This window comes from Anabaena sp. AL93 (assembly GCF_001672085.1).
Lineage (GTDB): Bacteria > Cyanobacteriota > Cyanobacteriia > Cyanobacteriales > Nostocaceae > Dolichospermum > Dolichospermum heterosporum.
Genome location: NZ_LJOU01000050.1, coordinates 1 through 41,919 on the forward strand (window position 1 = coordinate 1; position 41,919 = coordinate 41,919).

36 protein-coding genes and 1 pseudogene are annotated in these 41,919 nt (G+C 37.3%); 20 read left to right on the forward strand and 17 right to left on the reverse strand.

Going from position 1 to position 41,919, the window contains the following annotated elements:
- Positions 1–29: 29 nt before the first annotated feature.
- The 4 genes from AN486_RS14140 to AN486_RS14155 all read right to left on the reverse strand — a co-directional run bounded on the left by AN486_RS14140 (position 30) and on the right by AN486_RS14155 (position 4,886).
- The gene (locus AN486_RS14140; RefSeq protein WP_290601184.1) at positions 30–2,033 is read right to left on the reverse strand and encodes a TolC family protein; all 2,004 of its coding nucleotides are present in this window, start codon (positions 2,031–2,033) and stop codon (positions 30–32) included.
- Between the two features lie 109 nt (positions 2,034–2,142).
- A complete protein-coding gene (gene kaiC / locus AN486_RS14145) occupies positions 2,143–3,699 on the reverse strand; it encodes a circadian clock protein KaiC (protein WP_027401467.1) in 1,557 nt (518 codons plus the stop codon).
- A 186-nt stretch (positions 3,700–3,885) separates the two neighbouring features.
- Positions 3,886–4,200, reverse strand: coding sequence for a circadian clock protein KaiB (gene kaiB / locus AN486_RS14150; RefSeq protein ID WP_039201202.1), 315 nt, complete (start codon positions 4,198–4,200; stop codon positions 3,886–3,888).
- A 110-nt stretch (positions 4,201–4,310) separates the two neighbouring features.
- On the reverse strand, positions 4,311–4,886 hold the full coding sequence (locus AN486_RS14155; RefSeq protein WP_290601185.1) for a KaiA family protein: 576 nt from the start codon (positions 4,884–4,886) through the stop codon (positions 4,311–4,313).
- A gap of 610 nt (positions 4,887–5,496) precedes the next feature.
- On the opposite strand from AN486_RS14155, the gene AN486_RS14160 reads away from it, so the two are divergent.
- Positions 5,497–8,697: an ATP-binding protein gene (locus AN486_RS14160; RefSeq protein WP_290601186.1), complete on the forward strand. Its 3,201-nt coding sequence runs from the start codon at positions 5,497–5,499 to the stop codon at positions 8,695–8,697.
- 75 nt (positions 8,698–8,772) lie between these two features.
- Here AN486_RS14160 and AN486_RS14165 read toward each other — a convergent pair whose 3' ends face one another.
- Together AN486_RS14165 and AN486_RS14170 are read right to left on the reverse strand one after the other, a co-directional pair.
- A complete protein-coding gene (locus AN486_RS14165; RefSeq protein ID WP_290601188.1) occupies positions 8,773–10,614 on the reverse strand; it encodes a glycosyltransferase family 39 protein in 1,842 nt (613 codons plus the stop codon).
- 425 nt (positions 10,615–11,039) lie between these two features.
- Positions 11,040–11,639, reverse strand: coding sequence for a hypothetical protein (locus AN486_RS14170; RefSeq protein ID WP_053538894.1), 600 nt, complete (start codon positions 11,637–11,639; stop codon positions 11,040–11,042).
- A gap of 83 nt (positions 11,640–11,722) precedes the next feature.
- Here AN486_RS14170 and AN486_RS14175 point away from each other — a divergent pair, with 83 nt between their 5' ends.
- Together AN486_RS14175 and AN486_RS14180 are read left to right on the forward strand one after the other, a co-directional pair.
- Positions 11,723–12,055, forward strand: coding sequence for a DUF565 domain-containing protein (locus AN486_RS14175; RefSeq protein WP_053538895.1), 333 nt, complete (start codon positions 11,723–11,725; stop codon positions 12,053–12,055).
- A gap of 4 nt (positions 12,056–12,059) precedes the next feature.
- Positions 12,060–13,121 carry a glycerate kinase gene (locus AN486_RS14180; RefSeq protein WP_290601191.1) on the forward strand — a complete coding sequence of 354 codons (1,062 nt, stop codon included), beginning with the start codon at positions 12,060–12,062 and terminating at the stop codon, positions 13,119–13,121.
- Between the two features lie 10 nt (positions 13,122–13,131).
- On the opposite strand, the gene AN486_RS14185 is transcribed toward AN486_RS14180, so the two are convergent.
- Entirely contained in the window at positions 13,132–14,589 is a 1,458-nt protein-coding gene (locus tag AN486_RS14185) for a YdiU family protein (protein WP_290601193.1), read from the reverse strand.
- 316 nt (positions 14,590–14,905) lie between these two features.
- Here AN486_RS14185 and AN486_RS14190 point away from each other — a divergent pair, with 316 nt between their 5' ends.
- From AN486_RS14190 to tumE, 3 genes are read left to right on the forward strand one after another with little or no spacing between them, the layout of a single operon-like run.
- Entirely contained in the window at positions 14,906–15,052 is a 147-nt protein-coding gene (locus AN486_RS14190; RefSeq protein ID WP_168636116.1) for a hypothetical protein, read from the forward strand.
- Positions 15,053–15,078: 26 nt separating this feature from the next.
- Positions 15,079–15,309 (forward strand): antitoxin TumA, encoded by a 231-nt coding sequence (tumA, locus tag AN486_RS14195; RefSeq protein WP_053538898.1) that lies wholly within the window; start codon positions 15,079–15,081, stop codon positions 15,307–15,309.
- Entirely contained in the window at positions 15,299–15,790 is a 492-nt protein-coding gene (gene tumE / locus AN486_RS14200; RefSeq protein ID WP_290601195.1) for a toxin TumE, read from the forward strand. Before tumA ends, tumE begins: the two co-directional genes overlap by 11 nt.
- 114 nt (positions 15,791–15,904) lie before the next feature.
- Here the strand turns inward: tumE and AN486_RS14205 are convergent, their stop codons facing one another.
- The 3 genes and pseudogenes from AN486_RS14205 to AN486_RS14215 all read right to left on the reverse strand — a co-directional run bounded on the left by AN486_RS14205 (position 15,905) and on the right by AN486_RS14215 (position 17,536).
- Positions 15,905–16,756 (reverse strand): DUF6671 family protein, encoded by an 852-nt coding sequence (locus AN486_RS14205; RefSeq protein ID WP_290601197.1) that lies wholly within the window; start codon positions 16,754–16,756, stop codon positions 15,905–15,907.
- 72 nt (positions 16,757–16,828) lie between these two features.
- A pseudogene (locus AN486_RS14210) lies at positions 16,829–17,095 on the reverse strand (GNAT family N-acetyltransferase); the annotation flags it as partial.
- Between the two features lie 21 nt (positions 17,096–17,116).
- On the reverse strand, positions 17,117–17,536 hold the full coding sequence (locus AN486_RS14215; RefSeq protein ID WP_053538901.1) for an anti-sigma regulatory factor: 420 nt from the start codon (positions 17,534–17,536) through the stop codon (positions 17,117–17,119).
- A gap of 101 nt (positions 17,537–17,637) precedes the next feature.
- Here AN486_RS14215 and AN486_RS14220 point away from each other — a divergent pair, with 101 nt between their 5' ends.
- Positions 17,638–18,843, forward strand: coding sequence for a SpoIIE family protein phosphatase (locus AN486_RS14220; protein WP_168636113.1), 1,206 nt, complete (start codon positions 17,638–17,640; stop codon positions 18,841–18,843).
- A gap of 14 nt (positions 18,844–18,857) precedes the next feature.
- Here AN486_RS14220 and AN486_RS14225 read toward each other — a convergent pair whose 3' ends face one another.
- Together AN486_RS14225 and AN486_RS14230 are read right to left on the reverse strand one after the other, a co-directional pair.
- Complete coding sequence (locus AN486_RS14225) at positions 18,858–19,211, reverse strand: STAS domain-containing protein (protein WP_290601200.1); 354 nt, start codon at positions 19,209–19,211, stop codon at positions 18,858–18,860.
- A gap of 297 nt (positions 19,212–19,508) precedes the next feature.
- Positions 19,509–21,548, reverse strand: coding sequence for a glycosyltransferase (locus AN486_RS14230; RefSeq protein ID WP_053538903.1), 2,040 nt, complete (start codon positions 21,546–21,548; stop codon positions 19,509–19,511).
- Positions 21,549–21,826: 278 nt separating this feature from the next.
- Between AN486_RS14230 and AN486_RS14235 the strand changes: the two genes are divergently transcribed.
- Both AN486_RS14235 and AN486_RS14240 read left to right on the forward strand, forming a co-directional pair.
- Positions 21,827–24,706 carry a DUF3131 domain-containing protein gene (locus AN486_RS14235; RefSeq protein WP_290601203.1) on the forward strand — a complete coding sequence of 960 codons (2,880 nt, stop codon included), beginning with the start codon at positions 21,827–21,829 and terminating at the stop codon, positions 24,704–24,706.
- 336 nt (positions 24,707–25,042) lie between these two features.
- Positions 25,043–26,500, forward strand: a complete 1,458-nt coding sequence (locus AN486_RS14240; RefSeq protein WP_168636109.1) for a hypothetical protein — start codon at positions 25,043–25,045, stop codon at positions 26,498–26,500.
- Between the two features lie 262 nt (positions 26,501–26,762).
- Here AN486_RS14240 and AN486_RS14245 read toward each other — a convergent pair whose 3' ends face one another.
- From AN486_RS14245 to opgC, 3 genes are all read right to left on the reverse strand, one after another.
- Positions 26,763–28,151, reverse strand: coding sequence for a DUF3131 domain-containing protein (locus tag AN486_RS14245; protein WP_081424197.1), 1,389 nt, complete (start codon positions 28,149–28,151; stop codon positions 26,763–26,765).
- A gap of 203 nt (positions 28,152–28,354) precedes the next feature.
- Positions 28,355–29,656, reverse strand: coding sequence for a DUF3131 domain-containing protein (locus tag AN486_RS14250; protein WP_053538906.1), 1,302 nt, complete (start codon positions 29,654–29,656; stop codon positions 28,355–28,357).
- A gap of 2 nt (positions 29,657–29,658) precedes the next feature.
- Positions 29,659–30,807 carry an OpgC domain-containing protein gene (gene opgC, locus AN486_RS14255; protein ID WP_053538907.1) on the reverse strand — a complete coding sequence of 383 codons (1,149 nt, stop codon included), beginning with the start codon at positions 30,805–30,807 and terminating at the stop codon, positions 29,659–29,661.
- A gap of 337 nt (positions 30,808–31,144) precedes the next feature.
- On the opposite strand from opgC, the gene AN486_RS14260 reads away from it, so the two are divergent.
- Positions 31,145–34,912: a response regulator gene (locus tag AN486_RS14260; RefSeq protein WP_290601207.1), complete on the forward strand. Its 3,768-nt coding sequence runs from the start codon at positions 31,145–31,147 to the stop codon at positions 34,910–34,912.
- 295 nt (positions 34,913–35,207) lie between these two features.
- On the opposite strand, the gene AN486_RS14265 is transcribed toward AN486_RS14260, so the two are convergent.
- Positions 35,208–35,780, reverse strand: a complete 573-nt coding sequence (locus AN486_RS14265) for a GNAT family N-acetyltransferase (RefSeq protein WP_290601208.1) — start codon at positions 35,778–35,780, stop codon at positions 35,208–35,210.
- 78 nt (positions 35,781–35,858) lie between these two features.
- Here AN486_RS14265 and bioB point away from each other — a divergent pair, with 78 nt between their 5' ends.
- The 10 genes from bioB to AN486_RS14315 all read left to right on the forward strand — a co-directional run bounded on the left by bioB (position 35,859) and on the right by AN486_RS14315 (position 41,571).
- Positions 35,859–36,860, forward strand: a complete 1,002-nt coding sequence (bioB, locus tag AN486_RS14270; RefSeq protein WP_290601209.1) for a biotin synthase BioB — start codon at positions 35,859–35,861, stop codon at positions 36,858–36,860.
- A gap of 81 nt (positions 36,861–36,941) precedes the next feature.
- The gene (locus tag AN486_RS14275; RefSeq protein ID WP_168636105.1) at positions 36,942–37,259 is read left to right on the forward strand and encodes a hypothetical protein; all 318 of its coding nucleotides are present in this window, start codon (positions 36,942–36,944) and stop codon (positions 37,257–37,259) included.
- Positions 37,256–37,633, forward strand: a complete 378-nt coding sequence (locus AN486_RS14280; RefSeq protein ID WP_290601210.1) for an aspartyl protease — start codon at positions 37,256–37,258, stop codon at positions 37,631–37,633. Before AN486_RS14275 ends, AN486_RS14280 begins: the two co-directional genes overlap by 4 nt.
- Before the next feature lie 297 nt (positions 37,634–37,930).
- Entirely contained in the window at positions 37,931–38,428 is a 498-nt protein-coding gene (locus AN486_RS14285; RefSeq protein ID WP_168636103.1) for a hypothetical protein, read from the forward strand.
- Position 38,429: 1 nt separating this feature from the next.
- Entirely contained in the window at positions 38,430–39,518 is a 1,089-nt protein-coding gene (locus tag AN486_RS14290; RefSeq protein WP_168636102.1) for a GUN4 domain-containing protein, read from the forward strand.
- 20 nt (positions 39,519–39,538) lie between these two features.
- Positions 39,539–39,700, forward strand: a complete 162-nt coding sequence (locus tag AN486_RS14295) for a hypothetical protein (RefSeq protein ID WP_168636101.1) — start codon at positions 39,539–39,541, stop codon at positions 39,698–39,700.
- A gap of 138 nt (positions 39,701–39,838) precedes the next feature.
- A complete protein-coding gene (locus tag AN486_RS14300; RefSeq protein ID WP_168636100.1) occupies positions 39,839–40,177 on the forward strand; it encodes a hypothetical protein in 339 nt (112 codons plus the stop codon).
- A 17-nt stretch (positions 40,178–40,194) separates the two neighbouring features.
- Positions 40,195–40,650: a PIN domain-containing protein gene (locus AN486_RS14305; protein WP_168636099.1), complete on the forward strand. Its 456-nt coding sequence runs from the start codon at positions 40,195–40,197 to the stop codon at positions 40,648–40,650.
- Between the two features lie 235 nt (positions 40,651–40,885).
- A complete protein-coding gene (locus AN486_RS14310) occupies positions 40,886–41,155 on the forward strand; it encodes a DUF2281 domain-containing protein (protein ID WP_039203704.1) in 270 nt (89 codons plus the stop codon).
- Entirely contained in the window at positions 41,152–41,571 is a 420-nt protein-coding gene (locus AN486_RS14315; RefSeq protein ID WP_015081509.1) for a type II toxin-antitoxin system VapC family toxin, read from the forward strand. The genes AN486_RS14310 and AN486_RS14315 overlap by 4 nt, the downstream gene beginning before the upstream one ends.
- A gap of 125 nt (positions 41,572–41,696) precedes the next feature.
- Here AN486_RS14315 and petL read toward each other — a convergent pair whose 3' ends face one another.
- Entirely contained in the window at positions 41,697–41,789 is a 93-nt protein-coding gene (gene petL / locus AN486_RS14320; RefSeq protein ID WP_035081422.1) for a cytochrome b6-f complex subunit PetL, read from the reverse strand.
- Positions 41,790–41,919: the final 130 nt, after the last annotated feature.

The window sequence follows — 41,919 nt, forward strand, 5'->3', positions numbered from 1 at the left end:
TCCCCTACCTCCCCTACCTCCCCTACCTCTTACTTGACCCCTGATTCCTGTAACTGATTCAAACCCCTAGTGGTAACATATCTTTGCAATTCTGTTAAAGCACGGTTGTAATCTAAGATTGCTTTGACGCGATTACCTTCTGAACGGGTGAGATCATTTAATGCGTTAATTACATCAGTTTGAGTCCCGACACCTGCTTGGAATCTTAACCGCGCTAACCGCAAAGACTCTTTAGCTTGTTCTAAAGCCACATTAGAAGTTTGCACATTTTCTAAGTTTGAAGCCTGGGTAGAGTATGCTTGTTCTACTTGAAAGCGGATTTGGTTGCGCTGTTCAGAAAATTGAGTTTCAGCGATCGCAATATTGGTCTTAGATTGGGCTGCTCTGGCTTTTGCTGCCCCACCATCATATAAACTGAAGGTGGCTTGTACTCCCAAAGAATAACCATCACTCACGCTTGTGTCATCATCAAACTGATCCAACAAGTTATATCTACCCACCAAACTTACCTGGGGACCCAAAGCTGCTAATGCTTGTTTTCTTTGAGCCTCGCTGATATTACGCTGTGCTAAGTTCTGTTGTAGTTCAGGACGATTTTGATAAGCTAAAACGATGCTTTGTTCTAGTGGATGTTGCCATAAACCTGCCAATTTCACAGGATCACCCGCACTAATACTCGCTGATTGGGATAAATTCAACAGTGGTGCTAACTTACGGCGGGCAATTTGTTGTTGAGAAAAGGCACTAGTTAAGTCCTGTTGGGAGTTAGCTAAATTTACCTGCGATCGCAACACATCGAAACGAGTACCAACACCCGCTCGTTCTAAAGCCACTGCATCCTTCAAACTCGCCTGAGCATTTGTAACCGCTGACTGAGAAATTCTCACATTTTCATCAGCTTGTTGCAAATCATAATATGCCCTAGCCACATTCAGGCGAATTTCCTCAGATTGCCTTTCTACATCTAACTCTTGCACTCGTATCCTTTCTTGCGCCTCTTTAATCGCTGCATTACGTCTACCAGAAGTGTAGAGATCATATTTTATCTGTGCAGTACCGCTAAATACCGTATTAGATGGAGCATCATCTACGGTTAATCCATTATTCCGTTGTCTTTTAACAGCTAGTGTGTCACCAACACTACGACTATTGGTCACATCACCATTCAAATCAACGCTGGGCATTAAAGCCGCTTGAGCTTCACGCAAAACCGACTTACTCCGTTCCAGTTGCAGTACAGACACCTGTAAATCATTATTATTCCGTTTAGCCAGTTCCAGTGCCTGTGACAAACTAATTGGCTGAGTTTCTTGTACCTTCACTTCCTCTGCTTGCGTTGGATATAACAGCGGATTAGGACTGGGATTCAACTCCTTAGGAACATTAGGAAAATCTACAGGTTGACTAGGTGCAGAATTGACATTTTCTGCGGTCGGAGGTGTACTGGTTTCTGTCGTAGTCGGAACAGTTGTTTGTGCTATCAAACTATTATTTTGAGTTAAGCAGGTGTTAGCAGTAAGTAGCAAAGCTGCTTGACTCTTGGGCTGTGATTGTGGACAATTACTAGACTCTAGTAACTTTGATACCTCAACATCACCATTGATAACTTGCTGATCAGAGTTACTTAAACTACCTAACTGAGAATTACTCGCAAACAGTAAATTATTATTTGAATTTGATAAATCAGAAAAACTTACAAATCTACTGTCATATTTTGGAGAACTTTTTTCTCCCTCAGTGCTGAGATAATTGTCAGCCATGATTATAGGTAGACTGGAGTTACCAACAGGCTTGATACTGCCTTGACTAAAATAACTAGCAGGTAATAATCCTGGGTTACTATTAACTTTACTTTTAGGCAGTAGGCTATTGTCTGGGAATAAATTTCTACTATCAGTAGAAACCAACACACTAGAAGTAGACTTTAGCTGTAACTCATTCACTTTAATAACAGTAGCCCAAGCGGGCTGGGTTGTTAATACTGCTACTGTTACACCAGGTAAGAAACAATGGAATAATTGCTGTCCTTTCACCGCATCCCCTCACACAAAAAATATTAATTTAGCGGCAGAATACTTGTCTTCAACACAAAATATAGCACGATCTGGAGATTTGGGCAGGAATATCGCACGATAACTCATGTTAGACATCAGAACTCGGTTTGTCTTCAAAACGTTTGACAATCCGAGAAAGTTCTGCCTTTTCGTCTATACTAACGCGCGTAGGCGCACCACTGATAATCCGCTCATAATTACGGAATGAATCTTTAATGTCAGGACCATCTGCCGTAATATTATATTCACGAATGCCCTTATCGTGCCATGAGCCACGCATTTTAAATACGTTAATTGCCCGCGACATTTCTCCCCGAATTTCTACATATTGTAACATCAAAATTGTATCTGTAATCGTGGAAATATGGGAGTCAGTAATGGAATTAGAACCCAGAAATTGGTCTGTAGTATTGGTAAAAAAACCAGTAATTTCTTCTTGTTTAGCATAACCTGTGACACCAATTACAAACTGACGGAAAGCATTATTACTAACACCTCTAGCCATTGCAGAAAGTGAATCAATGGCAATACGAGCAGGTTTAAAATGGGAGATTTCTGATTTAATAATTTGTAAGTGGTCTTCTAAACCAGTTGATTCAGGATAGGTACAAATAATTTTCAGTAATCCTTGATGTTCTAATTCTTCAAAATCTATACCCCAAGAATGGGCATTTCGGGAAAGTTGGGCGCGAGATTCTTCATAGGCAAATAATATTGCTCGTTCACCACTAATGCAGCCATCTTGAATAAACTTACTAACTAATAAAGTTTTACCAGTACCTGTAGCTCCTGTGGCTAAAATAATCGAATCTTTAAAGAAACCACCACCACACATTTGATCAAGAACTTTCACTCCAGAAGATACCCGCACATTAGAAGATCGTTGTGTTAAACGCATTGCTCCCAAGGGGAATATATTAACTCCTTCATTAGTAATTGTGAAGGGATATTCACCTTTCATGTGGGTTGTTCCCCGTAACTTGAGAATTTCAATGGTTCGCCGCCGACGTTCTCCTTCTAAAACATTGCGAGAAATTACTACATTATCGGAAACAAATTCTTCGACTCCAAAAGATGCTACTGGTCCATATTCTTCACCCCGTTCAGTGGTAATGATGGTGGTGACATTCAATAGTTTTAGCCGTGCTACTAACCGAAAAATTTCTCGTCGCACTACTCCGACAGCTTCATATTGTTGAAATATGGCTGTCATGGAATCAATGGAAACCCGTTTAGCTTTATATTTACGAATGGCATATTGTAAACGTTCAATCAGGGCAGATAAATCAAAATTACCAACTATGTCTTGACCTTCAGGGTCAGGAGATGCGTCGAGAATAAATAATTTACCTTCATCAATTAACCGTTGTAAATTCCAATCAAAAATATGGGCATTTTTAATAATGTCACTGGGTGATTCTTCAAAGGTAACAAATACTCCGGGTTCATCGAAGTAAGTGATGCCATTATAAAGGAATTGCAGTGATAATAGAGTCTTGCCAGTTCCTGAAGTTCCACTAACTAAAGTAGTTCGACCCACAGGTAAACCGCCATGACTGATATCGTCAAAGCCTTCGATCATTGTGCGAATTTTTTCGACACCAATAGGTATTTTTTTTTGTTCAGGTTGCTCTTTTTTATTCATGGTTCATCTAATATGGATATTCAACCCAGGTTTTTAAAATCAAGAAAGTTTTTAATTATTTTTAATAACTAAATAAATATACCAAATTGTAGGTAAATAAATTCCCAAATTTCCATCAAAAAGTAGCTAACGCCACAGCTTTACTCAGAATTATTACTTATTGGCTTCTAAATCCTACATTTTGTCTTATTCTTTCCCGTATTCTTCATTCAATTCTTCGTAAAGCAGATCCAACCCAATTAATACTCTTTCCCTATCCGTTAAATCACCAATAATTTTCCGCACAGGAGGCGGCAAAATTTTTGATAGTGTTGGTGTGGCGAGTATTTTATCTTCTTCGGCTAACTGGGGGTTTTTCAGGACATCAATTACTTTTAAAGCATAAACTCCTTGAAATTCTTCATCTAAAATATTTTTGAGTGTTTTCAAAGCTCGCATTGAATTAGGGGTATTTCCTGCTACATATAGCTTGAGAACATAGGTCTTTTTAGCTTCGTTCATAATATCAACTCCTAAAAATATTGAGGTAAAAGATCAAAAGTCACGACACTACATATACACTCAGGTATTAATTTACCATGAATATAAGTGCAACTTCTACTTTGTGGCATTTAAATGATTTTAGCAATAGAACAGCGATAAACTTCGCAAAGATGTGCCAAAATATCTATTAAGGTTAAACGGTAATCCAGTAGCGTTTCATCACTTCTGCCTTCTATTCTTAATTGCTTGGCAAATTCGTCAATAATTTCCATGTGCATTTCTATAATTTGTGGTACGGGAACACTAGTATAAAATAAGGTATTAATAAACTTATCAAGTTTTTCTTGTAATGTTTTGTCACTGATAAAATAATTTATAATAATCTGACGGTAATCTGCTTTCAGTACTGCTAAAAGTTCCTGTTTTTCGGCAGCGGTCATATCCTGAAAAGTTTGGGGTTTTTTTTGTTTATTAAAAGCCAAGAAATTATTATCTTTATTATCTAATTTTCGATAAGGGTTTTGTGACTGAAAATGGGGCAAATAGTATATCTGAGTAGGTATAGGCTGCCAGTAGCATTGAGTTATTATCCCCTCAATGAAATTCCAGATTTGCAAAAACAAACCTTTGCCCTTGTTTTTTGCACATGGTTTATCGAGAATTTGTTTTATATTTGTTTGTAAAAGCAATATAGGTAATAACATCTACTGTTTATAGATCATGAATTTTTGAGCGGGAGATACATCGGTCTATAATTAATGATACTTGTCTACTCTAAGTAGGATGACGCATTAAACTCAGGGAGAGTCATGACTGATGGATGGTGTGTATTAGCATATCTAGGGGCAGATAGATTACATTATTTCACTTATTGATAAGATACTTAAACGAACTTAAAGAATTGTCGCATTTTAAATCATTATAATTCCTCAAGGTTCTAAAGCGAATCTTTAGAGCCATAATTATTGTTGTAGTTGTCACTATAAAAAATGATGACTTTCAATACCAGTAGCAAGTTGCTGAAGATAGTTGCTTGCTGAGGATGGAAACTCACACCTTGCACCAGTTAAGAAAAATTATTGGTAATTGGCTGCGAGACAATGGATGTCTATAGCGGAGTGTTACCGAAAGCCATAGCTAAATAGCTAGTTTGAAGAGGTCTGTCAATTGTAACCAGAATCGCTGATAGCGTGGCGTAGCCATTCTAAATATTCTTGGAGGATATTGCTTCAGGCTTGAAGACCATCTAAACCAAGTGCTGATGGTGATGCCGGAGTTAATCACAAGAAGAAAGACCACCGAGGACTTATTTTAATGCTACAGTACCCACTTTATGAATTTATAGCACCTGTACCAATGTGCTGGGAAACAAATACTCTGGCAGCAGCGTTGGATATTTTTGTTAAACAACAGAGCGATCGCTTGGTAATAGTCAATTCCCAACAACGTCCAATTGGTGTATTGTATTCTGCTCAATTACTGCCACAATTCTTAGCAGCGGATGCTAATAATAACCTCTTAAATTTGCAACAACCACTCTCACAGGTGGATAAATCCCTCATAGAAGCAATACAGACCATACCAGCAGCAGCAAATCTGGAAAAATTCAGTTTGGTTCTCAAGCATCAAGAAAGCCAACAACAAAGTAACTTAGATTGGGCGCTAGTTGATTCAGATGGTAAATATTTGGGAATCCTAAATACTTTACGCCTATTAACATTGTTATCTCAGGAGAAAATTCCCCTTAACTCAACCAAAAAAGAAGAAAGTCATGAGTATGTGACAAATACTAAAACTTCTCAACACCAAAAAAACATCGAGCATACAGCTAATAAACACCAGCCAAACATACACAAATCCATAGTCCACTTATTGGCTAAATTACCCTGGCCAATGATGTTACAGACTAGTCAAGGCGAAGTGGTTACGCAAAATATCGCTTGGCAGCAACAACTAGGAGCATTAAAAGACCCTGAAGGCATTAGAAAACAGGTAGAGACTATACTTACTCCCAAATATATTTATGCCAATCCTCAAGAAAATCAGCAAACCGATCCTTTCACGACCCATAGACAAAGAACCTCACCATCAACTTTCACTTTTGTACAAGAATCACCTCTACCCGTAAATGAGGCTGCCAACCACTGCGTTTTAGATACACAATTGGGTATTTGTACTTGTGTGGTTGAAATTAAAACTGGTCAGGAACGAGTGTGGCAGTTTGCTAAAATTCCTTTAGACAGTAACGAGTTAAAAATTTGGGTTTCTGAGTCAGAAGTACCAGAAATTACGGAAGAACTATGGTTAATATTAGCCACCGACGTAACAGAACAACAACAACTGTGTAAGGAATTAGCAGCAAAAAATGCTGATTTAATTCAACTTAATCGCTTAAAAGATGAATTTTTAGCTTGCATTAGTCATGAACTAAAAACACCACTAACGGCAGTTTTGGGACTATCTCGCCTTTTGGCAGATCAACAGTTGGGACAATTAAATGAGCGTCAAGCCCGTTATGCTGGACTAATTCATCAAAGTGGCAGACATTTGATGAGTGTGGTGAATGATATTTTAGATTTAACGCGAATGGAAACGGGACAGATGGAACTCACCCTCAATCCAGTCCAAATTCAAGTAGTATGTGAAAGGGCTTTTTCAGACGTTAAAAACATTCATCATCAAACTAACAAAGCTAAACCAGTATCCCCACCAGACAATCAAACTTTATCTAATCACCAATTTAGCCTAGCCATTGAACCAGGTTTAGAAGAAATGGTGGCAGATGAATTACGCTTGCGACAGATGTTAGTACATTTACTTTCTAATGCCTTTAAATTCACAGAAATATCCGGGGAAATTGGTTTACGGGTAAGCCGTTGGGAAGGCTGGATTGCTTTTACTGTTTGGGATACAGGGATTGGTATTCCTGAACAACAACAACATTTAATCTTTCAAAAATTCCAGCAATTAGAAAATCCTCTCACTCGTCAGTTTGAAGGAACGGGTTTAGGATTAGTATTAACTAGAGCTTTAGCTCGTTTGCATGGTGGAGATGTCAGTTTCTTATCTCGTGAGGGTAAAGGCAGTCAGTTTACGCTGCTTTTACCTCCCAATCCACCAAAGGCTAGTTTTAATGAGTCCGAAGATATAGTTCCTAAGATAGAAGTAGGCAATAACATTAATCCTTCCCCTCAAAATCTCAATAGTTCTTCCCAAAGATTGGTTTTAGTAGTGGAAGCAGTAGCTCAATATATTGAGGAATTAACTGAACAACTCAAAGGTTTAGGGTATCGTGTTGTTATTGCTAGATCAGGAACAGAGGCACTAGAAAAAGCTCGTCGCTTACAACCAAAGGCGATATTTTTAAATCCTTTACTGCCTTTACTTTCTGGCTGGGATCTGATGACTTTACTGAAATATGATGTTTTAACTCGTCATATTCATGTTATTGTCACAGCCACAGCGGCAGAAAAAGAGCAAGCATTTACTAAACAAGCTGATGGTTTTTTGAGTTTACCAATTAAGCATCAACCATTGGCATCATTATTAGAAAAAATATCAATAACGAACGAATTTCAGCATTCAGGACTGGAAAATAATAGTATCAATTCTCAAAATATTCCTTTGCGAATTCTTAGGTTAGTACACCCAGAATTGGAGGTAATTAATCTCTATCCTTCTCTGCGAGAACATCGGGTGATTGAAGTAGATGATCTAGATCAAGCAGATTTGTTAGCGCGAGTTTGGCAGTTTGATGTAATTTTGCTAGATATGGGGATTTCTACTGCTCGCACTTATCTACAACAATTAAATAAACACCAAAGGTTGGCGACATTACCATTGGTAACTTGTGATGTTGCGACTACTTTAGCTGCTTCTCAAATACCAGGATTGTCTGTATTTCCTTGTTTAAGTCCTTTGACTCAGGAAGATAATAATCAAAATTATCAACAAGGTGCTTTGTCATCTGTATTACAAATTGCTGCTGGTATTTGTTGCCCAATAAATATTTTAGTGGTAGATATAAATATGCTGAGTGATTTACCCAAATCAAAACGCAAACCAATTAAGGATGATCAGTCAGTCAAAAATTATTTTCTCAATTTTGAAGATGAGCAAATTAATCGGGGATATGAGTGGTTTCAAGCTTTAATTCAATATTTACAAACTGCTGGTTTTAGAGCTTCTATTGCCAGTTGTTGGTCGGAAGTTGTCCAACAAGTTAGCCATAAAAGTGTTGATTTACTGTTAATTTGCTTGCATGAAACGGCAATTAATAAGGAAGTACAAAAAGCTATTGAATCATTGGGGAATTTACAGTTGAATTTGCCACCAATTTTGGTACTTGACCAAAAATTAAATGAACCTAATTATGGAAATGCGGCAAAATCTCGGAAACAAAGATATACATCTTCTGTGGAAACTGCGGTTCGAGGAATTGCTACCCAAATACTACCTCGTTCTATCCCAATGGAAGAGTTATTAATTCAGATCAATCAATCTTTGACAAATTAGACTATGATTTATTTGATTGTGACGATGACAATAATCAATCATCACATAAATCACATCAATCAAAAAAATCATAGTTTAAGACAGGTTGATATTTTCTGGTTTGGCTGTTTTCAAGGGAATGCGAATAAGATGATAAGCACCTTTGGTGGCTAGACTTTTATAGTTATCCGGTGGTAAGTCCATTTCGTGAAATTTTCCCTGTTCAACTAAGAGTAATAATGATGGTGGTTTAGTTGGTTGGGATGCTTGCTTTTGAATATATTCAAGAGCTTGTTGAGCAAATTTGATGTAATTAACATTTTTGTGCGTGTAGAAAGTCACGGTAGGTTTTTTGAATCCAACCATAATTAATTCTTCATTGGGTTGTTTTGATTCAACAATGAGGGCGGATAATTCTCTGAGAGGAAGTTGACGCTGTTGATCCATGATGGAAACAGCAGGTATTAAAACGATGGCAATAAAAGCGATAAATCCTAATAAGTTAATCGTAATGATCTGCTGGTAACGGTGAGTTAAGATGAGGATGGCGGTAGTAATTGTGGATAATAACCAAATTATGCCTCCAAATTTGAGGATTCCTGATCTTTCCATTTGTACATATAATTCAGGAGCAGCGGGATCAAGTCCAGCAATTTGGGTAAGATTGAAAAGTGCGATCGCCAGAATAGTCAAGAATCCTACGTTTATCCAAGCACTGATGCGTAAAAATTTGGGAGGCGTTGGTGTAATAGTAGGTGAACTGGGGAAAAGATCACTCCAAAATAATGCCACAAGAATCGCCGCTGCTGGCATTAAGGGTAATACATAGCTGGGCAGTTTGGTCACGGAAATGGTGAAAAATCCAAACACACCCAGAAACCATATACAGGTAAATAAACCTAGTTGTTGGGAGCGTTCTTGGTTTAACCAATGCGATCGCTGCAAAAGATTTACTCTAACTAGAGCCGCAGGGATGTACACTGAATATGGTGCAAAGCCCAACAAAACGACTAAAAAGTAAAAATACCAAGGGGCTGAATGGCCATTAACAACTTCGGTAAAACGGTCTATATTGTGATAGATAAAAAAGGCATTAATAAAATTCCAGCCGTTGCGCCAAGTTACCAAAACATACCAAGGAAGTGAGATAACTAAAACTATCGCCATTCCTAAAATCGGCTGCATTTCTCGCCATAGTTCCCAAAATTTCCCCACATACAAGGCAAAAGCAATCATAATTAGTCCTGGTAAGACAATGCCTACAGGACCTTTAGTTAATATTGCCCCAGCAATTAAGACATAACTGGCTAAATACCATTTATTGGGAAGTCGCCAATTAGCAGTGACGATTGAGGAATGATTTTGAGCATATCCCAAATAGAAGCATAATAATGTTGAACCGATACAGCCGTTGAGTAACATATCGGAAACGCCGGTTCTCCCCCAAACAATCATTTCTGCGTTGAGTGCCATTAAAGCTGCGGCAATGGCGGCAGTAAAGTAACGTCTGGGTAAGTTGGTAACTTGTGCCAATTCGTCTTTTTTGGCAAAATACCATTGCACAGTATAAAATGCCAAAGCAATTACACCCATTGCTGCCAATGCTGAAGGGATACGAGCAGCCCATTCGTTTACTCCCATAATAGAGTAGGCGATCGCCTGACACCAATAAATCAAAGCAGGTTTATCAAAGCGAGTTTCACCATTAAAAAACGGCGTAATCCAATCACCAGTTAGCAGCATTTGCCGGGAAGCTTCAGCAAACAGCGGCTCAGTTTCATCAATCAAGCCCACATTCCCCAAATTCCAGCCAAAAGCTATCCAACCAATCACCAACAACCACAGAGACGAAACAGCTACAAGCATGACTGGACGCTGTTGTAAATTATTCAACCACTTATCAACCACTTTATCGGTGACACTCAATTTTATACTCATGAATTCATACTTAGAGACACGGTAATCATGTCCTTACCAATACACAACAGTTTACAATTCAAAATACCTTTTTCGAGGAGCTTTACTACCTATCTTCCGCACCCTCAACTGTCACAATCGGTTTTTACTGTTTTTTATGATGAAATGAGGATGTATTATATACAGAATCTCAATGAATTAACGGATACATGATGCCGACAAGGCATAATTTATATCCAGAAATCAAGAGAAAATCAAGTGATAATACTATGTGACACCCCAGGGTGCGGAATGTGGGTTACTATCAAAATTCCAACAACTCCTTCTTACTTCTTCTTCCTCCTGATAGCGCAGCGTGGCGTTAGCCATACTCCTGAATGGGCGCAGGCCCTGCGCCCCTACCTCCTGATAGCGTGGCGTTAGCCATACTCCTGACTCCTCCCATATCACCTATTTTCTAACACCAATTGCCATTCTTGAGTTTGCGAATTCCATTGTGGAGAAGAAGTTTCTCCCACAACATAGGGACCCCAATAGCGTCGAGAACCATCTTGAGCAAAAGCCACCAAAATATCACCTTTCTCTAGCTTTAAATTACCTTGAGGTAAAGATAAAATTAACCCGTTCTCATTTCCTTCTTGGGGAGCAAAATCCCAATGAGCCGGAATACCAGATTTAGATTTATTCGCAGTGGCGCTTTTTTGAGATGATTGTCTAGCTAATAATGCTAGACGTACAGGTTGGGTAGTTTTGTTGCTCATGCGAAGTGATCCAGCAGTCTTGGTTTTACTATCCGAATCAAACCGATAGGCTACAACTGTAGAGTGATTTTTCTGTGAACTTGATTCTACTGATTCACTTGGTGTATTATCTAAATTGATTGCATCAGCACTATTGACCGTGTTTGTAACTACAGGTGAATTTTTTTCTGGATTTGTAGACTCCAAGGATATCCTCATATCTAAGCATCCAGTTACGATCCCCATAAATCCTAATACAGAAAAACCGATAATGAAGTTACGATACCGAAGAGCCAAGTTTTTCATAATGATATAGATTTAGAAATAAGATTTTTTGTCAGCTAAACCCAAATGATTGGTGATTATTTTTGTTCACTGTTCCCCTCTTCATGCAAAATACTCGTCTGAACAACCTATTAGAAACAATTTATAGAAGCTTGAGTGAATGGTTTCTCAATCCTTGGCGACGGTTATCATTACTACTAATTAGTTTTTTGTTTGGTTTTTTTCTGGGATCAGCAGTATCAACAACCGCTGGACAGAAGGCAGAATTAGACATCGTAGTAGCTGGATTTTTAGTGCTATTAACTGAAATTACCAGTAGGATATTTTACAGTCGCAGTTTTTTTTCTCGCCAAGCATTTTGGGTAGAAACACTCAACTATCTCAAGGTTGGTTTCATCTACAGTCTATTTCTAGAAGCCTTGAAACTGGGTTCGTAATTTTATGAATAGCGAATGGTTGAGTAAGATTTTGACAACGGACACATCTTGGCAAGTATTAGCACAAGCCGCAGCATTGGCAGATCCTTTGCGAGCTAAGGTGTTTAATATTACTTCTGATCATGTGGCTGAAGTTACGCAAAACAGAGGGGATTTACTGAAGTTAGTTTTCCCTGATTTTAGTCAATTTTGTCAAACTAGCCTAAAAACTGATTCTCAAGGAATGTTGCAGGTATTGTGGGATGTGTGGCTACCTTTGGGAATGAAAATTGCAGCACAGCATCAAGAGTCGGGGAAACCTTTTATCCAGGGAATTTTAGGCGCACAAGGCACGGGTAAAACTACAATGTCCCACATACTGGGTTTGATTCTCCAGCATTTGGGATACAGGACGTTAAGTTTTTCTTTGGACGACTTATACAAAACTTATAGCGATCGCTTGGCTTTAATGCAGCAAGATTCCCGGTTAGTTTGGCGTGGTCCGCCCGGAACCCACGATATTCATCTAGGTTTAAGTCTACTCGATCAGATTCACCAAAGCAAGAGTCCTGTTATAGTTCCTAGATTTGATAAATCCGCTCATGGGGGTGCAGGCGATCGCACTACTTCTGAAGTTATCACAAATCCTATAGATATTGTTCTGTTTGAAGGCTGGTTTGTGGGCGTAAAACCAATTCCTCCTAAAGTGTTATTAACTCCACCACCACCTATTCTTACAGACGTAGATAAACAATTTGCCTCTGATATGAATAATCAGCTAAAAGATTATTTACCACTGTGGGAAAGATTAGATAGTTTAATAGTTCTTTATCCCACAGATTACCGTTATTCTTTAGCATGGCGCAAGCAAGCAGAAAGACAAATGATTGCTGCTGGTAAATCAGGAATGACTGACTCAGAAATAGAAGAATTTGTAAATTATTTTTGGCGTTCTTTACATCCCGAATTATTCATTAATCCCTTAATTCAATCATCATCTGTTGATTTAGTAATTGAAATTAATGCTGATCATAGTTTTGGTAACTTTAGATCCCCGACTTCTTTAAGAAGTCGGGGATCTGATTGATTCTGATTGATTACTTCCCTGTTTGCAGTGTTTCCACTAAATCATAAAAAGGTTGCCAATTATCATCTTCAGTGATTCGTTCCCAAACAGACTCAATCACAGGTCTTAATAAAGCTGTTTTGGGATTAGCTTCAATCAAAGTTTGGTGAATTTTATCCATTTGGTCAGGATCAAAATGATTGAGAATTTTATGATAGAGGAAACACCAATTATCAAAAGTGGCTGATTTTCCTAATGCGGGGCTAAGTTCTGAACCATTCATCACAAAAGCTGGATCATCTCGCCATTTACTAGAAAAGGTAGCAGCTATATCAGCAAAGAATTGATGATAACCAACTTGACTATCATGTAAAAAGGTAATAGTTAACCGCAAAAATTCATCAGCTTCCGCTAATTGTAAATCTTCAAAACCCAATTTTTTCAACATCAAAGCTCGATATTCAGCCTGGTAATATTCAGCAAACTTGGATAAAGCAATATCCAAATCACCTTGGTGAATTATCGCCTTTAAAGGTTCTTGCAAAAGTTCTAAATTTAATTTGCAAATCCCTGGTTGCTGACTGTAACAATAACGTTTATAATAATCGAAATATGCCGCCGTAAATTGGAGATCGTAAGTAGGAATAAAGGCATAGGGTCCATAGTCAAAACTTTCCCCGGTAATTGACATATTATCAGTATTCAGAACTGCATGACAAAAACCCGCTGCCATCCATTGTGCTACTAATTCGGCGACACGCTGCACTAATTCGGCATAAAATAAAGCATATTTATCATTTTCAGCTTGCAAATGCGGGTAATATTGTTCGATTACATGATCTAACAGTTTTTGAGTTAAATCATGTCGTTTGAAATAGTTTAATCGTTCAAAAGTACCAAAACGAATATGAGATTTACTCATGCGAATCATGACAGAAGAACGAGTTGGAGAAGGTTCATCACCGCGCCACAAACCCAAACCCGTTTCAATCATACTTAAACAGCGAGAAGTGCGAACGCCTAAACTATGAAGTGCTTCAGCGGCGAGAACTTCCCGCACTCCTCCTTTAAGTGTTAACATTCCGTCACCACCGCGAGAGTAGGGGGTTCTTCCCGAACCTTTTGTGCCAAAATCGTATAATTCCCCATCAATACCCCGCACTTGTCCATAGAGAAAGCCTCTACCGTCACCTAATTGGGAGTTATATTGTCCAAATTGATAACCGTGATAACGTAGTGCTAATAGGGGTTCTCGTCCCTCAAATTTACCAAAAGCGTTAATAAAATCTTCGTCTTTAACTACTTGGGGATCAACTCCTAAGCGTGGTAATAGTACGTCATTGCGCCAACGTAAAATATGTTGGGGAAATTCTTCCGCAACAACTTGATCATAGTAATCATCACCTAGAGATTCTAAGGCTGATTCATAATTGAGGGTAAGTAAAGGATTAGTAGAATGGGTGTGATTGGGAGTTTCATCCAGAGTCATTATAATTATGCTTAATGTGATATTTCTTTAATAATAGACAAAAAAGCTTACGATCTTTTTATTTAGGGTTTGCTGATAGCGTAGCATGGCGTAAGCCATAAAATTTGTCTATGAGGGCAGGGAACAGGGAATCTGACTTTTCCTGTTACAGCACTTCCTGATGTTATGAGGTCTAGTTTTTTATCGCCAAACAAGTAGGGGCGCAGGGTCTGCGCCCTCTATTGTATTTCATTAGATCGGGAATTGTTGTAAGTCTCGAAACATCCAAATAATCAGGGTTTTGGAATAAAGCCCTATTCTCAATAAATGATCTTTAATGAGAATAATCAGCGAAAAAATAGGACTTTGGGACATGGGTTATAATGAGCGATCGCTCAACTGGAAAGATAACGGGAAAAGTCAGAAGCCTATCAACGCTACCTACAATCTATGGGCGTTAAGATTAAAATTACAAGATGATTAAGTTAATCAAATTAAACAGATAAATTAATGCGTAAACAAGTTATCGAATATACATCTCCACTAGATGCGTTGATTGCCCTTACCAAACAGTTAAATGTTTATGAAATCAAGTACCAAATGAGTTCAGAAGATTTTTTTGCCAAATATAAGCAAGGAAAAACTTCTGATGATGAAGTGTTTGTCGAATGGGCAGGAAATTATCAGCATTATCTAGCTTTACATCAAGAAATAACCAGCAAACTCCAAGATGTCGCGTAAACTTATCCAAGCGTATTTAGATGAAATTGAGCAACTTTTACTCAATTGCTCTAATGCATACATTGAGGAATATAGTGCAGTCATTTTAACGACAGAGCGGGCTAATCTCCGCATTAGGATACGTTTTGCAATTAGATATTTACTAGCAGTCAGTGAAGCCTTTGTTGTTGTAGATAATCAGATTAAATATATTGATTACCGCTATCACTTTCAAGATGAGCAAAATAGTCTGATTTTTCGTTATGACAGTACACCACACTTTCCCAACTTGCCTAGTTTCCCCCACCATAAACATTTTTTTGACAATGTAATTGCTTGCGAAAAACCACATATAGCTGATGTTCTACAAGAAGTGATGCAATACTGTTCGGTTAAGACTAAAAAACAAAAATACGTAGGTTGGGTTGAGGAACGAAACCCAACATTTTCAATGATTTGTTGGTTTTATACAATAGGTTGTTTACGTGGAAATTTTCGTTAACCGAACAGTATTGAGAAGTGATGGATTTTTTAAAGTAGCTTATAAAAATTATTTATCTTCTTGAGAATGATAAATAAAAAATTAGATCCCCGACTTCTTCAAGAAGTCGGGGATCTAAGGATTACAATATTCACATAAACTAGGATCAGCAAATTCTTGATTGTTAGGAAATAATTGTTGTTGGGTAAAACCGCATTTTTGACATTGAAAAATTACTGCTTTAATTAATGAAGTTGGCTGATGACAAAGTTCACAAGGTAGTCCAGGGATTTTTTGATTAATCATAAAACCAGGAGTATGACATTGGGGACATAAACTATTAATTTTATTAATTAAGTCTTGAGTAGCAAAGGCAATATTTTTCATCCTGGTAGGATTATACATTGCTCTCATATCTGTTTCTATATGAAATTTACCATTTGTGTTTTTTATGGCAATTTCTACGGAATTGATTAGGTTTTCTTGGCTGGTAATACCTTTAATAAATTCTGTTGTTCCTGTAGATATATTATCAAATGAAATTATTAACCCATGTTCAGGAAAACCTACTTTTTTACCAAATTCTTCAGCTTCTTCTAAACTAGATATAGTTTGATGATTAAAATTAGTTTCTATAGAAAATAATTCACCAATAATTTCTAAATCATTTTCTTGATCCAAAAAAATAATTATTTCTCGGTTAGCATAAATATAGGGAATTAGGGGATGAGGTGCAAAACTTCCTTCACTAGCAATTGCTATTTTTTCATCATACATTTCCAAGGCTTTTTTAGCTTTTAACCTAGCAGTAATAATTTGTGTATCTGGACGTTTAATTTCTCTAGTAAAAGTTCCAAAAACATCAGTATTTAAGCCTTGAGGAACTATCAAATTAATTCCTAAATTTTCTTTCAATAAAGGAGAAATTACTTTTTCTTTATTGTGCATTGTCGCCAAAATAGCCACGCGATTATTATATATTGACATAATTTATTTCTCCATAATTATCTTCAGATCCCTGACTTGTCCAAGAAGTCGGGGATCTGAGGTATTATAATATTATAAATCTGATCGCCACTGGGAATTTGTCAAACTTGTAAAAATATGATCTTCCCATTTAGCATTAATCATTAAATAATCTCTAGCATATCCTTCAACTACAAAACCAGCCCTTTTAAGAACATTACCACTGCGGCGATTATGGGGCATATAATTAGCCATAATGCGGTGCAGATTTAATTCTTGAAAAACATACTTAGTGGAAATAGACAAGGCTTCTGTCATGTAACCATAACCTTGTGCTGATTCTGCTAAACTGTATCCTAATTGCAAAATAAATTTCATATTCTAACAATAATGTTTACTGATAAATAAACAATAACGATTGTCATCTGTTAGTTTATAAGACAGTTTGTCAGCAATGGAGGACATTATTTGCAATCCCCGTCCTCTTTCTTGATCATTATCCTCTAATGCTGAAGTTATTTGCAATTGCTTTTCTAACTCAAAAGGTTCTCCCAAAGACCATATCCGAATTTCTATATCTTCTTCGAGTCTAATAACTTCTAATTCAATCGGAGTTTCTCTGGGTAATTTTTTGTGGGCGTGTTCTACAACATTAATAAATCCTTCGACTAGAAGTGTTTGTAATTCCCACCAAATTTTTTGATTATTAAATGGGGGCTGGTTGATTTGCTCCAGCCAGGATAAAACTTCACTTGTAGCATTAATATCTGTATTGGTTTTTAGGTAGATTTTATGATTCATTGGTCAATCCATAGAATGTGAAAAAGAAAAATGTAAATCCTTAGACAAGATTTAATGTAGAGTAATTAATAAGTAATTATTCAAACTGTTTCATGGTCAAAATGTTTAAAATCCTCGTCATTGATGATGATCCTATCTTACGAATGGTTTTGAAAAAAACTCTGAAAACCCAGGGCTATGATGTTACCATAGCGGCTAATGGCGAAGAAGGAATAATAGAAGCAAAAAAATTATGTCCCGCTCTCATTATCTGTGATTGGGTAATGTCTGGGATAGATGGTTTACAAGTGTGTCGTCTGATTAAGTCAGATCCGGAATTAGCTACAACTTTTTTTATTCTTCTGACTGCAAAAGGAGCTTCTTTAGGAGAGGAAGATGATCGTGTTAGAGGATTGGATGCAGGAGCAGATGAATTTATTTCTAAACCCATTGAGATGAATGAATTAAAAGCACGGGTAAGAGCAGGATTAAGGCTACATCAATTAAGTCGAGATTTGCAGCATCAAAAGCAAATTTTAGAGCAGTTAAATCGAGATTTGCAGCATCAAAAGCAGGTTTTAGAAACCGAACTAGCTGAAGCTGCTGATTATGTGCGATCGCTTTTACCATTACCGATTATAGGATCAGTGACCATAGAATCTTTATTTGTACCTTCAGCACAGTTGGGAGGGGATTGTTTTGATTACTATTGGATTGACGATGAGCATTTGGCAATTTATCTATTAGATGTCTCTGGTCATGGTGTAGGCTCGGCTTTGCTATCTGTATCTGTATTGAATATCTTGCGATCGCAGTCTCTACCAAATACTAATTTTTGTCAACCAGCAGAAGTTCTCAAGGCACTCAATGAGACTTTTCAAATGAGTAAACATGGCGATAAATACTTTACCATTTTGTACTGTGTTTTTAATCGTGTTAATCATCAGCTAGTTTATGGCAATGCTGGACATCCACCGGCTGTATTAATATTTGGAAATGCCCCCTCCAGCATTGAGGTTATAAAACTAGAATCTCTAGATTTACCTATTGGCTTTTTACGAGATATCAGTTTTGAAACTGCTATTTTGGAAGTTGCAGAAAACAGCACTTTATATATTTTTAGTGATGGTGCTTACGAATTGCTACAACCAGAGGGACAAATTTGGGGTTTCGACTCTTTCGTTAATTTATTGCTCACCCATAATCAGACAAATAACAATCATATTAATCAACTCTTACCTGAGATTATAAATATCAGCGGGAACGAAAATTTTGATGATGATTTGTCTTTACTACGAGTTAATTTTAGTGGATATCAAAATTCCTAAGATGTAAACTTTTATCAAGGTTGTTTGAAAAGTTTTTGGCGATTTGCTAGTTCTAATACTTTGCTGTCAAACTCTTCTCTATTACTTAATATGTTCAAAACTCGATCAATTTTTGTTAATTCAAATAACATTTTGACTTGCTCATTAATGGAACATACAAATAGTTCTCCTTTAGCATTTCTAACACCTTGCATTGCTCCTACTAAAGCACCTAAACCAGAACTATCAATAAAACTCACCTTTGACATATCAATCAATAGCATATTAAATCCATTATTAAGGATATCAGTAATTTGACGACGTAATTCGTTACCGGCGGTGGCGTTTAAAATTCCTGATGGTTCAAAGACGTGAATTTTAGAAGTCATAAATTATCTTCCTTTCTGTGTTAGTTTGTAAATTTGCTATTGAAAATCGTCATATCTATTTAAAATTCTACTACTATTTAAGGCATTTTGTAGAACTTTAAAAAATAGATTTATAAGCAAGAAGAACTTTCATTTTTGAGATTATACGAGTTCAAAAAAAGTCAAGAATAGATCTAAACAAGAAAAGCCCGATATAACCAGTTTCCAAACCTCTCCCCACGGGGTTAGGGGGTTAAGTTTTGTGGTTCTATACAATACGTTTGAAACACCCTCTTAGAAGTAATTCATGAATTACCTCTACTTTACTTCTGTTTTGTGTAAGTCCTGTGGTTGCCAAACAGCAGCGCTGATAATTGCCCAAAGTAGAGATAAAATATATATACCCCATAATGTGTTGATCAAATAAACCCAAGGAGTTTCTAACTGACCAATAGCGAAACGATATATACTCCATATTATACCTAAAATCATCAAAATAAACACAGTTAGTTGTGGCCAGATTAGCTGGAGATAAATTCCTGATTGTCGCTGCTTAGGTGTAACCTGAAATTTAATAGGTTGTCCGGTTAATACACTCCATGCAGATTGAATGAATAGGGGAAATAAAGAGATAGAATATTGTTCTGAACGCCATAATTCCGCAGCATTAATTCCCCAACCAGCGGCTAAAAAAGTCAACCTATTAATTATAAAAGCTGGAAGAAAATGGATAGTAAAATCAAAGCCATAAGTTTCCACGGGGATAGTTCCCGTAAAAAAATAGATAATGGGACAAGCAATGAAAATCAAAGTTGCAAACCCAGAAAAATAACTATATGTTGTCTTAAAATAGTGTAATCGTTGCCAAAATGTCAGTCCTGGTTTGGTGAGAGGATTTTCTCTCATTAACACTTGAATTGTGCCTTGAGACCAGCGCATTCGCTGTTTGAGGGTAGAACTTAAATCATCAGGAGCAAGTCCTTCTGCTAATAATTCATGATGATAAATTGATTTCCAACCAGAACTATGCAACCGCATGGCTGTATTCATATCTTCGGTAATACTATTACTAGAAACACCACCAATTAATTCAAATTCATCTAATTTTTTGCCATCTTTGACAAATTCATCTGCAAAATATTGTAAACCCACACTAACTAATGCTTCTCTTCTTAGGACTGCATTTGTACCTGTGTAGAAAGCTGAATTCATGCCATCTTTACCCTGTTGAATGGGTCCATAAAATAAATTGGCTCGATGTCCAAAGGGGTCTCCAGGAGGAATATTATAAAAATCTTGGGGAGTTTGCACAAATGCAATGCGGTTTGGTTCATATTTTCCTGAATACAAATTATAGGTATAGAAATATGGCAAAACTCGCTTTAAAAATGCTGGTTTAGGAACATGATCTGCATCTAAAGTAAGAATAAAATCTCCTGCGGTCTCTCCAGAAAAAATGGCGTAATTGAGATTACCTGCTTTAGCATGATGAGGTACTCCTGGTTGTTTAGGACGAGCAATATACCGCAACCTAACCAGTTGCACAAGTTCTAATTCTTTTTGACGAATTGCTAATTCTAATGCGCTACGTTCATGATTAAGATGTTCATATATAGTTGATTTACTGGCATGATGACTATTTTGATTTTGAGGATTTAACCAGAGAATAAACTGTTGTAAACTGTGGACAAATCTAGAGGGAATATCCTCGAAAGTATTTGAAGTATTTAAGGTATTTAAAGATGATTTTTGCAGCCATTCTTCAGCGGCTTTTACTTCAGGTGCTAGATTTTCTAGTTGCTCAATTCGTTGATTTAAAGTAGATAATTCCGCGTCAATTCGATTAGCTTCCTGTTGTAATAATGGTGATTGTAAATCCTCCAGAGCTAATCTTTCTGACATAGCTCGCATTTGTTCAGAATTACCATCATCTAATACATATACACGCAGCTTTGTGGTTGGATAATCTATTGCTAAAGCTGCTCTAGCAGTTTCTTCCACCATTTCTGAGGGTTCATTATAGCAGGTTATAAACACATCTACATTTGCCCAATCACAGGTAGGGAGAGGTGGGCTTAACTGATTGAGAGACTTAACCTGTCGGACTATAGGCCGCCATAATCCGATGACAAACATAACTCCTCCGAAATAGCTGTAAATTTCCGCCAGCAATAAAGGAATAGACAGCCATAGAGCATCAAAGTTGATAGAATGGGTTATCCGCCATTGTAAATACCAAGCACCAAAAATTAAGTTGATTTCCGCTAAGTACCGAAAAAGTAGGGTTCTTTTTTTCAGTGTTGAACGGCTATTACCGGAAAAATTCGCTGAATCATAACTAGAGGAGGCTGAATTCATTTTGCTACCAAAAATAAAATTTAAATTAGTCAATTAGCGGTTGTTTGTTTTTATACGAGTCACGTATTTGATTTTTGATTTGAACTCCCATGGTTGTCCATAGCCAGTCTATAGTCCTTGATATTTTTTAGATATCACTGAGGATTCCTGTAGCTTGTTAAAGTAGAGTTGTTATTTAATGTATCAGATTTTTGGTGTCATTTCTAACTATAGCGAAGTAATTCTCTCTTCTCTAGCACTCTAGTCCTCCCTGAATGGTTCTCAAATTTTATTTATAAATGATACAGCAACACCGTCACTACAAAATATTAAGATGGATTGCATTGTTCCTAAGTGGAGCATTTCTGCAATTTCTGTTCTGTGTGCCTACAGTATCTTTAGCACAAAATTCTACTCCTAATGGCTGTAGTCAAATTTCAGCGCCTCTGACACCGGAGGAACAGATTTACGCTCGTGCAGCTTGGCAATATTTTGTCAATAACTACCAAGCAAATACAGGGTTTACTAATTCTACTGGTGGTTATCCTTCTGGTACTCTCTGGGACATTGGTAATTACCTAATGGCTTTGAATGCAGCGCGGTGGATGAATTTGATTAACCAGTCGGAATTTGATTCGCGCTTTAATAAATTTCTTACCAATTTTGCTAACCTTAGTTTATTTGAAAACGCTTTACCGAATAAGGTATACAATGCTGCTAATGGAAAAATGACTGATTATGGTAATAAACCTGTAGAAAAGGGGCTGGGTTGGTCAGCTTTGGATATTGGTCGTATATTGGCTGCTTTTCATATTATTGGTACTTGTCATCCTCAATATAAAAATTGGCTGAAGGGAGTTCTCAGTAAGTGGCAGTTAGCAAGATCACTGAAAGATGACCAACTTTACGGAGCGCTTGTCTTACCTAATGGTAAAACATTGTTGGTACAAGAAGGGCGACTTGGTTATGAGGAATATGCTGTTAGGGGTTATGAACTATGGGGATTTAAAGCACCCAAAGCAGCGGCTTTAGAGCCTTTCAAACTTGTAGATATTAATGGGGTGAAAATTCCTGTTGATACCCGTGATTTTCAAAGCACTAATGCTAATAATTATGTAGTTGGTGAATCCTACATTCTTGATGGCATTGAATTTGGCTTAGAAGGTTATTTAAAAAAATATGCTGCTGATGTTTTAGAAGTACAAAAGCGACGCTTTGAATCTACGGGACAACTAACTGCTGTTTCTGAAGACAATATTGATCAACCTCCTTATTTTCTCTACAATACTATTTACTCTAATGGAGTTGCTTGGGCAACAATTACGGAGAAAAATAAGCCCTATACAGAGTTGCGGAGTATTAGCACTAAAGCTGCCTTTGGCTGGCGCTATCTTTATCCAGGTAATGCTTATGCTCAAAAGGTTTTTGATGCGGTTAAGGATTTACGTGATCCTAAAGGTGGTGGCTTCTACGCTGGACTGTATGAAGAAACAAAAAAACCTAATAAATCCCTGACAGGTAATACTAATGGCCTAATCATGGAGATTTTATATTATAAGGCTAGAGGAAATCGCCCCTTAATTGGTGGTAGTGGGGTGAGTTTTGCAAAAATACCGTCTGGTGATTCTAAACCCTCAGATTCTAAACCCTCAGATTCTAAACCCTCAGATTCTAAACCCTCAGATTCTAAACCCTCAGATTCTAAACCCTCAGATTCTAAATCACCTGCTGCAAATTCGCCGACTCCAGCCCAAAGTCCTATTCCCATAAATGTTACACCTGCTAAGACTAATACAGCGACTAACCCACCTCCGCTGATAGTTAAACCTATTCCATCCTTGGGTGTCCCGCAGCCAGCTAAACCATTACCTAAACCGTTAACAGTTGTCCAAAGACGCTACGCTCAAGCGGCCTGGAACTATTTCTCCGCTAATTCTCAGCCTAGCACAGGATTGGTGAGCGATCGCTCTGATGTTAAGGGTTCAACATTGTGGGGATTAGGAGATTATCTAACAGCGCTCAATGCAGCATGGGCAATGGATATAATTTCTCCCAAGGAATTTGATCAGCGTATTCGACAGTTGTTGGCTGCTTTAGCGCAGATACCGCTGTATGCAGGGGAATTACCGAGTCGGGGTTATGATCCGCGAACATTGCAACCAGTAGATTATGGTGGTAATCCAGTTCCAGAAGGTACTGGCTGGTCGTCTTTAGATGTGGGAAGACTATTAGCAGCCCTTTATAATTTAAAAACAGATCACCCCGAATATACGGAAGTTGTTGATCAAATTGCTCTCGATTGGTCATACTTGCGGGTTGTGCGGGAAGGTATTCTTTCTAGTGCCAATGTCACCAAAGATAAAAGTGGGCGGTTAGTCCCCAGAATTAATCCTGAAACCCGTTTGGGTTATGAAGAATATGCTGCTAGAGGTTTTCAATTGTGGGGATTTAATGTTGATAAATCTGCTGTGGGTGGTGAATATAAAACAACATCAGTGGAGGGGGTAGAAGTCCCCATTGAACGGCTTCGTAAAGATACAAAATCAAAGGTTAATCAATATACCGTTAGTAATCCTTTCCTGCTGTATGCTCTAGAGTTTGGTTTAGATCCAAAAATGCGATCGCTCTTTACGGCAGTCTATCAAGCTCAAGCCCAACGCTACCGTAATACTGAGACTCTTACTGCCTCAGCTACTACTCTCATTGAGCGTCAACCTTACACTGTCCACAGTTCAATTATTGGTCAAAATCAGCCTTGGGTAGCCTTAGATGATGATGGTAAACTACTACCAGAGGGAAGATTAGTCAGTTCGGCTGTGGCATTTGCCTATTATGCCTTACTGCCTAAGGATAGCTATACTCAGGAATTAATCAAGGCAACAACGGACTTATATAACCCTTTGCTGGGCTTTTATGAAGGTTTTTATGAAAAAACAGGTAAAACTGCTCTTGGTTCTACTAGTAGCACTAACAGTATGATTCTACAATCTTTACTGTATACAGCAACAAAGCAACAACCCCTCCTCCGTCCTAATACGGATATGAAATCACCCTGGTGGCGAGCAGTAGCTGATGGTAATTCTGGTCGGGGTCTACCGAATACTTCTACTCAAAAAACACAATTTGTGAGTAATGGCACTGAACATTACTGGATTACTGTTAAAGATGGTATGAATTAACTTTTGCATGGTTAGATACTTGATGTCGCTATCAAAGAAGAGATAAATGATCATGAGTCCACCAGATGAACCTAACTTACCAGTCCAGATTCATAAATACTGATATAAAATATATTATATAGGATTTACGCAAAACAGCAGGAAAATAGCGGTAATCTCTTCCGAGATATTGCTATATTAATTACTGCTGCCTAAAAATAAGGTTTATGGTTAGGACACACAAGCTATCAGCCATATCTTCTGTAAGTCTTGGATACATTAACTCACCCTGGTAAATTGGTAAAGGTACTAATGTGAAAATATTCATTCTATTTCCATACGTAACTATTTTGTAAGATGTTACTCTCACTGAACTTGCTACAACGAATACTATATTTATTTTTTCCAATAAGTATCATCACTAGTTTCGGTATTAAGTCTGTATCTGCTGCTCCTATCGAACTAGATGAAAATTGGGATTCAGTCTCACTTTTAATAAAACCCGTCCCTGTGGTTGATAATTTACCAAATTCACGCCAAAATAACGGAGATATTAGAGAAACAGATTCCTCTGTTTTTTTCCCACTAGATGAAAACTCGAACTCATTTCCAGAATTAACCGCACAAATTACAAATTTTGGTATTTCAGAAAACTTAAACACAGTTTTTGACAGCGGCTTTCTTCCTCAGAACTTGCATTCAATACCAATATTAATTGCTGCACCTGAAAACTTCAATCCTCAGCTAAGGTTAACTTCCCAACGAGTATCTCCTCTGCAAGCACAACCAACTTCTACAGTACAACCAACTTCTACAGTACAACCAACTTCACAACCAACTTCTACAGCACAACCAACTTCACAACCAACTTCTACAGTACAACCAACTTCACAACCAACTTCTACTACACCTGTGCGGCCAGCATTTATTTTGGAAAGTATCCAAACAGGGTTTCGTAGGGACATGAATAGTTCCCAGCAGGAAAGCCAAACTATTGAACCAGTGTTTCAATTTCGGTTATTCAATGGAGAGAAAATTAAATTAAAAACTGCCTTTAATAAGTTGAGTCAACCGAAATTTGCATCTCTTACTAATATTCCCCTTCAGTTGGGATGGGAAGGCAAAACAGGTAAATATACTATAAAATTAGGAGCAGGAATTGATCTATTTAATCGCTTACCAATGGCTCTCAATTTCAATGCTCAGATAGATAGACCAATTGCTGTTAAACTCAATCCAGATTATAGCATCAAGTCAGGTTTATTTTTATCAGCAGTCGTAGAACAAGGTCCTTATAAAACTAGTGTGAAAACACTGGAAAATCAAATTACAGCTACACGCTCTGGTTTCAATACTTTTTGGCAAATTGACCCTAATACTAGCTTTTTTGGCTCTTATCGTGTGGGTTTATATAATGATGGTAATTTTGAACAACAGATTTTTAATCGCTTGGAACATAAGTGGGGTGAATTTTGGTTTGCTGGTAATGTTTTCGCTTGGAAGTATGCAAGCGATAATCAAGAGAGTAGTGGCTATTTTTCTCCAGTATCTTCTCTAGTTTATAACGGTGAAATCGGATGGGGAAAAAACATTTTTCCTTTTTTAAATTGTCGCTTAAATACCACCTTGGGAAGACAAAGAGTTAACGGTGATAAAAGTGGAGGTACTGGCTATCAAACTCGCTGTACAGTCAAAATGTCAGCAAATATAGGCTTAGACTTAGGTTATAGTTTAGGTAAGTCTCACAATCTCATGACTGGGGAAAGTCTGTACAATAATCAGATATTAACAGGCCAATTACAGATAAAATTTTGACCTGTTTTTTGACTGATCATTCAATATTTCAAAAGTAGAGTAAACAGTAAAACTCATGTTTTTAAACATGAGATTGAAATAATGACACTGTTTTTTTCGTGCTACGCATCTTTTAAAAACATCTTTTTTTTGACTGAGCTTTAAACTGGTGCAAATGAGTGTTTCTTATCTGTTCCCTGTTCCCTGTTCCCTTTTTTTGTAAAAGCAGGGAAATTGAAATCATAAATTATCGAATTTCACAGCATCAAAATAACCTTTTCCTTTACTCTTTTATTCCAGCCCAAACAGTGAGAGGTTTACCAACTTTTTTATACAGCAAACTTTCTAAAATTACACCATTATTATTGGCAGTAAGAGCTTTATTTGGCTGATTTAAAGACTCATAAAACCCGTTGTACCAACCTTGATCAGATTTGAGTTGAGTTTGCACAAAATTAAATAATTTGCCTGTGTAATCAGTATTATACAAGACGTGCCAACCTACTGCGGCTTTAGCACTGAGAAAACGTAGATCATCATATTTTTTTCCTGTTCCTGTGATGGTTGCCCAAGGTTGTCCATTCACAAATAAACTACTATAAACAAAGTAAGGAGCGCGATCTAAATTATCTTCCGTGACAGCAGTTAAAAATTTAGTTCTTTGATAACGAGCTTCTTGTGCAGCTAAAATTCGGTCTGAGAATGCTTTAGGTAAAGCTTGAAATCCGGTTTCAATGCCATCTAAAATATAAGGCTCGCTGAGAACATAATTATTTGCACCTGAATTCTGATAATCCCGTCTATCATAAGGAACACCCTGTCCATAGAGGTCTACAAAGTCTGTATTAGATGTGTAATCTAAAGCTTTTTTAACATTTAAACCCCAGAGTTTTAACCCATAAGCTGCGTAATTTTCATAACCTAAACGCCCTTCTTGGTTATACTGTTCTTCACCAGCAATAACAGAAGTACCGTACATTTGCCCGTTTTTGACCAAGCGCTTGATTTGCCAATGTTTCCAAACGGCTTCTGTTTGCGATCGCATTTTGGGATATTTTGTACCAACAATATTCAGCCATATAGCTAAACGTCCTAAATCCAAAGCAGACCAACCAATTTCTTCTCGTTTATCTAATTGACCATAATTTACAGGTATCAATGTTTTTGAATTATAGACTTTATTCGGTAATTCTCCTTTATACAAAGGCATAGACGCTAGAGTTTTTAACATCTGACTCATTTTGCTCTCAAACTCTTCTACGGTAATGATATTAAGTTCTTTAGCACTGACCAAAGCAGCCATAGCAGCGGCTTGGTCCCACATAGTAACAGAGGCAAAATTATTTACAGAGTTAACCAAGCCAGTTCTATCGTTCCAATTACGTTGGAAGTATAACCAAGCTTGACGCGCCATTGCAGTTTCCTCTGTAGTTAATGTCCCACTTCCGGGCGCAATATAGGGTCTTTTGGCGGTTGTCAATTCGGTAGCGGCAATGGGTTTACCTGCGACAATTGTTAATTTAGTATTCAGCTTGCTAATATTATCAGTATTTATAGTTAAATTCTTTGACAAAGAATTGAAACCTGTAATTGCAATGACAGCGGTTATAACTCCGCCAAAGGTAGCGAGAAAAGATAGTTTTTTTGATGGTGGCTCAAAATCAGAATTCATCATGGAATTGGTAATTGGTAATTGGTAATTGGTAATATAATCGAGGGTTTTTTCTTGTCTAGTTTTTTAAGTCAGGACTTACGCAAAATATCTCTCAGTAGGGGCGAACGGTCGTTCGCACTAAGTCCCTTTCTCTGTGCCTGGAGTTGTTTGTATATTCCGTGACTCGTGCGTAAGCCCTATCCAGGATAGATAGGAGATGATTAGGGTTCTTTAGCCCAAACTGTCAACGGTTTGCCCACACGACGATATAGTATTGCTTCTAACACTATGCCGTTGGTATTCACGGTTAAGGCTCGATTTGGTTCTTGAGTTTCTTCATAAAAACCTGCAAAAACGCCACGACTTGGATCAGCCAGCCAGCGCATACCCTTATGAAGTCTTTCTGTATAGCGAGTTTGAAACAGCATATTCCAGCCTATTGCGGCTTTAACACTACTACCCCGATAAACAAAAGCATCTTTACCAGATGAGTCTATACTTTTCCAGGGTTGACCATTGACAAAAATACAATTGTAGACAAACCAAGGCTCCCGATCTAAATTATCCTCAGACCAGGCTGTGAGTTGATTGGTAGCTTGATAGCGACGTTGTTGAGCTTGGAGTAACTTGGCTGCATATTCCGCAGGTAAAGCCTGAAAACCACTTTCCAACCCATCCAAAATATAGGGTTCACTAGTGACATAATTATGATAGGTGGTGCGTTTATCCGCTGGTACTTCCACACCCATAACATTGACAAACTGAGTTTCGGCTTTGGTATCGAGTGCTTTGGGGGCTACAATCCCAATTTTTTGTAATCTATAGGCTGCATATTGTTCATAACCTAGCCGTCCTTCTTGGTTCCAGGTTTCCTTACCATTTTTAATCCCTGTCCCCATTAGCTGTCCATTCTTCAGTAACCGCTTTAACTGCCAACGAGCCGTGACGGCTTTACTGGCCGCAGCGTGTTTGGGGTATCGAGTTTCGATTATATCTAGCCATTGCACCAGTCGCGCTAAATCAATGGCCGAAAACCCAATTTCTTCAGGTTCTGCCAACTTGCCGTAGTTAACCGGGATTAAAGTTTTCGCGTTATAGGCTTTGTTTGGTAACTCATTCCGGTACAAAGGTATTTTGGCTAGGGTGGCCAATATTTCCTCTATCCATTGATCAAATTCTGCCGGCTTGAGCAAGCCTAATTCCCGTGCTGCTACCATACCAGCTAACTGACTACCCACGTCCCACATGGTTGTACTGGGAAAGTCCGCAGCGGAAGAAACTAAACCCGTGGATAAACGATTTTTCTGGAAATAGCGCCAAGCTGTACGGGCTAATTGTATATCTTCTGCATTCAGCCGATTTTGACTAACGGAAGTCACTGGAATTGGGAGAATGTTAGTCTCACGCCATTGTATTCCTTTATGCAATCCAAAACCAACTAAAGCGATCGCCGCAGCGACAATAGTTTGTTTTAATAAACTAGGTTGGATTGGAGTAGGATTGATAGTTGTATCTTGTGTCATGGTTAGCGGGGGATAATATTAAACAACACTTCTTTTTTCACCAGCCACCAGAAGCAGCCCACAGCTACAGCCTGAGCGATAGTAGTGACTATGGGATTACCATCAACTAAAGCCGGAATTAAAAACCAAATTACTGTGACTGGAACGTGAACAATATAGACGTACAAGGAGTTTTGACCCAAACTAATCAACAGTTTCCCCAGAATTTTATTTAACGGTTGCCAAAATGTATCCACAATGATATACAGCAAAGGGAAAAAACCGATGTGATTAATTAAACGCAAAAAACCCACCCGACTGCGGTCTGTCCATGCTAACCAAGCAACTCTATCTGAGAATTTGGCTGGCCAAACACCAAGCTGAATATCATAATGTGCGGTTGTAATTGAGCCAATGACGATTAATACCAAGCCTATAATTAGGGGAATTTTCGGGATTTTTCCCCATAATTCTTGTAGTTTTTGACGATAATAACCTGCTAATACGCCATGCACATATAAAATTTGCCAACCAGCTAAGGCAAAGTAAGGATGTTCTCTGTCTAAAGGATGGAAACTCAAGGCATAAGGATGTAATTGTTGGATACTCCAAAATGTCCAGGAAATAGCCAAAACAGGCAACCAAAAGCCTTTCCTTAACATCCAGAAAATGGCGGGGGAAAACAGCAACAGCAATACATACAGTTGCAAAATGTCAATGACAGGTGGTGCTAAATGGAATGTAGCTGCCGCTAGTAATATTTGCCACCAAGTCCCAGGCGCAAAATCAAAAGCCGGACGGGTCCAACCGGGGGCAATTATACTTAATAAACCCAGGACAGACATTAAAATGAAACTGGTGAGATAAAGTTTTCCAGAACGCTCTAACAGTTTTTTCATGGCTTCGGAAAAGCCAACTTTATTGATACGTCCTAATGTCACCATTCCTAATACTAGTCCAGAGAGAAATACGAAGCCTTCGGCTGCACTAGCGTAAATATGTCCCCTGTTGATAGCACTGAAATAAGAAGAACTTTCTAAATGATTGAATACCATGGAAACAATGGCAATGCCCCGGAGAAAATCAATCCTTAGATCTCGGTTTCCGTAGAGCGTGGGATCATAGCGCCAGGATACAGGAGGATTATTTGTTGTAATTGTATTGTTATGCACAAGATATGGTTACTTTCGGTTATTTAACTACTTGGTTCTAGAACAGGAACTAACTAAATATTTTTTCGTAGGTTTTCAACTCTTCTCTGTAATGGAGTACGCATCGAATGAGAATTACTGATAAGATAATACCCTAAAGCCAGAAATAAAGTCTAAAAATCCTGAATTTTCTTGATCTGCTTGCAGTAGCGCTTCGCTACCAGTAGGTGAGTGATGGATAAGTAAAATACCGTATAATTGAATTTACTTACGTATGATTATAAATTTTGGTGTTTTTACGTCTACATACTCAAGATAGCCAAAATCACAACACTTTTAACTAAGGGTAAATTTAAATATGAAAGCCTTATTACGCAGTGACGAAGCCGGAAGAATTGAAGCACTTTTACAATACAGAATTCTTGATACTCAGTCCGAACTGGAGTTTGATGATATTACCCGTTTAGCTTCTTTTATTTGTGGAACTCCCATGGCCGTAATGACCTTAGTTGATACGGACCGCCAATGGTTTAAATCTAAAATTGGGCTAGAAGCATCAGAAACACCCCGTAGTATTGGTTTTTGCAATCATGCTATCCAGCAACCAGATCCCATGATCATTCCCGATGCTACTTTAGATCCAAGATTTGTGAATAACCCTTTGGTGACATCAGATCCCAATATCCGTTTTTATGCGGGCATACCCCTAATTAATGATGAAGGTTATGGCTTAGGAGCGCTGTGTGTTCTCGATGACATACCAAGACAACTCGCACCACAACAGATAGAGGCATTAAATATTTTAGGTCGCCAAGTCATGCAACAATTAGAATGGCGGCGTAATTTAGATAGTTTGCTCCTCTCAACGGTATTAGATACAGTTAATGCTTTAGTGATAGTTCTTAACCCAGAAGGGGAAATTATTGGATTTAATCGAGCTTGTGAAGAAACCACGGGTTATTCTTACAATGAAGTTAGAAATCAATGCTTTTGGAGCGTATTTACAGAACCGAAACGCCGTCGAACGGTGCGATCTATTTTTGAAAAAATTAAATCAAGTAAAGGGTTAAAAGAATATGAAAACTATTGGCGAATAAAAGACGGAAATCTGCGGCTAATTAATTGGTCAAATAGAACGGTTTTAAATGAAAATGGTGAAATTGAATTTATTGTTTGTACCGGCATAGATATCACTGAACGCAAACAAGCTGAAGAGTCTCTAAAACAGCAATTAGCAGCAGTAGAAGCGGCGAGTGATGGCATTAGTATTGTTGATAAACAGGGTAATTATCTTTATCTAAATAGCTCTTATGTGAATATATTTGGCTATAGTGATGCCACGGAATTGCTAGGAAAAAAATGGCAAGAAGTTTATGAACAAGAGCAGATTAAATTGTTTGAAAAAAAGATATTTCCTGAACTAATGAAACAAGGTTACTGGCATGGAGAAACAATTGCTCAGAGAAAAGATAGCAGTGACTTTGCCGCAGAAATGTCTCTGACAAAATTGAAAGATGGCGGATTCATTTGTGTAGGACGTGATATCAGTAAACGCAAAGAAGCCGAGGAAGAACTAAAATACTTCAACTTGCGATCGCAATTATTAGCTGATATTACTTTAAAAATCCGCGGTTCTTTACAGATAGATGATATTCTGCAAACGAGTGTTACTGAAGTACAAAAACTGTTGAAAACTGACCGTGTAGTGATTCTAGAGTTGTTGTCCGATGGCTCTTTAACAGCGCGGAAAGAAGCATTAATTCCCGGTATTCCAGTTGTTATGGGGACAAATATTGTTGAGCCTTGTTTGACAAAAAATTACATCGAGAAATATACCCAAGGATGGATTGGTGTGATTAATGATATTGAGAAAGCTAACATTCGGCCTTGTCATATCGAACTATTACAAAAGTTTAATGTCAAAGCTAACCTGGTTGTTCCTATTTTTCTCAAAGATGAATTTTGGGGTTTACTAATTGCTCATCATTGTACCCAACCCCGTCAATGGACTAACTGGGAAATAGAATTTCTCAAGTCTTTATCTGATCAAATAGGTATTGCTTTAGCTCAAGCTAAATTGCTGCAAGTGGAAATCCTACAAAGACGAGAATTGGAAATTGCTCGTCATCAAGCTGAGTTAGCATCTCTATCCAAAAGTAGTTTTTTAGCGAATATGAGTCATGAAATTCGTACTCCCATGAATGGCATTTTGGGCATGACTGGTTTATTATTAGAAACTCCTCTCAACCCAGAACAAAGAGATTTTTTAGAAATAGTTCGTGTGAGTGGTGATGCTCTTTTATCTCTGATTAATGAGATTTTAGATTTATCTAAACTTGAAGCTGGAGAAATGATGATCGAAAGCATAGATTTCGATCTTTGCAATTGTCTGGAAGAAGTGCTAGATTTATTAGCTCCTCAAGCACATCAAAAAGGACTAGAAATTGCCACACTAGTAGAACAGAATGTCTATAAATATCTGAGGGGAGATGTTGGCCGCTTACGACAAATTATCATGAATTTAATTGGTAATGCTATTAAATTTACCAAAGAAGGAGAGGTATTATTAGAAGTAGAATTAAGGTCAGAAACTCAGGATCTAGTCATTCTCAATTTTACTGTTATAGATACAGGAATTGGTATTAGTCTTCAAGATCAAAACAAACTTTTTCAAGCATTTAGCCAAGTTGATGCTTCTATTACCCGTCAATATGGTGGCACAGGTTTGGGATTAGCAATTTGTCAACAATTAGTAAGTTTAATGGGAGGAAAAATTGGCGTAAAAAGTCAACTGGGTAAAGGATCTCAATTTTGGTTTGAGCTACCTTTTATGAAGCAAATCCACCCTTCTTCTCAGATTTTGGAGCTTGATATATTGACTAACAAGCGGTTGTTAGTAATAGATGACAATGGCACTAACCGGAGAATTATTTATCATCAAGCTACTCATTGGGGAATGTGGGTGGATGAAGCTGCTTGTGCAAATACTGGTCTTGCAGCTTTACAAAAGGCTGCCGAAAATCACCCCTATGATATTGTTATAATTGATATGCAAATGCCTGCGATAGATGGTCTAACGCTGGGATCACAAATTAAGGCTAATTCTGCTATTAGCAATATTCCTTTAGTTCTATTGACTTCTAGTAATCAAAAGGATGAATGGAAAAAAGCAATCAACATAGGATTTATTAGTTATTTAGTTAAACCAATAAAGCCTTCTCGTTTGCTAGATACTATTATGGATATTTTAGCAAATCAACCAAAATTAGATAATTTCCAATCTTCTAAAATTGAGCAATCTTCTATAACTGTGTTGGATGAAAAGATATCTGATTCTACAACATCAAAGTTAAAATTGCTGGTAGCAGAAGATAATCCAGTTAATCAAAAAGTTATCCTCAAGCAACTCGACAGTTTAGGCTATAAAGCTGATATTGTAGCCAATGGCCAAGAAGTTTTGGAAATGTTGGATAACATTGCCTATGATTTGATTTTGATGGACTGTCAAATGCCAATTCTCGATGGTTTAAAAACTACAAAAGTAATTCGTTCTCGGCCAATAAGTTCATTTGTTAATCATCGACAACCTATAGTTATTGCTATTACTGCTAATGCCATGAAGGAGGATCAACAGAATTGTTTAGATGCTGGTATGGATGACTATTTTAGCAAACCAATTACTAAGGATAAATTAGCAACATTATTAGAGCTTTGGAGTTCGAGAATTATAGCGGGACGAGTAGTGACTATTCCTGAATCTGAGCCAGTAGTTTTAATTACAAATAATCCGTTAACAGATTTACCAATTGATTGGGAACATCTACATCAAATCTCAGAAAATGATCCAGAATTTGAGTTAGAAATATTAAAAGTTTTTGTGGAAGATAGCCTGTTTCATGTAGAGGGAATTAAAGCCGCAATTGCCGTTAATGACTTTCCTCAACTGGCCAGAGAAGCTCATCATCTTAAAGGTTCTAGTGGTAATATTGGCACTACAGCCATACAGAAAATTGCAGAAGAACTAGAACAACTCAGTCGCAAACAGAGTTTTGTTGGTGCTTATGAATTGTTATTAGAATTAGTTGATTTTATAAACAAGATTCAAGCGTTTTTAACTAAGTCCTGAAAAAGTTTTTTCGTTCTCTTACAAAGCTATTTTGAATCATGAAACTCTTGTGGTGCGGGCATCTTGCCCGCTAGATATGTACCTCATAACACCGGGAAGTATATCCGATATTCCGCACTTCATAATGTAGTATAAGCCTTTTTAAGAATACCCTTAATAAAACTTAAAATATTTGATAAAATATGTATGGTTAAAATAGCCCCGCGATTATTTATATTGACATAATTTATTTTCCCATAATTATCTTCAGATCCCCGACTTTTTAGAGAAGTTGGGGATCTGGTGTATTATAATATTATAAATCTGATCGCCAGTGGGGATTTGTCAAACTTGTAAAAATATGATCTTCCCATTTACCATTAATCATTAAATAGTCTCTAGCATATCCTTCAACTACAAAACCAGCCCTTTTAAGAACATTACCACTGCGGCGATTATGGGGCATATAATTAGCCATAATGCGGTGCAGATTTAATTCTTGAAAAACATACTTAGTGGAAATAGACAAGGCTTCTGTCATGTAACCATAACCTTGTGCTGATTCTGCTAAACTGTATCCTAATTGACAAAATTGAGCAGCACTATAGACAAAGCTGCTAAAATTAGCTGTTCCCATAACTTTTCTAGGCTGGTGTTTCCGATAAATAAATAGTTTTAATGAATAGTTGTTCACAAATTCCCAGAAACTCGTTTCTACTTGATACTCCCAATAATCGTCAGTGAAAAAGTTTTCATCCCATTTAGGATAAAATGGCGTAAGATATTCTTTATTTTCCGTAAAATATTTGAGTATGTAGGGAATATCCTCCATCACTGCCATTCTTAATATTAGGCGATCGCTTGTCAGAATTGGTGGCTCTGATGTCATATACTCAAATTTAAATATTTTGTATCAGCTATACTAATTTGAACATTAAACCAAAAGACTGCAAAAAGGATAATTACGGTGGGAATACGCTACAATTGGCAACCAACAGAGATATTGACAATATATAATACCCCATTTCTAGAGCTAATTTATCAAGCTGCTACAGTGCATCGTCAATATCACAAACCTGAACAAATACAAGTTTGTAAGCTTATCTCTATTAAAACCGGTGCTTGTCCAGAAGATTGCGGTTACTGCGCTCAATCTTCCCGCTACAAAACCGAGGTAAAACCCGAAGCACTGTTAGAAAAAGAAACGGTGATAAATATTGCCAAAACAGCTAAAGAAAGCGGTGTAAGTCGCGTTTGTATGGGTGCTGCTTGGCGAGAAGTTCGGGACAATTCCCAATTTGAGGAAGTTCTGGATATGGTCAAGGATGTAACTGGTATGGGTTTAGAGGTATGCTGTACCTTGGGAATGTTGACAGAAAACCAAGCCAAGCGTCTAGAGGATGCGGGATTATATGCTTATAACCATAATCTCGATACCTCAGAGGAATATTACAGCACAGTGATTACGACTCGAACTTATGGCGATCGCTTGAATACCATTGCCAATGTTCGCCAAACTAATGTTACCGTATGTTCGGGCGGTATTCTCGGTTTAGGGGAAAATGTTAGCGATAGAGTTGGAATGTTACATACTCTCTCAAATTTACAACCTCACCCCGAATCTGTACCCATCAATATTCTTTCTCAAGTTCCCGGTACACCTTTAGAAAATCAACCAGATGTGCCTATTTGGGATGTTGTGCGGATGATTGCGACTGCTAGAATTATTATGCCTAAATCTGACGTGCGTTTGAGTGCAGGTAGGGCGAGACTTTCTGAAGTAGAACAAGCTTTATGCTTCATGGCTGGTGCAAATTCCATCTTCTCCAGCGATGATAATAAAATGTTGACAGTGACTACTCCCTGTCCTGATTATGACGCAGATAAAGAAATGTTGAACTTGCTAGGTTTGGAAATGCGTCCACCATTCCAAAAGCAGGAAAAAACACCAACTCCAGCGATGATATAACAGTTGAAAATTACCTCTCCCTGACTGGGAGAGGACTCGAATATGCTAGAATTTAGGGTGAACTTTAAGCAGATGATGAAGATGACACAATCCACACCCCAAAGAGTTGTCCGTCGTGGTCGAGTATTTCCCGAAATTCAGTGGACCCAAGAACAAAAAGCTGAAGATAGAGCTAGAAGACAGGCATTTTCTGATCGTTGTTGGGTAATTTTTGAGCGTTTAAAACCAGAAATATTAGATAAATATTATGGTTGGTATATTGCTATTGAACCTGATAGCGGGGATTATTTTATTGATCAGGATCAAGAGGTAGCTAGTAAAATGGCTAGAGAAAAGTATCCTCATGTGATTCATCATATTTATGGCATTAATGAAACGGGAGTTAGTGGCAGAATATGATTGAGGGAAGATTTGGAGATAAAGGTCAAATTTATTTGGACATTGATTTAATTAATGGAGATAATTTCAGTTTTCCTGTAGAAACAATGTTAGACACAGGATTTACTGAATATTTAGCCATGAATAAACAAGATGTACAAAGTCTTGATTGGCCTTTTTTACGTCAGAATAAATTAAGAACTGCTCAAGGAGAAACTGAATTTGATGTTTATCATGGTAGGGTAATTATAGATGGTCAAGAGTTTGAAGTTCCTGTATTTGCTGGAGATGAAATACAGGAAATTTTACTGGGTTCTCGATGGTTGAAGTTATTTGTTTTAGTCGTTTTAGTCGCTAATTATGGTGAGGATAGGGTAAGTTTAGAGTTAATTTAATTATTTTTTTTATTAAAAATAAAGTGGGTTGCAGGTTGTATCTAGAACGAAATAGCCCTGGGTGGTAATTGCCAGAATATTTGGTCTTTATTCCAAATTTTAGGGCTAGGATGCCTAAAAAGACAATATAATTAGATTTAGGGACTTCCAAGAAATAAATTATCCTGATTAACGAACCACAGAGGCGCAGAGGACACAGAGGAATAAGGGTTTGAGAGATTTTTGTGTTAGGTGGTTGAGTATTTTTTTATTTGGAAGTCCCTTAACAAATTACTGATTTTATTAACGTTGCTTTTTATGCCCAAGCATGATCCCGCAAAATTAAAAAAAGTATCTATTAGTCTTCCCTTTGGTATAGGTTCTGCGGAATGGGAAGCTGACACAACGGAACGAAAAGCCGCTTGGTCGTTGTATGTGGAACTGGTAACGCGTATTGCTGTCCAGTCTTTAGAAGTTGACCAGGGGTTAGCGCGAGAAGCGTTGAACTCTCTGTATAGTTTATTCGGAACTACCCGTGAAGTTCTCAAAGCTGCTGGACCTGATGTAGGTGCTTCTAAAAACTCAGTCGGGGGTATTGCTATTGCGGTGCTGAATAATGGGTTAAGACCATTTTTAGCTAAATGGCATCCTGTGTTACAGGCTTGGGAAGCAAGACGACCTATAGGGGTGAGTCCCAAGGAACATGAGGTAAGTTGGTCAGAAGAATCAAAATTGCGAAGTGAGTTGGCTGCTTTGCGAGGTGGTTTGGAACAGTATGCGAAGGCGTTGGCGATTATTGCAGGTGTGGAGGAATAAAATGGAAAAATATGATGTTTTTATTTGCCACAATAGCAAAGACAAGCCAGAGGTAGGAAAAATTAAAAGCAGGTTGCAAAGTCAAGGAATCAACACGTTTTATGATGAGGATAACTTAATACCATTTAAAGAATGGGAAAAACAAATTCTAGATAGTATTAGTGAAGTTAAAGCTTTCCTTGTATTTATTAGTAATAATGGTACAGGAAAAATACAACACAAAGAAATCAATTTCTTTTTGAAAAAAGTTTTGCGAAAAAAGCCTGAAATTCAAACAGGCCTAGTTATCCTCATGAATACACAAGAGGGAATGATAGATACCGTAAAAAATGCTTTTCCAAAATTGCAAAAATATCAGTATTGTGATTTTCGTAAAGAAGAATCTAACCCAATGAACAAACTGATTTCTGCTATTACTGGAAGAGACCCAGAGTCACAGTCTATAATAACTCAGCCTAAATCACTCACCAAAACTCCTCAACAACCACCTCATGCAGATAGTATTAGCTCAGAAGGCATAGACTATAGAGAACTCACTGAACTATTATCAGAAAGTAAATGGGAAGATGCTTGGGAAAATGCTAATTATCTGACTTATAAACTTATGCTCAATGCTGTAGGTAAAACTCAGGGGGATCAATTGACCAAGGAAGACGTAAAAGATTTTCCATGCACAGACCTCTACAAAATTGACAAATTGTGGGTAGAACATAGCAATGGTAAATTTGGATTCAGCATCCAAAAAGAAATTTATTTAAGCGTTGGTGGCAAGCCTGATGGTATATTCAATCAAAGTATCTGGAGAAAGTTCAGCGATCTTGTTGGATGGGTAGGAAAAGATGCAAATGGCTGCAACTTTTTTTATGACTCCGAGGAAGAATTTACTTTTGATATTTCAGCACATAAGGGTCATCTTCCTGTGTTAATTGAAGATTATCAGGAAATTATTATAGATATCTTCGCTCGTATTGAAGCTTGTCCTCAATTTAATAAAGGCCCTTTAAAGCTTCTCAACTCACATCTTGGTTTTCAGCCAGACACTTCAGCAATTAAGGCTGTAGAGATTATTAACTCACTGCCTAATATTTAGTTACCCATATTAATTCAAAATTGCTCGAAAGTTTTGATTTAAAGCAAAAATCCAAACAACTTCTAGAAATTGCTAAAATAGGAGTAGAAAAAGCGATAGAAACCGATGAAGCAACAGCTACAGATTGGATAAATCAGCAATTGGCAATATTAGGAATTGATATCAAAAGCATCATTAGTTAATTTCCTGTTGTATAATATTTATATATATTTTCCCTGATCAATTTAACAGCTTACTATCACGGCAGATTTTGTCATAATATAAAGATAGGATTCCCATGACTAATTACGCTTTATCAACATTATGAGGAATAAATAATTATGTCTCAATCTGATTTAATCAATAAACCAGAATTAAGTAACACTACCGAAGAAAATCATCTCATAAAAATTTTACGAGAAATTCAAGCAACACCTAAAGAGTACTGGCCGAATTTACTAAAAATGATGCGAGTATTTCGAGAAAGTGTTACTTTTAAACCTGAGATTTTTAACCATTCTCAGCTAGAAATAGACGCACAACAACAAATTTTAAATCAACAACATCAAGCACTCAAAGAATTAACCAAAGAGTGGTTAGAAGAAGGAGAACAAGAAGAACAAACGGAAACTTGGGAATATTTGCGGCAAAAACAAGAAATTGATGATAATCCTTTTTAAGATTAAGCTGAATTTATATGAATAAATTGATTTTCCTCGACACAAATATTTTAGGAATGGTAACAAATCCTAAAAGTTCTAATTCTAATTGTCAGGAGTGTAAAGAATGGTTAGATGAATTACCCTTAAAAAGTTATCAAATAATTTTACCAGAAATTGCTGATTATGAAGTAAGACGAGAACTGTTAAGAGCGGGAAAAACAAAAGGAATTAAACGTTTAGATCAACTCAAGCAAGCGATTACTTACTTGCCTATTACTACTGCTACCATGCTTTTAGCAGCACAATTTTGGGCAGAAATTAGAAACACAGGAAAACCAACTGCTGATCCTAAATCTCTTGATGGTGATGTTATTTTAGCAGCACAAGCAAAAATAGAAGAATTAAATGGAAATCAAGTAATTGTTGCTACTACCAATGTTAAACATTTATCCTTATTTGTAGATGCTCGTGAATGGCAAATGATTAATTAAAAAGATTTCTCTTATTTCTGGAAAGTTTTGATTTAAAACTAAAATCCAAACAACTTCTAGAAATTGCTAAAATAGGAGTAGAAAAAACCATTGAAACCGATGAAGCAACAGCTACAGATTGGATAAATCAACAATGGGCAATATTAGGAATTGATCTCAACAATGGAGGAGAAATTAAAAATTAATGCTGATGTCATTTACAATAGAATTATAGCCTAGTAGTAGAGGTGAAACAATGACCATTGAACAAGCAGTTTTAGAAAACCTGCGAGAGTTACCAACCGATAAACAACAGGAAGTTTTAGATTTTATTCAATTTCTCAAACATAAACTGTCACAAATAAAAGAACAAGTACAGGAAAAACCATTACAGAATAAAGGAGATAGCTTTTGGGAAGGGGTTTTAAGGTTTCGAGAAACAATTGAAAGAGAAGGAATTGAATTTACAGATGAAGATTTTGCAGATATTAGAGATCGTAGTCCAGGACGCGAGATTGATTTATGACAGTTCGCTTTTTACTAGACTCTAATATTATCTCAGAACCGAGTCGGCCAATTCCCAATACTCAGGTTTTAGATCAATTAAATCGCTATCGTTCAGAAGTAGCAGTAGCAAGTCTTGTTGTTCATGAAATCCTTTATGGCTGTTGGCGTTTACCAGCATCTAAACGCAAGGATTCTTTATGGAAATACATTCAAGATTCTGTGTTAGATTTGCCTGTGTTTGATTATGATCTCAAAGCTGCAAAATGGCACGCACAGGAAAGAGCTAGATTATCGAAAATTGGTAAAACACCTGCTTTTATTGATGGACAAATTGCCAGTATTGCCTTCTGCAATGACTTGATTTTAGTAACAAATAATGTGGCAGATTTTCAGGATTTTGAGGATCTGATAATTGAGAATTGGTTTATTAAATGAGGGACTAACTGTAGAACAAATTGCTCGGATACTTGAGTTAGAGATCGAAGTGGTGAAAACTTGCAATCAAACAGCAAAGTATTAAACCCACATAAAGTGGGTTTAATTAGCGTCTAATGGTAGGGTTAGAGAATCTTGGCTCCGCGCAGACCAAATAGCAAGCCAACAGCTACACCCATAAACACGCCTAAAAAGACAATATATTCAACTACAGCCATTTGTTTTGCTCCAGATTAGTTACTTATTTCTATTCAATCATCAATAATTATTAAAGGGAACAGGGAATAGAAAAGAGGTTGTCAACTTGGGGTAAAATACCCAGACGAGTGATTATATTAGGGTTAGGGA

Coding starts and splice junctions, on each gene's coding strand:
- kaiC (WP_027401467.1), bottom strand. CDS start 3,699: ATGAATAAAAAAGAGCAACCTGAACAAAAAAAAATACCTATTGGTGTC.
- kaiB (WP_039201202.1), bottom strand. CDS start 4,200: ATGAACGAAGCTAAAAAGACCTATGTTCTCAAGCTATATGTAGCAGGA.
- AN486_RS14155 (WP_290601185.1), bottom strand. CDS start 4,886: ATGTTATTACCTATATTGCTTTTACAAACAAATATAAAACAAATTCTC.
- AN486_RS14160 (WP_290601186.1), top strand. CDS start 5,497: ATGCTACAGTACCCACTTTATGAATTTATAGCACCTGTACCAATGTGC.
- AN486_RS14165 (WP_290601188.1), bottom strand. CDS start 10,614: ATGAGTATAAAATTGAGTGTCACCGATAAAGTGGTTGATAAGTGGTTG.
- AN486_RS14170 (WP_053538894.1), bottom strand. CDS start 11,639: ATGAAAAACTTGGCTCTTCGGTATCGTAACTTCATTATCGGTTTTTCT.
- AN486_RS14175 (WP_053538895.1), top strand. CDS start 11,723: ATGCAAAATACTCGTCTGAACAACCTATTAGAAACAATTTATAGAAGC.
- AN486_RS14180 (WP_290601191.1), top strand. CDS start 12,060: ATGAATAGCGAATGGTTGAGTAAGATTTTGACAACGGACACATCTTGG.
- AN486_RS14185 (WP_290601193.1), bottom strand. CDS start 14,589: ATGACTCTGGATGAAACTCCCAATCACACCCATTCTACTAATCCTTTA.
- AN486_RS14190 (WP_168636116.1), top strand. CDS start 14,906: ATGAGAATAATCAGCGAAAAAATAGGACTTTGGGACATGGGTTATAAT.
- tumA (WP_053538898.1), top strand. CDS start 15,079: ATGCGTAAACAAGTTATCGAATATACATCTCCACTAGATGCGTTGATT.
- tumE (WP_290601195.1), top strand. CDS start 15,299: ATGTCGCGTAAACTTATCCAAGCGTATTTAGATGAAATTGAGCAACTT.
- AN486_RS14205 (WP_290601197.1), bottom strand. CDS start 16,756: ATGTCAATATATAATAATCGCGTGGCTATTTTGGCGACAATGCACAAT.
- AN486_RS14215 (WP_053538901.1), bottom strand. CDS start 17,536: ATGAATCATAAAATCTACCTAAAAACCAATACAGATATTAATGCTACA.
- AN486_RS14220 (WP_168636113.1), top strand. CDS start 17,638: ATGTTTAAAATCCTCGTCATTGATGATGATCCTATCTTACGAATGGTT.
- AN486_RS14225 (WP_290601200.1), bottom strand. CDS start 19,211: ATGACTTCTAAAATTCACGTCTTTGAACCATCAGGAATTTTAAACGCC.
- AN486_RS14230 (WP_053538903.1), bottom strand. CDS start 21,548: ATGAATTCAGCCTCCTCTAGTTATGATTCAGCGAATTTTTCCGGTAAT.
- AN486_RS14235 (WP_290601203.1), top strand. CDS start 21,827: ATGATACAGCAACACCGTCACTACAAAATATTAAGATGGATTGCATTG.
- AN486_RS14240 (WP_168636109.1), top strand. CDS start 25,043: ATGTTACTCTCACTGAACTTGCTACAACGAATACTATATTTATTTTTT.
- AN486_RS14245 (WP_081424197.1), bottom strand. CDS start 28,151: ATGAATTCTGATTTTGAGCCACCATCAAAAAAACTATCTTTTCTCGCT.
- AN486_RS14250 (WP_053538906.1), bottom strand. CDS start 29,656: ATGACACAAGATACAACTATCAATCCTACTCCAATCCAACCTAGTTTA.
- AN486_RS14260 (WP_290601207.1), top strand. CDS start 31,145: ATGAAAGCCTTATTACGCAGTGACGAAGCCGGAAGAATTGAAGCACTT.
- AN486_RS14265 (WP_290601208.1), bottom strand. CDS start 35,780: ATGACATCAGAGCCACCAATTCTGACAAGCGATCGCCTAATATTAAGA.
- AN486_RS14275 (WP_168636105.1), top strand. CDS start 36,942: ATGACACAATCCACACCCCAAAGAGTTGTCCGTCGTGGTCGAGTATTT.
- AN486_RS14280 (WP_290601210.1), top strand. CDS start 37,256: ATGATTGAGGGAAGATTTGGAGATAAAGGTCAAATTTATTTGGACATT.
- AN486_RS14285 (WP_168636103.1), top strand. CDS start 37,931: ATGCCCAAGCATGATCCCGCAAAATTAAAAAAAGTATCTATTAGTCTT.
- AN486_RS14290 (WP_168636102.1), top strand. CDS start 38,430: ATGGAAAAATATGATGTTTTTATTTGCCACAATAGCAAAGACAAGCCA.
- AN486_RS14300 (WP_168636100.1), top strand. CDS start 39,839: ATGTCTCAATCTGATTTAATCAATAAACCAGAATTAAGTAACACTACC.
- AN486_RS14305 (WP_168636099.1), top strand. CDS start 40,195: ATGAATAAATTGATTTTCCTCGACACAAATATTTTAGGAATGGTAACA.
- AN486_RS14310 (WP_039203704.1), top strand. CDS start 40,886: ATGACCATTGAACAAGCAGTTTTAGAAAACCTGCGAGAGTTACCAACC.
- AN486_RS14315 (WP_015081509.1), top strand. CDS start 41,152: ATGACAGTTCGCTTTTTACTAGACTCTAATATTATCTCAGAACCGAGT.
- petL (WP_035081422.1), bottom strand. CDS start 41,789: ATGGCTGTAGTTGAATATATTGTCTTTTTAGGCGTGTTTATGGGTGTA.